Origin of the sequence: Deinococcus apachensis DSM 19763 (assembly GCF_000381345.1) — a bacterium.
GTDB lineage: Bacteria > Deinococcota > Deinococci > Deinococcales > Deinococcaceae > Deinococcus > Deinococcus apachensis.
Genome location: NZ_KB906398.1, coordinates 552,526 through 608,248, shown reverse-complemented (window position 1 = coordinate 608,248; position 55,723 = coordinate 552,526). Strand labels below are relative to the sequence as shown.

Below are 55,723 nucleotides of genomic sequence, written 5' to 3'. Positions count from 1 at the left end.
CTGGCCGGGGAAGCCCTCCCGGCAGCCTGAGCCCGCCCTCATCCGGGGCCGCCCCATCAAGGTGCGGCCCTTTTCCCCACAACACGAGACTTCTTTTTAATTCCCCGGAGGCCTGATGCTCCCCATTCGCCAGACCGTCCGCCTCTCCGACGGCACCGTCGTCCTACACGCCTGGGGCGCCGACGTGGCCGACGCGCTGCTTACCGATCTCCTCACCCTCACCCTGACGTTGGGGGCCCTGCGGGACGAGTGGCAGGCCTTTACGCGCGGCGACATCGAGGACCGGGTGTGGGCCGCCTTCTGGCGCCTGGTGCAGGCCAGCTTGAAAGGAGCGCCACTGCCCCGCCCGCTGACCTGGGCTGACCGACTCGCCCTCCTCGACGCGATGTGGCACCTCAACGACGAGGAGGCCTCCCAGGGAAAACTGACGGCCCTGGTGAGCCGGGCGCAGCGGCTGCTGCACCGCGCGAGCCAGGGCCACCTGACCACACCTTCGACGAGTACGTCCTCCGGGTCTTCGGCCCTGCCCTCTACGCTGAGGTGATGAGCTGGCCCCGGCGGCTGATCGTCCGGGCCGCCCAGATTCAGGGGGAGCGGGACGCGGAGGCGCGGCTGACTGCTCTCACCGACGCCTCTATCGGGGCGGGCCTGAAGTTCGGGCGGGAGTACATCGACCCGGACGCGAAAAAGACGCAGGGGGGCGCGTATTACTCGTTCGCCCCCCTGCAACGTCATCAGGCCGCACTGGAGCGGCAGGCCCGCCCGTGGCTGCACACTCCGGAGGCCATCCGGCAACGCCGTGAGGCCGAAGAGGACGCGCTCTGGGACCAGGCCGCGCAGGTCATGGGAGGTGCGCGGGCATGATCAACCTTGAGGCGCGGGCGCTGACGAACGCACTGATCAAGCTGGAGCAAGCCTGCGACGAGTTGCCCCAGATCGCCGAGCAGGCCCGGGCCGAGGCGCTAGGGCACCTTTGGATTGGAGCGGATAGGAACGTGTACTCCACTCCGCCTGGGGCTCGCCCCCGCACCGGGGAACTCAGGGAGGGGTTGGATGCCAGAAGCCGAGCGACGAAGAATACGGGGACCGTGGAGGTGCGCGGCACGGCGGCCCATACCCTCTGGGTCGAACTGGGTCGGGAGGGTATGACCATCCCTGCGCTTCAGGCCCTGGCGGCGGCCAATTCCAATCCCTATGCGCCGATCAGTCTGGGTCGCAGCGGGCTCAACTACACGAAAGCAGGGCCGATCCTGACACCGGCGCAAGCCTTTGCGCTATTCCGCCTCAAGGAGTTGTTTGTGGGGAAGGTGCGAGAGCGGCTGGGGTAGGCCGTGCGACCAAAGTCCACGTTGGCACGAAAAAGCCCCGCCGAAGCGGGGGTTCTGTTGAGGAAACCCAGATTTCGCCTTACTTCTTGCTGCGAGCGCCTCGCTTGGGCTTAGCCTTGGCCGCACCAGCTTTCCGAGCGTTGCCCAACGCCTGCCCCTTCTCAAAGCTGGCCTGCATCTTCCGGCGCGTCTCTTCCGCCAGCGCCTTGAAGTCTACGGCCCCGGCCTCGATGTTCTCCACCGTCACCTTAGGCTTGCCACTCCCACGGGTAGGGGCAGTCGCCAGTTCCGCGTCCACACGCTCAAACCACGCCTCGAAGGCGGGCGTCACTTCAAAGACCATCTCCTTCACTTCCTTGCGGCTGGTCTCGTCACTGCCACGCTTCTTGAACTCCTTAGGCAGCGTGAAGCGCCCAGGAACTTCCGCCGCGTCGACCTCACCGTCACGAACGGCATTGCGGAACTGCTTCACAAAGGTGTCGCTGCGCTGGGGGTTGGAGAGTTTTTGGACCTGCTCGCTGAGTCTTGCGTAGGGCATTTATTTACCGTACTACAGCAGTACACACTTTGGGTAGTCTGCCGTGAAGGGAGGAGCAGTGCAACTTTCGAATGAAGGAGTCGTATTCATGACAAATGCTGACTGCCAGGGACGATGTAGAAAATAGGGTGACGGCCTTACCACCCCAGATTGACATGAAGTTTCCAGCCACAACCAAGAAACGTCGGCTCGTGGAGTACTTTGTGTCGCCAAGACTCAAGTCGTGGGCTCAGTCAGCTCGAAGTCTAAGTCGTTGGTACAACGCGTGGGTCACATTCCTTGTGCTTCTCTCTATGCTTCCGGCGTCAAGCCTCTTCTTCATAGTCTGGCTTGTAGGACTGACGGACGGCAAAGGCCCCCCAAAGGGCACTCGACCTGAGGACATCCTCGGAGCCTCGTCCTTTGCTCTGTTGGTTCTGATCGTGATCGGGAGTTTCTGTCTGTCGCGGGCACAGGCAACGCCAGCAGCCTATGCGCTGAAAGCCAAACGATACCGGCTGGCAGGTGACGCCCTGTTGAGGTCCAGCTTGGCAGTGCTAGGGGCGGTACTGTACGGCTTGATCGCGCAAGCCCGCGCCCAAGGTGCCTTCAACAGCTCTGGCAACTGGCTGTTTGGCCTGTGGGCATGGTTGTCGGTCCATAGCGCCGCGTTCTCGTATGCCTTGGCCTTCGTGGCTGGCACGTTTGTCCTGCTAGCCGCGTACCAGTACATGCGCGTCTTGTTTCGAGAGATGGAGGAACCTGAGGACGTATAGGGGTAGGGAGGGCAGTGTGCCGCGAGGGCGTCAAGCCCGGCCCCGCACGAGGTCCAGGTGCTGTTCCTGCCCGGCTACATGTGCATCGTGGCGACGGCAGGGGTAGAGCAGGTGGGGAGCTGCAAACTCGCCGCCTGCCTATGCGTGGGCGGTGTACGTTTAGGGGCATGGAATCGGCTCTCTGGGACGCTGGAAACTTGGTGGTTAAAGCATGTCGTTCTTGACGTTTAAGCCAGACTTAACCGGTTACGCTTTCTCGGAGCAGGATCTTTTAGAAGCACAAGAGGGTCTCATTAAGCACGTTGATCGTGTGGCACCGCAATGGAGCGAGAATCGAACAAGCCCTTTTTGCAGAAGATGGTATTCTGACGTCATACCCCAAACTCTGTTTCTAATCGATTTGTGGAAAACAATCCGGTTCTTAGCTGGTAGGGTAATACCCGATCATTTGCCTAGACTGGATGATAAGATGCGTTCGCTTATAATGGCGACCAGCGAAAAACAGTTTATGGACAACTGGGCTGAGTTGCAGGTGGGGCACATGATAGCTTCAAGGGCTGTGCCAATAGAAATTGAGCCTTTGCTATCACAGCAGCAGTACACGTCATCCTCCAAGCCGCCCTCACCAGATTTTGGAGCTATGATTAATGATGCTCGAACGCTATTCGAGGCTACGGTTATTAGAGTTCAATCTTTGGATGACTATAGTAGTGTTTATGAGTACATTAACAATTTTTTTATGAGTCAATTAGCTCTTGGATTATCCAGATCTGTAGATATATCCATCCCTTTTCTTATAGAGAGGAAGGACGTGAGTCATCAGCAACTTCGTTTGTGCTTCCACAGCATCAGAAATAACGAATATGGTGATGTGTACCTAAACATGAACGGCAAAAGTGTCCACGTGCAATGGCGACCCCTGCCATTTTTTATTTGGGAGGAGGGTGACCCCTTGCCCAAGATTGAAGGAGTGTTTGCCGCTCTTGGATCTGAAGGGGTGGAATTTGGTGGGGGAATGGGGGTGAATGCACACATGAGAGTAGAGGATGGAGATCTTTTTGTGGATAAAATTAGACGGTCATTGACTAACACGTTAAGAGGTAAAAAGCGACAATTAAATAATGGTATGCCAAGCGTACTCTTCTTATGCTTAACACAATCTGCCAAGATTCCAGAGGAGGCCGTCGATATCATACAAGAATTGCTTGATGAGGAGGTGTATAGTAAGGCGGACTATGACTGGTTATCCGCAGTAGTTATACACAATACTAAGAGTGACTATAGCAACAATCCAAGTAGTAGTGGAACCTTCAGCGTAAACCCTAATGCTGAGCATCTCGCTTCACAAGATTTGATAGATGCCCTTAGGCTTGAAAAGACCTTTTTTAGGTGGAAATACGAGTTCGGTAGGTTGGGCTGATAATCTCATTTCTTCGTCGTGAATTTAGCCTTGACCTCAAACCCTTCTCTAGGTAAGAAAAGCCCCTGCCGAGGCGGGGACTTTCCATTGCGACTGTCTAGGACAGGGGCAGTCAGGAGGATGGTTTGGCAGTGCGAGAAAGCCCACGCCGGGACCGGCTCCTTCATGCGCTATTGGTATGGCGGCCTCTGGATTGGTTACCGTGAGGTGCACGGCTGTCCGGTTCTCTCCCTTGCTTCCCTCCGTACGGCCGAGCAGGAGGTCGTCATGGTGAACGTGCGTGTTCAGAACGTCAACGGCGCTCACATCGGTATTTTTCTGTTCACGCAGGTCCCACGAAAAGAGGAACTCGTGGGAATCCCCGGAGTAGGGCCTTTCCGAGTCTTGGATGTTCAACATTCGGCGGGTGACCCTCAGGACAACAATCCTCCCGCTTGGTCCCTCATCATCGTCCGTCCCGGAAACTGAGACCTAGCCAAGCTCTCACCGAAGCAATGGCGGGGGCTTGCTGATGAGCAGCATCCGAATGGCACAGCGCCATGCACCTAGTAGGCGTGCATGGCGCTGTGCTGTTTAGAGATTCCCACTCCCCCTTTCAGGAGTTGCACCATGCCCGAATCCACCCTGCCACCCCTGAAGGGGGTAGCCATCCTTGACGTTGCCCCATTTCGCAAGGGCGCCCAGGACATCCAAACCGACCTGCGCGCGATCCGTGACCTCGCCAAACAGGTCGGTACCCTCAAGATCACCGCCGACCTCTCTGCCGGGCGCGACGTGCAGCGGCAGGTCCGAGCCATCCGGGATGCCGTGCAGGAGTTGGTTCCCTCGGATATGCAGCGGCGTATCAGCGACATGTTCGGGGGGTTCCAGCTCGGCGCGAATGCGGCCAAACAGAGCGCTTCCGCCTTCGAGGCGCAGGCTGCCGCGATCCGTGCCCGGCTTAACGAACTCGCCAATGGCGTCAGATTGACCCGCGCGGAGTTCCAGAGCGGCGTAGGCACCCCTTCCCCCGAGGAACTCCAGCAGCTCACCCTCCAGATGAACCGGCTACAAGCCGAGCTGAAGGGAACTGGGAGGCAGGCCCGGGAAACGTTCGGCGAGTTCTCCAATGAAGCTGTGAAGGCGGCGAATGCCACCCGCCTCGCCGTGGCGACGGTGGAAGCGGCCCATGACCGGCTGCCCCGCCTGGGACTTGGGTCCCAAGTAAAGCTGGGCGTCTCCCAGGCATTCGCCGAATACGGTCCGCAGTTGGGCTTGATGACCAATCGGCTGGTCGGGCTGGCCAAGGGGTTCGAGACCTCCCGCGTTCAGAGCGTCCTGTTCGAGAAGACCCTCCAGAAGAACGGCGAGCAGGTGGCGCAGGTGCGCGACGAACTGGAAGGGCTCGCCGCGCGGTACAACGCCCTTCCGCAGGACATCGAGGCCACGTACAAGGCCCTGCGCCGCTCCGGGTATGAGACTGATCAGGCCAAAAAGGCCATTGAACTGTACGCCGCCATCGCCACTGTTCGCGGCCAAGACGTGGGGCAGGCGCTCGACGCCTTGGCCACCGATGTGGAGCGGTCCAGCACGATCCTCAGCAACGCGCTGGGCATCTCCACCGACCAGATCGCCAGCCAGGAAAAGTACGCCCAGAGCCTCGGCAAGACTCGCGATGAGCTGACGGGCGCGCAGAAGGCCCAGGCGTTCCTGAACGCCCTGATGCGCGAGGAGGGCGACTCCCTGACCCAGGCGCGTGATGCCCTGGAAGGGTACGGCGGGGCGGCCGGTCAGCTCGGGAAGGAAGTGCGGGAGGCTCAACGGTCACTGGGGGAGGCCCTCCTGCCTGCGGTCCTGAACACCACCCGGGCCCTCACGGGTTTCCTGGACTGGTACAACAACGCTCCGGGACCCATCAAGGTCGTCACTACGGTGCTGATCGCGTCGGCTGCGGCCATTGGCCTGCTTTCCGTGCCCATCGCCTCGGTCGCTACCCTGTACGGCACCCTCACGGCAAGCGCGGGCACGGCCGCAGCCGCCGAGACGGCGGTGGCTGCCGCGACCACCCGGACAAACGTCGCCATGACCATCAAGCGGGTCTTGATGACGGACGTGGGCGTCCTGTACGCCAAACTGAACGCTCAAGCCCTGCTCTACCAGGGCAGCATGGCAAGCAGCGCCGCGGCGACGAACACCCTCACCGGGTCCCTCGCCGCCCTGGGCACCACTCTCAAGACCGTTGCAGCCTCCATCAGCATCTACACGGTCGCCGCCACCGCTGCTCTTGCCCTGGGTGTGTACTGGGCCAACAGCGTCAAGGAAACCACCGCCATCTACGAGCAGGTGGACCAGGCGAACCAGCAGGCGTTCGAGAAGGTGATGGCGCGGGTGAAGACCCTGCGGGGCGAGGGCGAACTGGGCCGCGCGAAGGCCAAGGTGCTTCTGCTCAGCCAATCCCTCTCGGACGCTCAGCAGGGCCCCCTGGTCGGCGTTACCGCATTCGGTGAGCGCATCTATAGCAAGCCGGACGAGGCGCGCATCCAGCGGCTCCAGGCGGACCTCGCTGCCGCCCGCCAGAACGTCACCCTGCTCTACACCGAGGCGCAGCGGCGGGGGCAGCTCAATTTGAAGTTGACCGAGGACCAGACGAAGGCGGTCAAGGAACTTCGGCAAGCGCTGGAGGGCAAGGCTTTCGACATCAAGCTCGAAGGGATGAGCGACCTTCAGGCCGACCTCGCGCGGCTGGGCAAGGAGTACGAGGACCTGCGGGTGCAGTTCAAGAAGCCCTTCACCGTGAACGGCAAGCTGCTGGACCCAGCGCAGACCCCCGCCCTGCGCGACGGCCTCTCGCAGCTCGACGCGCAGCAGGCGGCGGCAGAGGCGTCCACCCGCAAGACATACGCCGACGACGCGGCCAAGACCGCCCGCGAGTTCGCACTCGCCACCCAGCGGGCCGAGATCGAGGCGATGGTCGAGGGGCAGGCAAAACGGCGCGCCCTGCGCGCGCAGGACCTCGCCGACCTGCGGCGCGAGACGGCAGAGAAGGTGGCCGCGCTCGCCGACTTCCCCGCCCGGCAACGTCAGGTCGAGGCCGATGGACGCCGCCAAGTGGTCGCGCTGCGCCGCCGCTGGGGGCAAGAGGACCTGCAACTCGCCCGCGACAACGCCCAGCGCGTGGCGGAGGCCGAGAAGTCCGCGCGGGATGCCAGCATCAGCGCGATGGCGGAAGGGGCCGCGAAGGAGGAAGCCCAGAGACGCGCCGCGCTCGCCGACCTGCGGGCCAGCATTGCCGAGCGGGTCCGAGCACTGGCGGGTGACCCCACCCGGCAGGGGCAGGTCAGCGCGGCGGGAGGGCGCGAGGTGGCCGCGCTGGAACGCCAGCAGCAGCGCGAACGTCAGCAGGCCCTGGAACGGGCCGGGCTCTCTGTGGCCGAGGCCGAGCGCGCCGCCCGTGACGCGACGATTCAGGCGATGGCGGATGGGTACGCGAAGGAGGAAGCCCTCCGGCGTGCGGCGCTCGAGGACCTGCGCCGCGACATCGAGCAGCGGGTGGAAGCCCTGGCGGGCTACCCCGACGCCCAGGCCCGGGTGATCCAGGCGGGCAACCGCCAGATTGCGGCCCTGTACGTCCAGCAGCAACAGGAACGGCGCCGGGCCCAGCAGGAGGCCGGAAACACCGCTCTGGACGCCGAGCGGCAGGCGCGGGATGCCACCATCGCGGCGATCACCGACGAGACGGCCCGCCGCCGCGCTGCCCGTCAGGCGGAACTCTCTGACCTGCAGGAATCCACTCGCAGGCGACTGGAGAGCCTGCGCGACTTCCCGGCGGAGCAGGCCCGCGTGCTGGAGGCAGCCCGACAACAGGCGCGGGCCAAGCAGCGTGGGTGGGATGCCGAGGACGAGCGCGATGCCAGAGCGCGCACCCAGCGCATCGTGCAGGCCTTCCGCGAGGCGCAGGACGCTCAATCCCAGGCCGAGGTCGCGGGAAGGGGCAACCAGTCCGCCCAGTACGAGCTGGGGCTCTCCCGACGCCTCGCCGCCGCGAAGGGCAACGCGGTGGAGGTGGCCCTGATCGAGGCCCAGGCGGTGCGTGAGCGGGCCCGGCTCGCTGAGGAGGGCGCGCGGGCGCAGGCCCAGACCGACCGGCAACGGCTGGAGAACGCCCGCGATCAGGCCCTGTCCGCCGACAACCTCAGCGCCGGGGAAAGGACGGCCATCTGGACGAAGTATTACGCCGACCTCGCCGCGCTGGACGGCAAGAACCAGGCCGACCACAAGAGCCGCCTTCAGCAACAGGAGGAGGCCGAGCGCCAGGCGGCCGAGAACCTGCGCCGCGCCCGGGTCGAGGTGGCCCAGCAGCCCGCCACTGACTCGGAGCGCCGCGTCGGGCGGCTGGAGAACGAGAAAGGCACCACCCTCACCGACGCGGGGCTCCTCGCCCTGGATCAGCAGATCAGCGCCGAACGAGCGAAACAGCTCGCCACCCTCCGGGGAATGCTCGAACCCTCCGCCCGCCTCAACCTCACGGCGGACGAGCGGCGAGGCATCGAGGACCAGATCGCCGCGCTCCAGCAGGCTCAGCTCAAGAGCCAGCAGGATCAGGTCGAGCAGGCCCGCGCCCTGCGGCAGAGCGCGTTGGACCGCCTGGATGCGGAGGCACAGTACGCCGAGCGTGTGGCGGGGACGGACGCGGGGCGGGTTCGTGCCCAGACCCAGCAGCTCGCCATCACTCAGGCCCGCCTCTCCGAACTCGACGACCTGATCGCCGCCGAGGGGAGGGAGAAGGAACGCAATGACCTGATTGGTCAGCGCTTTGGGCTCCTCGGCCAGATCGCGGACCTTCAGGACAAGATCAATCAGGCCCCCTTCGATGCCGAGCAGCGGCGGCTCGACCTCTACCGGGCCCAGGCGCAGGCAGAGCTGGCCCTGCGGGGGCTGGGTGAGGACCGGGTCGCCCAGGCCAACCTCACCGCCCAGGTCGCTGCCCGGGAACTGCTGCTGGCAAACAGCCGGGTAGCGGCGGCCCGGAACGAACTCGAACTTCAGGCCGCGCTCTCGGGTCAGGCGCAGGCCCGGCTTGCCCTGGTGCAGGCCCTCACCGGGCAGGCGCAGGCGGGGCGGGCGGCGACCCGGGAGGCGGAGGACCGGACCGTCCAGTCCTCCGCCTCCCTGCGCGAGGGGACACGGGCGGCCCGTGACGCGGCCCGGGCGCAGGAGGACCTGACCCTTGCCCGTGCCCAGTCACGGCGGGAGAGCCAGCGCGCGGCCGAGGACCTGGAGCTGACCCGCAGGCAGGCGACCGTGGAGGCAACGAAGCGGCAGCTTGACCTTGAGAATGCCCTCTGGGACGCTTCGGAGGCCAGAGCGCGTGCCCTGACCCAGATCCGTGGGCTGGCCGACGATACGGTCACCAGTGCCGAGCAGGACCTCGCCCTCACCCGCGAGCGGCTGGCCCTGACCGAGCGGCAACTGGGGACGGGGAACCTGGGGAGCGAGACGCGGGCCGACCTGCAAGGGACCCGTGTCACCCTGCTGGGCCAGGAGGCGGAACAGGAACGCAAGCTGCTGGAGGCCCGCCGGGCTCAGCGTGACCTCGCCGAGGAACTGGAACTCGCGGAAGGGCGGCTGAACCGCGAGCTGACCGGAGGCAAGCTCTCCGGTGTCGCCGAGGCCACCCGCAAGGTGACCGAAGCGCGTCAGGGGCTGACGACCGCCGAGCGCGCTTACGCCGAGGCCCGAGGGGACTACGAGCGCATTCCCTCCAGCGCGAACGCCCAGCGCTTGAAGGGCGCGACGGACGCCCTCACCGGGGCGATCCAGGGGCAGCGCTCGGCCATCCATGCCCTGGCGGACGAGTACCGCACCCAGATCAGCCAGATGGACGGCGTGCGGGAGGCGTCCGACCGGCTGCGGCAGGTGGCCTATGGCGAGAACCAGCCCTTCAACTCCCAGACCGAGCGGCAACGCCTGCTCGCCATCCAGGCACGGCGGGACGCGGCCCAGCAGGCTCTCCGGGATGCCCTGGCCTCGGGCGACGCCGCCATCATCCAGAAAGCCACCGAGGACCTCACCCGGCAGGAGGAACGCTACAAGAAACAGGCCGACCTGCTGGAGAAGAACGGCGTGAAGTTCACCCGCACCGGGGAGAAAGAAACCCAGCGCCTCGCCGATCAGGTGGACGCCCTGGGCATCCAGTACGACCGGGAGGCCGTGCTCCTCGGGGTGCGGGCCAGAACCACCGACCGGGAGGCGGAGGCAGCGCTGACCTTCAACACGGGGGTGGACCGCTTCGCCGACACCACCACTCAGTTTGTGTCGGCCCTGGAGGGGGCCTACCAGGGCCTTCAGGGGGCGTTGCGGGACGTGGCGGCAGAGCGCGACCGGGAGGCCTCCCAGCAGAGTGCCCGCCGGGAGGAGGAGGCCCGCCTCGCGGCTGAGGACCGCGCCCGCTCGGATCGCCGCCGGGAGGAGGACGCCCGCACGGCGGCTGAGGACCGCAGCGTGGCCGCCGGGGACCGTGCCCGGACCGCCCGAAGGCAGGAGGAGGACCTTGCGCCGCAGCCCGTCCGCAGCGTGCAGGATCTGGACCTCGCCGCGCAGAAGCTCGCGGGTGCGGCGCAACCCCTCAGTGAGGCGGCCCGCCGGTTTCAGGAGGTCCAGGCCACGTCCCGGGCTATCGGGGAGGGCCTGGCCCGCGTTGACCGCCTGCTGGGTCACCCCGGGGGGATCGTCCTGTCCCCGAGCGTGGCTGACGACCTGAACCGCCTGCTGCGCGGGAGCCCCGCGGCCCCCCTCCCCGCCACCCAGCCCGTCCACACCGTCTACAACACGACCGACGTGGGGGGCATCACCATCTACCAGCAGCCCGGGGAGAGCGCCGACGCGGTCGCCAACCGGGTGATCACCAAGCTCGAAGACCGTGCCCGGAGAAGCGGGAGGAGGTGCTAAATGGCCGACGAGCCCGTATTCCAGATGACCTTCGGGGAGATCGACCTCGACCCGGTGCCGCCCCGCGAGGCGGTGACGTTCGACGGGGGCGGGTACACCACCACGGAGCGCCGGGCGCTGGACGGCACCATCATCCGCCAGCGGCCCGGGCAACCCGCTTCCCGGCGGCTCACCATCACCGCCCCTCAGGGCTTCGTCATCCGTGCCGAGCAGGCCGACGCGCTGTTCGCGCTCGCCAAGGGCGGGGCGCGCTTCACGCTCGTCCTACGGGGCTACGTGCTGAACGGCAGCTACGGCGGCTGCACCTTCGAGGGCCTGCCGAAGTTCCCGCCCACCGGCGATCCGAAGTGGCGCGGCTACAGCATCGAGATCTACATCCCTCAGTAGGAGACCCCCATGCTCGACATCGACATCCAGACCCCGGCGGGCGCGCCCCTGGGGTCTTCCAACTTCGGCGACGTGCCCCCCGGCACCACCTCCAACCCCCTTCCCCTAAAACTCGTCAACACCGGCACCGTCGCCCACGCCCGCATCCTCTGCTGGATCGAGCAAGCGGACACGACGGACGGCGCCATGCGTGCCGTGATCGGCGGCGTGGCGATCACCGGCACCTCGCGGGAGACAGCGACCTCCCTCCCCGGCCTCGCTCCCGCTGGGAGCGTCCCCGGCGAGGTCACCTGGTACAACCCGGCGGGCAGCCCCGGCCTGCCGGTGGACACGGGCGTCCTGCGCGTCCGGGTGGAGTAGCGTGCCCATCCTGATCCTGGGCGGCGCGGCCCCGGCCCCCGAGGGGGTCGAGCGGAGCCTCACCACCACCGCCCGCACCCGGCGGGGGGTGGAGCGCAGCCTCCAGACCTGGGCAGGGACGCGGCGGGAGGCGGTGGAGCGCGAACTATCGGTCACCGCCCGCACCCTCGTCCCCACCGAGTACACACCACCCCCCGACCCGGAGCCGCAGGACGGGATGGAGGTGCTGACCGGCGGGCCGCTGCTGGAGACCCGCAGCACGGTCACCGGCTTGCCGGGCACCGTCCTCACCTGGGAGTACATCCACAACGGGCAGCACGAGGAACTGACGGTCACTGTCACCGGACGGCACGGGCTGGCCTCCCCGACCGCGACGGTGGAGGCAGTGGGCGAGTTCGAGCACGCGGACGGGGTGCGGGGCGTGCTGGACCGCCTGCCCCGGCGGACCTTTCAACAGATGGGCCAGGAGCCGGAGGTGGACGAGGGGGCGGACACGACCACGTTCCGCTTCAGGAACAGCCGCGATCAGCAGTTGCGGGGCGTCCGCCTCCCGGAACTCCTTCCCTGGAAACTCAACCCCACCCCCCCGGCAAAGGGCGGCAACTGTGCCGACCGCCCCCGGCAGCGGCAACGGGTGAGCGACCTCGTCCGTCAGGTGATGCTGGCGAATGTCGATCCCTATTTCAGCCTGGACGATGATCCGCTGAAGGACGGCGCCGAGTGGGTCGAGGAGGAGCGCGATTTCAGCACCGAGGGTCTCAGCCCGCAGCAGCTCTGGGACCAGACCTACGGGCTGCTGGGGATGGTCCTGCACGTGCGGCCGCTGGGGGAAGGCATCCGTCTGGTGGGCTGCTGGCCGCAACCCCGCGCGGTCGCCGCCTCCAGCGCCGCGCCCTTCCCCGCCTGGACGACCTCGCGCACCGACCGGCGGGAGATGCTGCACACGCCCACCCGGCTCACCGTGCGCGGGGCGCCCTTTGTGACCGAGCTGACGTACCCCACATTTATGGAGTGGGTGGGGGACGACCCGGCGCGGGACGAGATCAGCCGCGCGCTCGGCCCGGATTCCGAGTGGTTCGAGACGGACCGCTCGGACACGGGAACGGTGCGCCGGGGGTTCCGCAAGTCGCGGGGGCAGATGGTCGCGGAAGTGGAGATCACCACCGGGGACGTGATCGCCGAGGAGACGGTGGACGGCGAGAAGGTCAGCGTGCCGTTCTACGGGGTCCTGCTCGGCCATACCGAGACCACCACGACCTACGACCCGGAGTGCGCCGACCGCCCGCTGCTCCAGCGCACGTTGAACCGGACCTACGGGTACACCCCGTTCACCCGGACGGGCAGCGTCGTGATTGCGGGGCCGGGCCTCTATACCGCTCCGCAGGCAGGAGAACTCGTCGCCGACGAGGAGGTCGTCACCACCTACCGCTACTCCCCGCAGGGCTACCTGATCGGGAAGACGACGACCACCCGCAAGCTGGGCTCGCTGGAACAGCAGGACGCGGAAGAGGAGCCCGCCAAGCGGGGCAAGCTCACGGCGAAGGAATACCTCACCACCGTGGTGACAGAGGCCTGGATGCTGCTGGGCTCCGGGCGCTGGCGGCACTCGACCTCCACCTCGACCCAGAGCCTCGTGCCGGTCTATGACCTGGAGAGCGGGGACGCCATCCGCACCGCGACTGTCACCCGCAGCCTGCCCCCGGTGATCGAGTACACCGACCAGGCCCCGCCGTCCTACCGTTGCCCCACCGACTGCGAGCAGCACGTGCAGGACGAGACGGGCGTGGTGCTCGACACGGGGGACGCCGGGTTTGCCGAGGAGGAGGAGGTCAGCGTGCCCTTCCTCGACCCCGCCCGGCTGACGGGCATCGGCGAGGCCCTGGTCGAGCAGCGTTGGTGGCGGGTGGTGAGCACGGTTGAGCTGGCCTACCCCTTCGGCACGCCGCCGGGCTTTCCCTGGGGCGGGGAGAACGGCTTCGTGCGCGAGGTCAGGCTCTCGGGGGACGCGAGCGGCGTGACGAGCAGCGTGACCGTCGCGCGGGCGGACCTCACCCTCAATCCCCGCATGGCCCGCGTTTCCGGCCTGAAGCTCGACCCCCGCCGCGGCTCCTCGGTGATGCTGGCGGGCAGGCCGGGAGGAGCGCGGGTGCGCCTGGTGATGGGCTGGGACCCGGACACCAATCTGCCGGAGGCGGAGGACGCCTTCGTGACGTTCCGAACAGGGTTTCCCCCCACGCCGGGCGACGAGATCGAGTGGCAACTGGTGAACGGCACCCGGGAGGCGACGAATGCACGATGACCTGCTGGGCGTGCTGATCGGCTGCGGCTGCAAGAAGGCGTGCTGCTGCGGAAAGGAAGAGGGAGTGCCCACACCCCGTTCCTCCACCCTCTTCCAGGCCACACCACGCACCACGTCCCGCCCTCCGCAGGAGGACGAGTCGCCCTTCATCCCGCCCGTCCAGTCCTACGACTCCCCCCAGCGCCCCGGCCACTGGGGCGTGCCCTTCACCCCGTACAGCGAGCCCGCCCGGGACGCCCCCGCCGTGTTCCGGCACCTCCCGCCGGGCGAGGCCCCATCCCGCCCCGTCAGCCTCCCCGGCGAGTTCCAGCAGGCCGACGCCACGACCGTTCCCGTGCCCCCCGCCCTCCAACAGCAGGTGGACCTGATCGCGGGCGCGTCCCTCACCGTGCGGCGCCTGGAACTGGAGCGCACCGTGCTGCGGGACTTCCCCGTCCTCGCCGGGGGCATCCCCGACTTCGGGGACGAGTACCACCCCGGCTTCACGGCGGGGAGGCTGACCGAGGATTGGGGGTGGTTTGATGTGGCGGTCGTCTACAACCGCACGCAGGTCCTGTACCTGTCCGCGGTCGGCGAGGGGTACGGGAAGCGGGTCCGGCTGACGGATGGGAACACCGTGCAGAACGTTCCCATTGAAACATCCCGCTGGACGGAGCACCTCACCACCACCCTGGTCCAGGGGCACGCCACCACGGGCGTCACCCCGCTCGGGGAGAGCGTGACCACCCGCTCCGCCGTCCTGCGCCGCTACCGCGTCGCGGTGGAGATGGCGGGCGGCGGGGAGCACCTGGCCGAACTGATCGCCGTGTTCGACTCCGGCACCTCGACGGCCCTGCCCTCCTACACCATCCTCGCCAGCCTCCCCCCGGAGGAGCGGCGGCAGGGGCTGGAGGAGCAGGACCCCGGGCAGGAGAAGTGGGTGGTCCTGCGAACCTGGGTGAGCGGGGGCGGGGAGTGGCGACCGCTGGAACCGGAGGAGCAACGCGGCGAGTTCTGGAACACCGCCGAGTTCGAGCGCGGCGACCCGCCCACGATGGACCCGCTGGAGCCCGAGGCGAAATGGCGCGACCCGGGGGGCGTGGTGACCGCCCTCGCCCCGGTGCAGCGGGACCTCGGGGGAGCCTTGACGGACCTGAAGCTCACCGCCTACGGGCAAGCGTTCGTCGGGGGCACCTGGACGGCCCTGCGGGACGTGGACGGGGCACCGTTGGTGCTGCACGAGTCGGGCGGCACCGTGCGGGCCATTCGGGCGAGCGGGGTGGAGAGCTGCACGGCCGCGCAGTTCGAGGCGCGGGTGCTGAAGTGCGCGCCCGGCTCATTCCTGGGCTTCTCCCCGGTCGGGCTGGGCTCGCACTCCTGGCCGCCCCCCTGGGCCTGGGCGGTCACGCGGGCCGAAGGGAGGGCCGTCCTGCCCTGGGACGCCTGGCGGGACAGCACGCGGCGGGAGTGGCCGGGACGCCCCCGCAAGCGGCCCCCGGACTCCGCCCCTCTGGACCGGTTGCCCTCCAGCCTGCGCCCGCCGCTCGGCCTGACGCTCGCCACGACCGCCCCGCCTCCCGGGCGCGAGGAGCGGCTCAAACGCGGGCAGCCGCCCGCGCACCTCCCGTCCGTGGTGGAGGTCTGGCGGAATGAGCAGTGGGAGTTCAGTCCGTCCGCCCTGAAGGCCCTGGGGAAACGCTTCCTGTTCCCGCCCGCGGGCTGGGCCGAGGAACTGGACGACGGCAGCAGCGTGCGGGGCCGCCTGCGGGTGGGCTGGGCGGGAGCGGTGATGCCCGGCGGGGGCAGGGTCGCGTTCCTGCTCCGGGCGAAGGTGCCCAAGGGCAGGCTTCCTGCCCTCACCTGGCAGGACCAGCCCCTGACGGTCTATCCGCTCGGCCATGACGCGGGCCTGCGGGGCTGGCAGCCGTTCCTCGCCGTGACGGGGCTGCCCTACCCGGAGGGGCTGCTTCAGGGCGTCCTGACGAGCAACGCGCCCCTGTCCCGCCTGCTGCTCACCCGCCTGGGCGTGACTGAGGCGCCTGACCCTGATCCCGACCCTGACCCCGGGGACGGCGGCAGCGGCAGTTAAAGGAGAAGCATGTACACACCGAATCCCATCCTGGTCGTCGCCACAGGCCCGGACGGCCTCACGGTCGAGGTCACCGCCGAGCGGGGCGACCTCGCGGGGTACGTCCTGCTGGGGCAGCAAGGGCCGAGTTGCACGGTGGAGGTGAGCGTGGACGGCGGCTCGACCTGGCAGGTCGTGACTTACCCGCACACGCTCGCGTCCGGCCTGCTGCGCCTGACGCGCCCGGACCCGGGCGGAGCCGTGACGACCTTGCGCGCCCTGGCCCCGCTCGACGAGGGCGCGGCGCCGGAGCCGCCCGCCGATGACCACACGCTTCAGAACGGCGTGCCGGTGACGGGCATCACGGCGTTCACTGGGCCGAGCAGCAGTGTCACGCCGACCTACTCGGCGTTGATCCCGCCGGGCACGGCCAGCCTGACGGTGAGCATCTCGGGGGGCACGGGCAGCCGGGACATCATCGGGCGGTACGGGGCACCGGACGCGCCGCCGGAGATCAACGCGGCGGAGGATCCGCCCAGCACGGAGCACACCTTCACCCTTCAGGGCCCGCAACCGGGCACGTGGTTCATCTCCGTCTCGGCCGGGTTCGGGGAGACGGTGGAGGGCGCGACCCTCACCGCCACCTGGCAGTAACCCCAACCCCTATCCCCGCCCCAGCCCCGCACCGGCTGGGGCGCGTTCTCTGGAGGTGCCGATGAGCCTGAAATTGAAGCTGCTCGACTTCTGGCGGTACAACCGCATGATTCTGGGGGTCAGCGACCCGACGGACCCGGAAGCAGCGGTGCCGGTGAGCCCGGACGCGCCGCTGCCGGTGCGGGAGGCGCGGGGCAGCACCCTGAGCGAGTTCGACCTCGTGCTCACGAACGTCCCCCAGGGGCTGCCGCCCAAACCAGCGGGCGCGCGGACGGCCGAACTGTACGTGGACGGCGGGGACGCCCGCACGCGCACCAGCAGCGCCACGCTGAACGCGAACGCGGGCGTGCTCTGGCCGGACGGGAGCGGCTGGGAGGTCAGTGGGGACGACCTCGCGGCCCTGCGCGCCGTCATCGGTTCGGGGGCCCCGGTGTTGCGGGGGAAGTGGGTCGGCTGATGGCGGTTCGCAAGCTGTTCGAGCGCCGCATCGACGGGAACAAGGTCGCGGCGGACCAGCTCGCCGCGATGAAGCAGGGGCTGATCGATAACCAGAAGGCGCTGGCCGATAGCGCGCAGTTGCAGACCGACTTGCGGGAGGAGTTCGCCGGGGCGACCTTCAAGGTGTTCAGCTCGCCCATGTACGTGAACGGCGTGCCCGTGAGTGCCGCCTGGGTGGACGCAGCGGACAACGCCTTCGTGTACTTCGGAACGGACGGGAAGGCGTACTTTCCCACCGGCCTGAAAGGGCTGGCCGCCCTGGACATCGCCGGGCTCGCCACGCTAGCCCAGCTCCTCACCACGGGCACCGTCACGCACCAGGGGGACGTGAACGCCCAGGCCAACCTCAGCGTGGGCAAGGCCCTCACCGCGGCGCTGGCCACGCTCGCCGGGATGACCGTGGAGGGCTCGATCAAGACCTGGGCTCTGGCCGACAGTCAGGGCAACATCGCCGCCGAGGTGCTGCCGGACGGCTCCTTCATGGCCTACGGTCAGAACTCACAAGTCGGCCCCATCGGCACGCAGAGCACGGCGGGCTACGCCACGGACGTGGCCTGGGGGATCATGGGTGCGGCGGGTGGAATGCCCCTCTACGCGGACAGCACCGGCACCATCCGCATCTACCGCGCCCGGATCGGCACTCTGCTCGACGGGAACGGAAACCCGATCAGTTTCAGCAGCGCCCCCAGCGGCTTCCGGGTGGACGGCACGCTGGTCACCAGCCTGAAAAGCCTCACGGCCTGGGGGGACTCCATGACGTTTGGCTACAAGGCCAGCTCCGTCACCACCAAAAGCTACCCCGCCATTCTGGCCGCCACCCTGAACGATGGCCGGGCCGTGACCAACGCGGGCGTGGTGAGTCAGACCAGCGCTCACATCGCCGCCCGTGCGGGGGCCGTCCCGGTCACCATCACGGTGCCGAGTGGGAGCATCCCCGCCAGCGGGAGCGTGGCGGTGGGCATCCCCAGCCCGGAGGTGGGCTACAACACCACCGGCCTGATGGTCTGGTTGGGCGGCGTGTACGGGCGGCTGGACCGGACCGGGGCGAAGGACGCCCCTGCTTACACCTTCACGCGCAGCGTGGCGGGGAGCGCCGTGGCCTGCCCGGGAGCCGTCCCCCTGGTGCCGGACGCGGCGACCCACCGGGAGAACGTCACGCTGATCTGGGTGGGCCGGAATGACAACCCAGCGCTGGCGACCAACCTCCAGGCCACCCGGGACAACATCGCGGCCATGGTGCAGCGCTTACGGGACACCGTGGCCCTGCCGCGCTTCCTGGTGTTCGGCCTGCACCTCAGGCCGAGCGAGACGACGGCCACCACGAACTACACGAACATCCTCGACCATAACGCGAAGCTGAAAGCACTCTACATGGACCGCTTCGTGGACCCGAACCTGGTGAGCGCCGTGAATGCGGACGGCACCCCCTACGGGGGCGGTAACCCCCTCTACTTCGATGCGGACGACCTGCACTACAACGACGCGGGCTATCAGGCGCTCGGCCAGTACGTCGCCACGCAATTCATTCAACCGAAAGGCTGGTAAAGCATGCCCGGAATCGTTCAGAAGCTCACTGGCGTCACCTTCACCGACCCCCTCCTCCCCAAGTTGGAAAAGGACACGCTGGCGACCACGGGCACCCTGCTCCTTCAGGACTACGCCAACCCCGCGACCTGGGCGGGGGGAAACCCCGCGAACGGCGCCACGCTGGTCGACCTCGCCCGTGGTGGCGTGAATTCGTCTGTCGTGATCGACCCCGCGTGGCCGGTCACGTATGACGGGAAGGGCTTCCTGCTGCCGGATGAGGGCGCGGCCAGCAACTTCAACGGCAAGAGCTACATCAGCCACCCGTCCGTCCTGCCGGTCGCCCAATCCTTCCTGGCGCTGGCGTGGCTGCGGGTGCGCCTGACCAACCCCGCCTCGGATGATTACCAGGGGGTCCTGGGGCAGAGCGTGAATGCCAACAACGTGAACGCGGGGAACCAACTCGTGCTGTATCTGCGGAGCAGCGGTGGGGCGCGGGGCGCGGTGTCGTTCTGGGATCAGAACGGCGTGAAGTACACCATGAACATCGGGAGCAGCGCTGTCACGGACGGCCAGCTTGTTCAGATAGGCGTGTCCGTGGTGTATAGCAGCGGGAACGCCACCGTGACCGGGTATGTCAACGGCGCGGCGGCGGGGAGCACGGTCACTGCGGGGATGACGGGCCTGCCTGCGGGGACGGGCCAGCCCTTCACCCTGGGGGTCACCAGCACGACCTTCGGGCAGGCCAAGTCCCGCTTCTACCGGGCGCTGGTGGAGAACCTGGCCGTCAGCAACCGCAACCCCCTCACGGTGGTCCAGCAGGACTGGGCGGCCAACAACGGGCGCTTCTGACCTGACCCACGCACCATCAAGGAGGAGGTGGATGATTGTTGGAATGACCATGTGATCGCCCCCTCCCGACGAGGATGGATGCCGAACAGCCCGACACGTCCCCTTCCGTCAGGCCTCGCAGCACAATTCTGTTTGTGTGAAAATTCTTAGCCAGGACTAAAGGCTGGCGATATGTTAGGAGGTATGAACGCCTCACAGCGTATTTCGCAGCTTGATGCCACCCGGGGTATCGCTGCTGTCTTGGTGTTGTTAAGTCATGTTCGAGATACAGTGGGCTCTGCCACACTTCCAGCCTACCAACAGGTAGCACTCCTATTGGACAAACTCTCTCTCACCCCCCTGTACCTTTTGTGGGGTGGTCATCAGGCTGTTTTGATCTTCTTTGTTCTTAGTGGTTTTGTGCTCTATCTCATGTTGGAGCGACAAAACCTAACGTTTTTTGGATACATTGGCAAAAGAATTATACGTCTTTATATCCCATATATTGTATCAATAGGCCTAGCGGTTATGCTCAATGCCCTTCTATCCAACGGTTCATTAGATGGAATGGGACAGTGGTTTAACAACTCGTGGTCAAATCCTATCTCGTGGCTGTCTATATTGAATCATGTGCTTCTGTTGGGGCAATTCGACACAAACCAATACAACGGACCCATCTGGTCCTTAGTACACGAGATGCGTATTTCGATTGTGTTCCCATTGGTATTCCTAACTGTTAGGAGATTCGCATGGTATAAGAATCTACTAGGATATGGCGCTCTAAGCATTGTTGGAGCGATTTCATCTTTCACCCTGCCTGTCGTCTCATCGGGACTAGGCAGTCTAAGTCTCACGTTGCATTATTTGCTAATATTTGCGGTGGGAGCGCTACTTGCTAAGCACCGCTCAACTCTTACTCTAAGATTTCAAACCATATCTCTACGAGTTCAGTTGACTCTGCTGGCCGTCGGACTGATGTTTTACATCTATGGAAGCAAGGTTACACGCCTCATCACTGATGATAAATTTCTGATTCAGGATTATGGCATACTTCCTGGCGCAGTAATTCTAATAGCAATCGCCGCGTTCTCGCCCTATTCTGCTCGCTTGTTGAATAATTCTATTATGCAGTATCTCGGACGTATCAGCTACAGTCTATATCTAACCCACTTTATTGTTATTTTGTGCCTTGTTCACATTGCAATTGGTAAAGTGCCTCTTCCTGTCATTGTTCTGACTGCCATTCCTATGAGCTTTCTTGTTGCAACTATCTTCTACCGCCTCGTGGAACAACCTTCTATCGAGATTGGTCGCGGTATAGGAGCCTTGCGCTTCAAGCGTACAGATACAATAGCCACTGACTGATTACAGATACTCCTCCAGTACCGTAACGCACCTACAGGGTGCGTTTTCTATACTTCCCTGTGCCCTGACGCCATATTCAGGAATTCGAGCCATGCTTGCTCCAGCGCTCATCGATGACACCTCAGCCGTTTGGGTGGTCTCATTTGAGCGAGCTCAGGATCAACACTCCAGCAGACACCAGCAGGGGCGGCGTCAGAGCCGCCCCTGCTGGTGTCTGCCTTACTTGCCGTTGACCATTCGCGGGACTTTTTGCCCAACACGCTTGCGGCAGCAGGGACATCGCATGCCGGGAGTTAGGGATGGAGAACCGAGCGCCCAGCGCCATGTCGTTCATTTGCGAGCAATCCGCGATTCACCCGCCGAGGCCCGAACCCCCTGAAGGCAAACGGTTGTTTCCGCCACTTCGCCACAGGCCACAAAACCTAGCACACCTCACCCGCCCAGCCTCCCGGCCCTGGGCGGGTTTTTCATGCCGGGAGAACGGAGCCCCTTTGCGCGCATCCCTGCACACACACCGTGAAGCCTTCCAGCAGACCCCCTGGCAATCGTTCGCCCTCGTCGCGGCGTTCGGCGCCCTGATCGTCGGTCTGAGCTTCCTCCTGTACCCCGAGGTGTACGACCTCAGCAAGAGTTACACCGTCCTCAAAACGTGGTGGCCGAACGCGCACTCCCTCGGGCTCCTCACGACCTTATGCGCCCTCGCCGTTCTGCTCGGCATCGCGCACCGGATCGCCCTGCACGGCCTGATGGGCGTGTTCCTCTTCCACTTCCTGCTGGCTGCCGCCTCCCTCATGAGCGTCGGACTCAGCGCGAGCCTCCCCCTGTTCGTCTTCTTCGCCTGGCTCGCTTTCACCGCCTACATCCGCAGCGGGGGACTCCGGTTAAGGAGGCACCGATGCCCCCCGAAGTGCTGACCTGGGCCGGGCTGCTGCTGTCCGGCGGCACGCTGGGGGCCTTCACCAACTGGATCGCCAGCAAGTACAAGCGGGACGAGGCGCGTTACACCAGCGACTTCAACCGCGCCAAGCTCGATCAGGAAACGCAGACCAGCATCCTGAAAGAACTGCGCGAGGAGCTGCGCGAGACGAAGGCCGAGCTGAAGGTCACCAACGAGAAACTCCACGCCCAGGGGATTGAACTCGCGGTGCTCACGGGGAAGGTGCAGGTGCTGGAGGCGAGCGAATCGCACCTCAAGCTGGAGGTCACCCGCCTCACCACCGAGAACCAGGCCTTGCGGTCAAAGAACACCGAGCTGAACGACGAGAACGAGATTCAGGCCCAGCGGATCATGGAGTTGACCGGGCGCCTGAGCGTGTACGAGTCGGGTGGCATGAACACCCCTGGAGGCTGCCCGTGAACCTCATCCTCAACAGCGACCACATTCGCGCCGTGGCCCCAGGCCATCCCGACCCGGACGCGGTGGTGGCCGCCCTGCGCCCGGTCCTCCAGCGGTACGAGATCGACCAGACCCCCGAGCGCCTGGGGATGTTTCTGGCAACCCTGGCGCACGAGTCGAACTTCGTGTGCCAGTCCGAGCGGCTGGGCTACTCCGCTCAGCGCTTGGCCGAGGTGTGGCCGAACCGTTACGCAAGCCGCCCGGGGGTGCCCAATGCCCTCGCCCTGCGCCTCGCTGCCGCCGGGCCGCAGGCCATCGCCAATAACTGCTACGCGGCGCGGATGGGGAACGGCCCGGAGAGCAGCGGGGACGGCTGGCGGTACCGCGGGCGCGGGCTGATCCAGCTCACGGGCCGCGACGCCTACCGGGCCTACGGGCAACGGCTGAACCTGGACCTGGAGCGCAACCCGGATCTCGCCCTGCGCCTGGACGTGGCGGCGGGCATCGCGGGGGCGTTCTGGGACAATAAGCGGCTGCCCGGCGATCCCCGCAGCCTGAACCAGATGGCGGACGCGGGCGACATGGAGACCGTGACGCTGGCGATCAACGGGGGCGAGAACGGGCTCCCGGACCGCCTCGACCGCTACCGGCGGGTGATCGGGGCCCTGCGCGAGCAGGCGGCGGCGCTCGCCGCCCAGGAGCAGATCGTCCACCCGCCCGTCGCCGTGCAGCGCCTGTTTATCAACGGCGTCGAGGCCTTGCCGTTCGAGGCCCTGTTGCTGGAAGGCACCGTCACCACGGCGAGCGGGACGCACCCCATCGTCAAGCGCAGCCAGGTGGGGGAGAAGCTGTATGTCACGACGGGCTGAGTCCCCCGGCGCCCGGCTGCGGCGGGTGATCGTGCCCGGCACGAGCGGCGGGTTGTACACCCTGCTGTGCGGCACGCTTGGGTTCGGGGCGGTCGTGTACGCCTACATCGCCAGCTTCCATACCGGGAAGCCCATGCCGCTCATGACCGAGGCGCTCCTCACGGCCTCGGTCGCCCTGCTGGGCGTCCACACCACGCGCGGCATCCTCGCCGACCGCGAGAACGCAAAGAACGGGGTGGCACCGGTCCCGGTCGAGCCCACCACGCCGCCCACGATGCCCCTCCCTGACCTTCCCCCGTCCAAATAGGCCCGCCGCCTCAAAGCCCCGCCCTCTTCCGGCCCCTGCCTCGCGGTGGGGGTCGCGCCCTTTCAGGAGCCCTTATGGACCTGCACCGCATCGAAGTTGAGTTCAAGCTCCTCGCCCTTAAGGCCGTCCCGGAGATCGAGCGCCGCGCGCTGGAGTGGAAAGCGCAGCACGGCGACAAGATGTTCGCGGACAAGCGCACCCTCGCACTGGACTACATCGTCAGCAGTTACGCGGCGGCGACGGCGGGCGTGCCCGGCCTGAACCTCACCACCCTTGACGACGACTTCGTGCGCGCTCAGGCCGCGAAGGCACTGGACTGGGCGTGGAGCCAGACCGGTGACCTCGTCAACCAGACCGTCCACGCGCCGGTCACGAACGACTCGACCCTGCCCACCGGAGGCCTGCAATGAAGCGTCTGCTCCTCGCCTGCACCCTCGTTCTGACCGCCTGCACCCCGGCCCTGGGCACGCTGCCCACCCTCACCCCCTCGCCGAACAAGGCCGGGGCGACCCTCACCCTGACCGCCGAGGGCGACCACCAGATCGTGCGGGCCGGGACGGCGGATGCCACCGTGACCCTGCGCCTGTACGGCCTGAAGCTCGCCGTGAACGATCCGGCGTGCCGGGCGGTGGACGCGCACCTGGAGTGCGCCGTGGGCCTCGTCCCTGCCGGAAAGGCTTACGGACTACCCGCCCGGGGTGTCCTGGCCGCCGAGGCGGACTTCGTGCGGGCGAACGGCACGAGCGACACTTTGAAAACCGACTGACCCCACAAAGTACCGGATAGTCGTGAGTGTTGATTGTTGGGTAGTACACGTGGTTCCTAGCGATCAGCCAAGAACCTTTCGCAGGCCCGCTTTAATACGCTCATCTGTCTGAAGTAGAAATGCGTTTTCTAACTTTGACCGTAATGAATCGCTTATCGTATCGGCCTCATCAAGTGATTCGATAATGTTCCACGTAACCTCCTCCCGATTCCCCGATTTTGAGAGATACCTGATGGCAACGTCAACCAGCTTCTCGCTACTCAAGCACTTGTTAACGAGAAATGCCGCCCACTGCTGGAGGGTAAAGTCCTCATTCGGGTCGACAAGAATAGCTGTCACGACTTCGCAGAGGCGAGTCTGTTCCCAATCGGAAAATTCTACATCCCGAATGAATCGACAGGCTTCCGCTCTTACGATCCATGTTTCGGAGACATCTCCTATCACGGCTACCGCAAAATAGATGCTCTCTGGTGGTTGATTTTCGAGAAAACCTTGAAGGGCATTTATTTTTGAATCTTCATCGTGTGCTTGATATCCACGTTCCTCAACAGCCTTCCAATCTGCCATAACTACCTCCTATAGCACATTCTTCTCGGTTATTGAAAATAGAGTATGACAACGCTGCAAAAATCAAATTTGTGGTCAGGATGCGTCTTGTCCGAGATGTCATCTCTCCAATCGTGTACGCGACACCGCTAGCCAACTACTGAACTGAACCGCCCCTCGCCGATTCGTGCTGAGATCGACCCGCCTCCACCCTTCCCGGTGGGGGCTTTCGCTTGCCCCGGAGTTCCCGATGAAGAAACTGCTGCTCACCGTCCCCCTGCTGCTCCTCGCCGCCTGCGACAAACCCGACCCCTCCACCCGCCCGGCCACCCGCGTCATGACCCTCACCTCGCAGACGGGCCCCACCGCCCCCACCGTGAGCCTGCCGCTGACCGGGAGCACCATCGTCTGCACGGTGCCCAGCATGACCACGCCGGGCCGCTACGTCATCGTCCCGCCCGTGACGACCCTGCGCATCAACGGAGAGAGCGCTGAGTTCGGCGAGCGCGACCTGAAACCCGGGGACACGGTGGAGGTCTCGACCGCCTGCCCCACGCTGAGCGCCGTGCCCGAGCCCGTCCCGGCCCCCGCCCCCGCGCCCGCGCCGACCCCGGCGCCGATCACCTACAACGGCCCGCTGACGATCACGAAGGGCGGTACCTACTCCGGCAACTGGGAGAGCACGGGCACCATGCCCGTCATCACCATCAAGACCGCCGAGCCCGTGGTCATCGAGAACAGCCGTATCCGCGGCGGCGGGCGGCTGATCACCGGCTTCGGGTACGACCTCACCGTGCGCAACGTCCGCGGCGACGCCTTAACGCCCAACCTGGCAGGGAGCAGCGCCACCCGCGTCGTCGTGGGCGAGGAGATCAGGAACCTGCGGGTGGAAGACTCCTCCTTCACGGGCGGCGGCATCTACGTCCGCTCCTTCAAGGGGACAGGCGAGCAGGGCATCCGCATCCTGCGGAACACCTTCCGCAACATCGACGGGCGCCAGAGTGACGGGAAGGGCGGGTACAACGGCAAGACGAACATCATGCAGGCGGTCCAGCTCAACGCCGTCAACCGCATCGAGAACGCGGAGATCGCCTGGAACCAGATCATCAACGAGCCCGGGAAGAGCGCGGTCGAGGACAACATCAACCTGTACGTGTCCTCCGGGACACCCGAGAAGCCCATCCTGATTCACGACAACTACATTCAGGGGGCGTACCCCGCCAATCCGGCGAGCACGTCCTACTCGGGCGGCGGGATCATGCTGGGGGACGGGAAGGTGACCGACCCGGCGTTGAACGGGTACGCGCGGGCGTCCGACAATCAGGTGGTCTCGACGACGAACTACGGCCTCGCCATTGCGGGCGGGGTGGGGAACGAGCTGCTGCGCAACCGCGCCGTGAGCAGCGGGCGGCTGCCGGACGGGTCCCGTCTCCCAGCGCAGAACGTGGGGATGTACGTCTGGGACATCAGCGGGGCGGGCGCCCTGACGCCCCCCACCTTCGGGAAGCATCGGGTGGAGGGGAACGCGCTGGGCTGGACGAAGGTGGGCACGGACGGCAAGACGAGCACGAACCCGATGTGGCTGCCGAACCTCACGCTGAACGGCGGGGCGGGCAGCGGGAACACCTCGCTGGGCACCGTGACGCCGGAGATGGAGAAGGCGGAGTTCGCGGCCTGGCAGAAGAAACTGAAGGCAGCGGGCATGAGCATCGGCGCGCGCTAAAACGTCAGACAACTCGCGCCCTTGGCAGTACGCCGGGGCGGCAGGAGCGGGCGTTCAACGAGGCGTGGGCGCAGCTCGGGGAGACGGTCAACCGTCTCGCCTGCGTCCTGGAAGACTGATCCCTCCCTGAGCTGCAGGCGCGAGAATGTGCGCATGGCTTGGGTGGAAGTGAAGTTGAATCGGGTCAAGGCTGGGGACACACTGAGGGTGAACGGCGGGATGCCATTCGTGGTGCAGGCGATCATCGGCAGGCGCGGATTCGTGCTGGAGGTCGTCACCGAGGACGGCGTGCCGGTGGAGATCCGCGACACGGACGATGTGGCTCTGCTGGACCCCTGAAGAACTTGCCCCCTCCCCCTCAGCTTCGGCTGGGGCGGGAGGGGGCTTTTTTGTTGCAGTCAGGCGGTTAGAGGTATCCGATCAGGAATGACAGGACGTCGACGGCGTGTTGGGGCACGCCCTGCTTCATGGAATCCCGGAGGTACTGGCGGTAGCCGTTCACCAGTGCCTGTTTGCGTTCGGGCGTCCAGGAGTACGTGATGTAGGTCGACAAGATCGACAAGCGAGCGGCGACATGGACGATGGGAACCAGGTCATTGGTCAGGTTGGTGAAGGATTGAGCGTCGGGTTTCTGCACCGTGAACGTGAGGGGCGTGCTGGACTCGTTGCCCGCGACATCGGTGGCTTTGACGGTGTAGGTGAGGGTGTAGGGGAGTTGCGAGGGCTGTATACCAGCCTGGGCGAGCAGTTCACCCGCGGTGCCCTTCAGCTGGGGGCAGGAGACCTGGGCGACGCCGGAGACCTCGTCATAAGCGGTACAGGTAATGTTGACCAATTCGTCAATGGTGTAGCTGTCGTGCCGGTTGGGGAAGGTGACCGTGGGGGGAGCGCTGTCGTATTTGACGTGTGCCTCATCGCTCGCTACGTACCAGGGCCAGTCGAGATGGCAGTACACACTGCCTTCTCCACTTGAGTTGAAATCGAGTTGAACGGTGGACAGGTATACGTTCGGCTGGATTTGTGTGGAGGGACGAAGCTTCATGGATCGGTCGTAGCCAGGGGGGTTAATGCCACATTTCGGTTGGTTACCGATGTGATAAACGAACTCGTTTCCGATCTTAACTTGTGCAACTGGGGGTTGTGCCCCTTTAAACCAGTCTTGATTGCCCTGTATACCGGTAACCGTAATGTCAAGGGTAGGTAAGGCACTGACAGGGGACATGGCCACGCAGGCATAGACTTGATCCAGCGTCGATAAAACCCCTTCGTTCAAATTCTTAAAGGTTGAGTTCCCCTGGTAATAGGGATCTGAGTATAAACCACCCTGACCGAGGACAGTAATGAGCATGGTTGGACTATCGGGGGCCAATTTTTCCTGGCATTTTTTTGTGATTTCGTCGTCGCCAAACACCTCGCCATGAGGGAAGGCGACAAAATCTATGTCACTGATAAACCTGGATACGGGCACGTCTCCAATACCATAAATATGGTGGTATTTAAGTATATTCCATGTAGAATTTCCGGTGTTATTCCTAGTATACCAGGAATCTGTCGGCGTTACTCCAGTGTACCAGCACAAGTAAATAAAATTGCTGAGTAGACCCGCGCCCTTATTTAGGTCGACTGGGCTATAATTAACAGTTTGACCAGGGCGCTGCCTTGAATTGGCGCAATCGTTCCTGAGTCTGTTATTGTCAATGTTCTCAGATGGTGTTGGTCCATAATCAAGAACATCCAGCATGGTGACGTGTGGAGTGTTGGGGGCGCTGGTATAGTAGATACAAGCATATACATGGTTAGTTGAGTGACCACTATTAATGTCTGCGGTTCGCTTTCCTTTCTTTCTTTCTATATCAGGGCAGCCATAATTTGAGTTGTTGGTTGCGACAATACTAATATTAGAAACAAATGGTGGCAGAGCTTGAAGCTTAGTTAAATCAATGGATGAGGATGGCTCTGGCGATGGAGATTTAAGCGCGTATAAATTGCCGGGTTGAGATGGCAAGGTATGAGTGCCCAGCAAAGGCTGAACGTTCGCGGCAGGGTCGGTTGCAGCAGGAGAACTGGCCTGCTGCTGGCCGCAGCCAGCGAGGAGGGCGAGCGTGCTGAGGGCGGCAGCCAGGAGTACAGGAAGTCTCAACATGAGCCCTTTCCATGAGGTCGCGCCATGACAATGAAGGGTGAAGAGCCGGGTGGCTTCACTTCCGCGCCGTCGCCTAGGATGTGAGAAACTTAACATTCTGGTGAGTCCAGGTCAAGCTCGACGACCTAGATGAAGGCTGAGCCCCTCGGGTTCGTATCGCTCCTGCGCTGCCCGTATCCCTCGCGCTACCCTCCCCCCATGCGGCCCGCCGATCTCACTCCCGCCGAGCTTGTGGACCTGCTCGATGACGCCTACCAGGAGTCGCGGGGAGGGCCGCCGTCCGGTCTCGCGCCTGCAGAGGAGGCGGCCCTGGCGGACTACCTGGGCTGCCACCCCGAGCAGAAAGCGGCCGTGCTGCACCTGTGGCAGGAGCGGCTGGCCTGGCAGGGCGGCGACCCCGAGGACGCGGAGTACTGGTTGGACGCGGAGTTCGTGGGGCCGGGCCAGTAGCACTCACCCCCCCGTCTTGAATTAACGTTTCATTAGCGCAGCCCAACCTAGCGTGCCCCGACGCGACAACTTCGGGGGAAAGTTATGAAACGACGATTGCCGTTGGCCCTGCTCACGCTCGCCCTTGCTGCCTGTGGGCAGCAACCTGGCTCAACCGAAACCCTGCCGCCCGAACCCGTCGGCAACTACGACAATGTGGACGGGTCATGGAGCAAGTCGCCCGTCCTGAGCGCTCAGGCTTTGACCGCTGACGTGAATACGCTCTATTACGAGACCGCTCTAACTGCCACAAATGCCTGGGGACCCATTGAGGTGGACCGCAGCAACGGCGAGCGGGGCATCGGGGACGGCAAGACCCTGACGCTGAACGGCACCAGGTACGCTAAGGGCTATGGCGTTCACGCACCCAGCGAACTGAAGTACAGCCTGGCCGGGTCGGACAATGCCAAATGCGTGCGGTTCAAGGCGCAGGTCGGCGTGGATGACGAGGTGGGCAGCCGGGGTAGCGTGGTGTTCCAGGTCTGGGGTGACGGGGAGAAGCTCTACGACAGTGGTGTGATGACCGGGGCGAGCGCGACGAAGAACGTGAACGTTGATCTGCGCGGCAAAAAGGCGATTCGCATGGTGGTGACGGACGCGGGGAACGGCAAGACCGCCGATCACGCGGATTGGATCAACCCGACGATCACCTGCCTGCCGAACATCACCCTGAAGGCTCCTGAAAATACGAAAATTTACCAGGACACCCATGGAACTCTCCCGATCACTGTCATTAATAACAGCAAGCAGTTCACTGGCAACTTAACTTATCGTCTTGTGATGAAAGAGGAATCCAATTACCCTACTGCTTTTACAATAGAGGGTAAAGGCACTAATATTAGTGGGGCAGGAATTTATAACCGTAACATAAGCGTTTATGTCCCCACTTGGGCTTATGAGGAGCAATATCAAGAGCCAGGATTTGACTCAGAAGACCTAGTGGCATATTGGAACGGCGAGGAAGTGGCACGCGTTCCCGCAAATATCGTTATCTTGTCTCAGAGAATTAGCATCTCGTACCCCGAACAGCCTTATGAAATACACGCTGGCGAGACACGTATTGTGCAAGGCATTGTGACTATTACCCCGGGAGGTGAAACTTCGGGAGTTGAAATTAATGTCTACAGCGAGCCCACTAGCAGTAGAATGGACGATTGGTGGGAAGTTGACGGTGGGGGGACTGTTCCCAAAGAAGGGGGAACTATTCCCATAACCATAAAAGCGTTGCATGCTCCTAGGCCCGATGAGTCATTGGAGCCAGATCTGCGTCTACGTGAGGGGCAATCCCCCTTTGGTCGAACCCCAGGTAAGTATTTCTCTTACATCAAACTACGATACGTGCCCTAAGTGGAGGAAAGGAGGGCGAGTTGTTCCCCGAACGCTCGGTTGGGTGGGAACAAGCGCTGTTGATGTGCGCCCCGGTCATCACACCTGATTTGTCATCCTGCGCTGATGACCGATCAGGACCGTCACGCTGCTGCTAATGCCGAGCAGGTCCGGCTGCTCCAGGAAGCACTCGCCCAGACCACAGCAATCCAGGAGGAACGCCGTCCGCCCCCCTGGGTTGCCGTCTTCGCCTGCTTGATGGCTGGGCTCGGGCTGGGGCTGAATCTGCTCGCATACGGCGGGGAGACCGAGGCCTTCGCGCCTGCGCTCTTCATCGCCGCTGTAGTGCTCGCCGGGTTCACCTGGGCGGTGTGGGGACGGTAAGGTGGCCCTCCCCGGGCGGAGTACCCTTTGTCCTCATGACTGACTTCCGGCCCGGCCGTCCCCTGCCCGCCAACGACAGTGAGACCCAGGAGCGCCAGCTCTACCACTCCCAGCGCAAAGATGGGGCATGGGCGACGATGGCCCGGGAGGGGAACGCCTGGCAGTGGCGCCAGCTGCACGGTGGGGGGAGAGGACGGGTACGGCCGCAGCGGCTGGCATGAGCTGCAGGGCTGGCTAACGAAGTAGGGGAGAGGTCGGCATACTAACGCCGATTGGTATGAAACACCCGACAACCGCGGCGGGTAGAGAAGGACGTTGTGCTGTATGTGTGCGCCTCCACTCACGACGGGAAGCACGCTCCTGGCCTGCCGGGACGCGCTCCAGGCGGCGGGGGTGACGCGGGTGTATTTCGCGGTGGTCGCCCGCTGACGCCCCTCATCCACGTGCGGTACGGTGCCCCCATGAAGTCTTTCCTGCCCGTTGCGCTCGCCGCTGCCCTGCTGGGCGGCGCGGGGGCCCAGACACTGGTGCCCATTCAGGACTCCAGGCTGCCCTTCACGGTCAGCCTTCCCAAGGGCTGGCTGGGCGTGGACCTGAAGGACGGCCTCTCAGGGGTGACTGCGGTCTCCGCCAAGACGCCCCCCGCCAGCATGATCCGCTTGCTGTTCACGCCCAAGAACGGCAAGAACCCGGAACTCAAGCAGGAATTCCGCAACTTCGAGGCGGGGGTGGCGCAGACCGGGGGCAAGCTCAAGCTCTACCGGGGCCGCAACGTCAGCTACGGCGGGGTGCGCGGTGTCGAGCGCGAGTACGGGCTGTCGCACCCCAAGGGCCATCTGCGCCTGCGGGTCTGGTTCGGCAACGGGTCGAAAAACCTCTACTCCTTCCAGATCACCGACACCCCCGAACGCTACAAGACGAGCAACGCCCTTTTCAGCCGGGTGCTGGCGAGCGTCCGCTTCCGCTAACGGGGGGGCTGGCTTCCCACCTCCCCATAAGTGCCTAAGCTGCATGGGGAGGTTCCCCTATGCGTACCCGATGGACGACCGCACTGACCCTGCTGGCCCTCGCCTCGACTGCCCTGGCCGGAAACCGCCTGGAGGTGCGGCAGGTGGCCTTTTCTGCCGACGGCTCCCGGGCACTGGTGGTGACGGGCGGCGTGCTGGATGGCAGCGGCTTCAGCCACGCCGCCGTGCAGGCCCTCGACACCCGGACGGGCCACACGCTGCTCAAAGCCGCCGCCCAGTCCGAGACGCAGCCCGTCTCTACTGTCGTAAACGCCCTGCTGACGCGTGAGCGCCCCCGCCTCGCCCCGCTGGGCCTGACCCCCGGGCGGGCGGCGCGGCCCGTCTTCGCCCAGCCGGTCCCCACCCACGCCCCCGTCTGGACGGAGGGCACGCCTGCCGGAAGCGCCCTCGTCGCGCCCGTGCGGCTGTGGACGCGCCCGGTCCCGGTACGGCTGAGTGTGCAGCGCCTGCCCTCGAGTTGCCGCTTTTCCGGATTGCTCCCGCGTGGGGAGGGTCCCGCCGGATTCACCCTGACCGTGAGCGGGCAGACTGTCCACAGCGACCGCGTCCTGCCCGCCGGACGGGAGTGCGCCGCCCGCTACGCCCTGGAGCGGGTGTACGTGCAGGGGAACCGTGCCGTGTTCATCGTCCGCGCCTACACCCCGGGTTTCGAGGGGCCGAACGCGGAGGTCGTGCCGGTGGCGGCGCGGCTGCGCTAGGCCCTCCCCTCAGAGCTGCCCCCCCACCCCCTGCATCATCCGGCGCACCGCGTCCAGCTCGTCCTTGTTGATCGCGTGGCCCAGGCCAGGGTACACCCGGTCGTCCACCCGCGCGCCCCGCGAGCGCAGGTGTTCGGCGCTCTCCTGAAAGCGCGACAGGGGAATGTGCGCGTCGTCGGGGGCCACGCCCATGAAGACAGGAAGGCCACCCAGGTCACCCGTCTGATCCAGGGTGATCAGCCCGCCGCTCAGCGCCGCCACGCCGCCCAGCCTCCTCCCGCTGCGGCTGGCGTACTCCAGCGCCAGGCACGCCCCCTGCGAGAAGCCGCCCAGCACCACGTTCCCCGCCGGAATGCCCCGCGCCTCCAATTCGCCCAGCACGGCCTCCACCGTGGCGAGGGCCCGGTCCAGGTACGGCTGGTTGCGCTCGACGGGCGCGAGGAAGGAGAGGGGATACCACGAGTTCCCCTCCGCCTGCGGGGCCAGGTACGCGAAGGCACTGAGGTTGAATTCGTCCGCGAGCGAGAGGATGTCCCCCGCCGTGCCGCCCCGCCCGTGGAGCAGGACCATCGCCACCCGCGCCTCGCCCAGGGGACGGCCAGCGGTGTGCACCTCGATTCCTGAGACTTCGGGCGTCTCTTGGGGGGCAGGGTTCGCGCTCAGCTCCCGGCCGCCGATGGTCACGCCGTACTCGCGGTTCACGATCCTCGGCACATGCGCCTCGATGGCCGCGCGCTGGGGCTCGTACCACGCGGGGAGCTTGAGGTGCCCGCCCAGCTCCCCCACCGGCTCGTCGTCCGGGAAGCCGGGGGCGTCGGTGGCAATCTCGAACAGCACGCCGTTCGGCTCGCGGAAGTAGATGGAGTGGAAATACTGCCGGTCCTGCACGGGCGTGGGCTGATACCCCGCCTCGGCCAGGCCCGTCAGGTACGCCTCCTGCTCGGCATCGTCGCGCGTCCGCAGGGCGACGTGGTGGATGCTCCCCGCCCCGAAGGTCCCCCGCCCCTTGCCGGGCCGCTCGACCACGTCCACAAAGAGGCCCACCCCCTCGCCGCTGCCCCGGAAGCGGGTGCGGGTGCCCTCAGCGTCCGGCTCGCTCCCCACCTCGGTGAAGCCCAGCCGCCCCACCAAGAGGTCCCGCACCGGCCCGGTGTCCCGCACCCAGGCGGTGACCGAGTGGAAGCCGCGCAACTCGTGCTCGGCGGGGACCGGGCTGGCGGGCCAGGGCTGCACGGGCTGGCCGTCGTCGAAGAGCAACTCCACCCAGGTCCCGTCCGGGTCCTCCACCATCAGCACCCGCTCACCGAAGCGTTCGCCCTCCCGCGGGGTGAGGCCCTGCGCGGTCAGCCGCGCCCGCCAATAATCCTCGCTCGCCCGGGGGGCGCTGTAGGCCGTCGCCACGACCTCCCCGTTGCCGCGCACACCCCGTTTGGCGCCCGGCCAGGGAAAGTGGGTCATGATCGTGCCCGGCTGCCCGGTCAGGTCTCCGTAGTAGAAGTGGTACGTGCCTGGATCGTCGAAATTCACCGTCACCTTGACGAGTCGTTGCCCCAACACCTGGGAATAGAAGTCGATGTTGCGCTGGGGGTCACTTGCCATCACGGTGACGTGATGTAAACCCTGCACAGGCGTGGTGCCGGGAATGGCGGTAGAGGAGGTCATGTAGGGATGATAGCTTAATGTTAAACAATCTGCTGTGACCTGGACCACCTCGGATTCGGGGTGGGCTCTGGTGACGGCTGATCTGTCCCGCTGACCCGGGGGTGCCCTCACGGCTCAAAAAGTTGGTCCCCCTGAGCCACGTGAAGGGTCTCGCCCGGAGATGCCCCGCATTTGCTCAGCATGACCAGGTTTCTGCTCCCCGCCCTAAGCCAGCAAACAGCCCGGCTTCCGCGCAGGGGTGATGCATCCTGCCGGGCTGTTCCCCCACATCCTCAGGAGTCGCGTCGGGTGCCACCCAACGCGGCCACCTCCTCACCCACCCCGCTCAATCCGCGCCCCAGCTTGCGGGTCAGGGCGGCGAGTTGGCCCAGCTCCTGTGGCGTCAGTCCGGCGAATACGTCCCGGATGCCGCGCACGTGGTTCGGCAGCACGCGTGCGACGAGGGCCTCGCCCTCCGGGGTGAGAAAGACGTTCATCACGCGGCGGTCCTGCGGGTTGCGCTCGCGGCGCACCAGGCCGTCGCGCTCCAGGTTGTCGATCACCATCGTGAGGTTGCCGCTGGACCGCAGAATCTTGTTGGCAAGCTGGCGCTGGCTGAGCGGCCCCAGGTGGTAGAGCGCCTCGATCACGCCGAACTGGCTGATGGTCAGCCCGTGGTCTGTTAGATGCCGGTTGGCCGCCACCTCGACGGCGTGCGCCGCACGCCACAGCTTGATGTAGGCGTCGAGCGCCGCGCGTTCCTCCGGCGAGCCTGGGTAGCGGGTGGGCATATCCCCGTCATCCTCGGCGCAGCGGGGACGGGAGGTCAAGCGGGTACGGGGCCGAGACCGAGGGGCGTGGCCCGGAAGGGGGGCGGGGGAGCCGCCTCAGCGTCCCGCCTGCCCCCGGCCCTGCCGGTATTCCTCCGTCGCCAGCCGGACGCATGCCGCGACGACCTGCATGGCGAGCCGGACCTCCTCCAGCGGCGGGCGCGTTGGCGCCAGGCGGATGTTGCGCCCCGCCCGGTCCTGCCCCGCCGGATACGTCGCCCCGGCAGGCGTGAGGCTGACTCCCGCCCCCTCGGCGAGTTCGACCACCCGCGCCGCCACCGGCTCGGCCGTGTCCAGGCTGATGAAGTACCCGCCCTTCGGGGAGGTCCAGGTCGCGTACTCGCCGTTTCCACCCAGTTCTGAGTGCAGCACCTCGTCCACCACGCGGAACTTGGGGGCGATCAGGGCCGCGTGCGCGCTCATCAAGCCCTCCAGGCCTCTCGGATAATTCTCCAGAAAGCGGACGTGCCGCGCCTGCTCCAGCTTGTTCGGGCCGATGCTCTGGGCGTTCAGGTACTTCGACAGCCAGCGGATGTTGTCCTCGCTGCTCGCCATGAAGCCCAGCCCCGCCCCCGCGAAGGTGATCTTGGAGGTTGAGGCGAACACGAACGAGCGGTCCGGGTATCCGGCGTCCCGCGAGAGCACCACGAAGTTCACGGGCTCGTCGCGGTTCTCCTCGTATAGGTGGTGGGCCCGATAGGCGTCGTCCGCAAAGATGGTGAAGTCGGGGGCCGCCGCCTGAAGCCCCGCCAGCCGCCGCGCCTTCTCCGCGCTGATCGACTCGCCGCCCGGGTTGGAGTAGGTGGGCACGAACAGCACGCCCTTCACCGAGGGGTCAGTGCCCGCCAGCCGCTCGATGGCGTCTATATCCGGCCCGTCGGGCTGCATGTCCACGGTCAGCAGCTCGAAGCCCAGCGTCTGCAGCAGCAGGAAGTGGCGGTCGTACCCCGGCACCGTCACGATGATCTTGGGAGACTGCGTGATCCAGGGGGCGCTGCTGCCCCGGACGCCGTGCAGCAGGGCGAAGGTCAGCACCAGCCCCTGAAGCTCCAGGCTGGAGTTGTTCCACACCAGCATGTTCTCGGCCTTCACGTCGAGGTAGTGGGCGAACATCGCCCGCGCGGACGGCAGGCCCGTCACGCCGCCCGGGTAGTTTCGCAGGTCCTGGCCGTCCATCCTCACGTCACCCTCGCCCAGCACGCCGATCATCCCGTTCGAGAGGTCGAAGTCCGCGTCGGAGGGCTGCCCCCGCTGCATGTTGAGCTTCAGGCCGCGCGCTTTGAAGGCTTCGTAGGCCTGGCGGGCTGACTGGAGGGCCGAAGCCGGGGCTTCACTCGTCATACCCCCACGTTACCCGCGCCGCGCGGCGGAGGGGAGGGGGTTGGTTAGTGGGGAAAGGTTGAGCTGGGTGTTGGGCAGAGGTTGTCATGCTGAACGAAGTGAAGCGTCTCCACGCCGCATCGAGACCCTTCGCCTGCGGCTCAGGGTGACAGGTTGGAGAGGCGGCCAAAATGCCAGGGCAACGGCCAACGGCACAGCAACCCCTCCGGCCCTGCGGGCCACCTCCCCTGGGGGAGAGGCAACAGCCCGAGTTTCCCGGAGGGCCAAGGCCGGACCTGGCTCCCCTTTCAGGGGGGCTGTCCGCGAAGCGGACTGAGGGGTTGACCGCGGCATGCCCTGCCAAAACCGGACTTCGCGCTTGCCCTGGCCGAACCTCCTCCGTCTCCGGAAAACCGGCGGATGCTCTATGCTGCCCGCGCCCGCTCCGTCCGGCGCGGCCCTTTTTCGTCGGCCCCTCTTTTTCGAGCCCCACCCAACAGGAGAACACCCAATGCAGTACGTCGTTTCCCGCCCCCGCGTGGGCCTTTTTATCGACACCCAGAACCTCTACCACTCGGCGCGCGACCTGCTGGAGCGCACCGTCAACTTCGAGACGATCCTGAAGGTCGCCACCGAGGGACGCGAACTCGTCCACGCGATCTCCTACACGGTCGAGCGCGAGAACGAGGCGACGGCGCGGCCCTTCATCTACAAGCTCTCGGCGCTGGGGTACAAGGTGCGGCGCATGAACCTGGTCCTGAGCCATGTCGCCGAGGGCGGCAAGCACATCTACGAGGGCAACTGGGATATGGGCATCGTGGCCGACATGGTGCGCCTGATGGATCACCTCGACATCGTGGTGCTGGGGAGCGGCGACGGCGACTTCACCGACATCGTCGAGGTCTTGCAGGAGCGCGGCAAGCGGGTGGAGGTCATCGCCTTCCGCGAGCACACCGCGCAGAAACTGGTGGACGCCGCCGACCGCTTCACGCACCTGCCGGACATCCAGGACGCGCTGATGCCCGCCCGCCAGAAGCCAGAGCGGGAGAAGTCCTGACCGGTGGGAGACGTGGCTGCGATGACCCGGCCTGATGCGGACGCCGTTCTCGCCCGCCTCGCCTTCGAGCTGCCCCCCGAGCGCATCGCGCAGACGGGCGCCGAACCGCGCGACTCGTCCCGGCTGATGGTGGTCCGGGAGCGGATCGAGCACCACGTTTTCTGGGAGTTGCCGGAGCTGCTGCAGGCCGGGGACCTGCTCGTCTTCAACGAGAGCCGCGTCATTCCCGCCCGGGTGATGGCGCGCAAACCGGTCGTGAACGGCCACGGCGGCGGCCAGATCGAGGTCCTCCTGCTGCGGGAGGAGGAGGCGAACGTCTGGTCCGCCTACCTCAAACCCGCCAAGCGCGCCGGGAAGGAACTTTGGCTGGGCCAGCCTGGGGGAACACAGCACCGGGCGGAAGTGGTCGGCACCCTCCCCGACGGCGCCCGTCTGCTGCGCTTTGATCACGACCTCAAGCCCCATCTGGACGAGATCGGGCGGTTGCCGCTCCCGCCCTACATCGACGCGGGGGACAGCGACGAGACGTGGCGCGAGCGCTACCAGACGGTGTATGCCCGCGAGCCCGGGAGTGTGGCCGCACCCACGGCGGGGCTGCACTTCACCCCGGAACTCCTCGCCCGGCTGGATGAGGCGGGGGTGGAGCGCCACACCCTCACCCTGCATGTCGGTGCAGGCACGTTCCGGCCTATCACGGGCCCCGTGGCCGAGCACGTGATGCACGCCGAGCGGTACGCGATCAGTGGGCGTACCGCAGCGGCGATCAACCGGGCGAAGGCGGAGGGGCGGCGCGTCATCGCCGTGGGGACGACCACCGTTCGGGCGCTGGAGAGCAGCGCCAACGAGGACGGCACCGTGAATCCCGGCGAGGGAGACACCCGCATCTTCATCACGCCGGGGATACCTCTGCGCGTGCCCGATCTGCTCATCACCAACCTGCATCTGCCGGGTTCCACCCTGCTGCTCCTCGTCGCCGCCTTCGCCGGGGAGCAGCGCATCCGGGCCGCGTACGACGCCGCGCTCGCGGGGAGCTACCGCTTCTACTCTCTGGGGGACGCGATGCTGCTGCAGAAAGGCGGCTGACGCCCGGGATCAGCCTCCCCCCGCCTGCCGCGAATCACTGACCTCCCGCGTCAGCATCACCAGCGCGGCCTCGCGCACGAAGCCCAGCCGCTCGTTGACCGCGAGCATGGGGAGGTTGATGGCGTGGTTGCTGGTCCGGGAGTGGGTGAATCCCCGGGCGAGCCCCGCCCGGGCAGCGGCCAGCTTCAGGGCGAGGGCTAGGCCGCACCCGCGCCACGCTGGGAGGACGCCTGTCAGGCCGTTGTGCAGCGTCCCCGGGCGTGTGGCGATGGGGAGGTACAGCTCGCTCAGCCCCACCCACTCGCCATCGGGGGCCACGGCGAGAAATAAACCTTGCGGGTTGATCCGGTCGGGCACTCGGCGCTGCCAGACCTCGAACGGCCACACGCTGACCGGCGTGGTCGTGGGCACGTCGCGGAGCAGGGCGGCGACCAGGGCGTAGAGCTGGCGCTGCGCGGCCTCGCCGAGGTCGCTCACCAGTTCACTCAGTGGTGCGATTCGCACGCCCGCCGCCCTCACCCGCTCCTCCAGCCCGGCGAACCGGGCGGGGTCGAGCGTCCGCAGGTCGAGCGTGCTGACCCACATGCGGTCGTGTTCGGTATACCCGCGCGCCTCGTAGAAGGACTTTTCCCACCAGTCCTCGCGCACACGGGTAACCAGGGTGTGGGCGCCGTGCGCGAGGGCATACTCCTCGGCGTGGGCGAGAAGTGCCTGCGCGAGGGGGCCCCCGGCGAGTTCGGGCAGCGTCCTTACGGTCACGTCCAGCCAGCCGTCGTGGCTGTCCATCCGGGGCACGCCGGTCTCGGCCAGACCGACGAGGCCGCCCTCCCGCACGGCGAGGGTGCGGACGTGCGGCTCGCCGGGCAGGCGGCGGGCGTCCTGCGCCTCCAACTCCTCGGGGGCGACCGGGGACTCGGGGTGCGCCAGGGTCAGGAACGCCGCGACGGTCGGAAGGTCGGCGGGCGTCGCCCGGTGGAGGACCACGCCGGGCGGAAGAACCTGCTGTCGCTCGTCCATGTGGCAGGACAGCACAGCCTCCCCGGGCGGCACAATCCGCCGTTTAGCCCAGCCACCATTCCGGTCCCGTCTCATCCAGGGCTCTCTATACTCGCCCCCATGACGCAAGCGCCCCCTGCGCCCGTTCGGAGTGACAATCCTCTTCTGAACGTCGGCTTTCGCATTCCCTTCGACCAGATTCGGCCTGAACACGCGGAACCCGCTGTCGACGCGTTGCTCGCGCAGACGCAGGAACGCCTGGAGACCCTGGCCCGGGCGGGCGAGCGGGACTACGCGGATTTCATGGCCGACCTCGACACGTTGACCGAGCAGCTTGACACGGTGCGCGTGATTGTGGGGCACCTCGACGGCGTGGTGACCAGCCCCGAGTGGCAGGCGGCCAAGCGCGCGATCCTGCCCAAGGTCACCGAGTTCTACACCCAGCTCAGCCTCCACCCCGGCCTGTGGGCGGCGCTGAAGGGCTTTGCCGAGACGGAGGCGGGGCGGACGCTCGACCCGGTGCGCGCCAGGCACCTCAAACTCACCATCGACGAGTTCCGCCGCGAGGGCGCCGATCTTCCGGAAGACCAGAAGGCCCGGCTGCTGGAGGTCAACACCCGCCTCGCGCAGGTCACGAACGACTTCGCCAAGAACGTTCTCGACGCGACCGCCGCTTACGAACTCATCGTGCCCGAGTCGCGGCTCGCGGGTGTGCCCGAGCGGGTGCGCGAGGCCACCCGGCTCGACGCCCAGGCGCACGGGCATCCGGAAGGCCACCGCCTGACGCTGCACCAGCCCGTCGTCGAACCCGTCCTGACCTACGCCGACGACCGCGAACTGCGCCGCGAACTCTGGCTCGCGCAGAATTCGGTGGGCTCGCAGCCGGGGCGCGACAACCGGCCCCTGGTGCTGGAGATCCTGAAACTGCGGCGCGAGCAGGCCCGCATCCTGGGCTTCCGCGACTTCGCCGACTACGTGCTGGAGGACCGCATGGCGGGCGGCGGCGAGCGGGCGCTGACCTTCGAGCGCGACCTCGAAGCCCGCGTGCGCCCCTTCTTCGAACGCGAGAACGCCGAGCTGCAAGCCTTCTACCGCGATCAATCCGGACAGGACGCGCCCGCCCTGGAGGCCTGGGACGTCGGCTACTGGGCCGAGAAGCAGCGCCAGGCCAAGTACGACTTCGACGAGGAGGCCCTGCGCCCCTACTTCGAGCTCGACCGGGTGCTCGCGGGCCTCTTCGAGCTCGTGAACCGGGTGTTCGGGATCACGGTGCGCCAGGGCGAGGCCCCCGGCTGGCACCCCGAGGTCCGTTACTACGACATCCTCGATGAGGGGGGCACGCACGTCGCCTCCTTCTACACCGACTGGTTCCCGCGCGACACCAAGCGGGCGGGCGCGTGGATGAACGCCTTCGTGACGGGCGGCCCGCGTGAGCGTGGGGTCGAGCCCCACCTCGGCCTGATGTGCGGCAACATGACGCCCCCCTCCGGGAACAACCCCGCGCTGCTCTCCCTGCGCGAGGTCGAAACCGTCTTCCACGAGTTCGGCCACCTGCTGCACCACGCGCTCTCCCGCGTGCCCGTCCGCAGCCTCAGCGGCACCCGCGTCGCCTGGGACTTCGTAGAGCTGCCCTCGCAGATCATGGAGAACTGGGTGATGGAGCGGGAGGCCCTGGACCTCTTCGCCCGGCACTACCAGACGGGCGAGCGGCTGCCGGACGAGCTGTTTGACCGCATGGTCGCCGCTCGCAACTACCGCGCGGCGAACGCCACCATGCGCCAGCTCTCCTTCGGCACGGTGGACCTGGAACTGCACGTCGAGTTCGACCCCGACGCGCCGGACGCCGACCCCATCCGCGTGGCGCGCGAGGTGATGGGCCGCTTCTACCCCTACCCGCTGCCCGGGGACTACGCCCGCATCGCGCAGTTCGGCCACCTGTTCTCCAGCCCGGTCGGGTACGGCGCCGGGTACTACTCCTACAAGTGGGCCGAGGTCCTGGACGCCGACGCCTTCTCCCGCTTCGCGCAGGAGGGCATCTTCAACCGCGAGACGGGCCGCGCCTACGTGGACACCATCCTCAGCCGCGGCAACAGCGCCGAGGCCGCCCAGCTCTACCGTGACTTCATGGGCCGCGACCCCGACGCCGAGGCGCTGCTGCGGCGCAGCGGGCTTGTAGAGGCGTAAGGCGAAACGAGGCCCGGCCCTCCTGGAGCTGGGGGCCGGGTTCGTCATGCCCGGGAGTCCGGTGTCCCCCTTGATCCTAACGTCGCGTGAGGCGTCAGGATGAGGGTCCCTGCGCGGGGAAGGTATGTTCAGAATCGGAGAATTGGCACGCATGGCCGGGGTCAGCGTCCGCACGCTGCACCATTACGATGACCTCGGCCTCCTCAAGCCCGCCCTCACGACGGAAAGCGGCCACCGCCTGTACGCGCCCGCGCAACTCGCGCGCCTGAGGCGCATCCTCGCCCTCAAGACCCTGGGGCTCACGCTCGACGAGATCGGGCGGGTCCCGGACGGGTTGCCCTCCACCACCCTCCTCGCCCGCCGCCGCGCCGAGTTGCTGGCCCAGCGCGACGCGCTCGACGGGCAGATCCGGCGCCTCGACGAGGTGCTGTGCCAGGAGCGACGTATGGAACATTATCAGGTCGAACTCAAGGATCTTCCGGCCTACCCCGTCCTTGCCGCTCGGGGCCTGGCCCCCGACTACCGCCACGTCGCCGCCCCGATGGGAGAGCTGTTCGGGGAGCTGGGGCGCGCCTTCGAGTCGACAGGACTGCGGTGCGTCCAGCCCTGCGCCGTGGTCTGGCACGGCGGGGGCTATCAGAGCGAGGAGCAGATCGAGCTGGAGGTGGCTGAGGGCTTCGAGGGCGAGGTGCCGGAGTCCGGCCTCCCGGGTGGGAGGGTTCACCGCACCGAACTGCCCGCCACCCAGGTCGCCTCCACCGTTCACACGGGCAGCTATGAACGGTTGGGTGAGCCCTACGCCGCCCTCCTCGCCTGGATGGCGCGGGAGGGCTTCGTCTCCGCCGGACCCGTGCGCGAGGTGTACCTCCAGCAGAGCACGGATGAGGCGGGGCAGGTGACCGAGTTGCAGATTCCGGTCCGGCGGGTCTGAGGGCCTCTCGCCCTGCTATCCTCGCGGGCGGTATGGAACGCACCTTTGCCATGATCAAGCCCGACGGCGTGCGCCGCGGCCTGACCCCCGAGATTCTCGCCCGCATCCAGCGCAAGGGCTACCGCGTGGTCGGCCTGAAGCAGATGCTGATTCCCCGCGATGTGGCCGAGACCCACTACGGCGAGCACCGCGAGCGCCCCTTCTTCGGGGAACTCGTCGACTTCATCACGGGCGGCCCGGTCGTCGCCATCGCGCTGGAGGGCGAGAACGCCATCGCGGGCTGGCGCGCGATGATGGGAGCCACCAACCCCGCCAACGCCGCTCCCGGCAGCATCCGCGCCGACTTCGCCACCACGACCGGCGAGAACGTGACCCACGGCAGCGACTCGCCCGAGAGCGCGGCCCGCGAGCTGGCGCTGTTCTTCGGCGAGGGCGAACTGCTCGCGTAAGCGGCCAACTCCAGCAACCGGAACAGATGGCAGGTGCCCCGGCTCAGGCCGGGGCAGCCTTTTTCGCGGGCTGTTGAAAGTGGGCGGCAGGCCGCCTCCCTCACTGTCCGAAGGCGGAATACAGCGCCGGTTCCTGCTCGGCCACGTACCCGCGGCTCAGCAGGCGCAGCCCGTCCGGCGTGGGAAGGATCAGCACGTCCGCGAGGCGGCCCGAGGTCGGATGGACGGCCTCCCCCTTCGGCGTCCTGACGATTCGGGCCTCCTCCCCCGCGAGGTCCGCCGCGTTGAAGCCGGGGGCCTGTATCTCCATCTCCCAGATCGTGGAACGGGCGTTGCCGTCGAACCGCACGGTGACAGCGCGGGCCCCCAACGGGGGCCGCGTGGTCCAGACGACCCGCCGCAGGACGCCGCCGATCCGGTCGCGGATATCGGCTTGGGCGTCGTAGCTGCCGTTGGCGGTGAACAGCACCCGGGCCGTCAGGTCGACCTGCTCCTTCGGGCCACACGCGGTCGCTCCCACGCAGAGCAGGGCGGCGAGGGTGAGAACGGCGGGCAGGCGGGGCATGGGCCGCAGGATACGCCGCCCCCACACGGGAGAACGTCCCGGCGGGGGGCTGGCCGGTGTGCGAGCATGGCGGCGATGGACGCCCACCGCCTCGCCCTGCTGCTGGCCGCCGCGCTGCTGACGGCGCTGCTCGCGCTGGGCCTGAGCCTGCAACGGGGGCGGCGGGGCATTCCCCGGGTGACGCACCACGCGCTGTTCTTCGCGGTGTGCGTCATGGTCGGGCTGGCGGCGTTCCTCAGCCTGCGGGCCGGGACGAGGGGCTGGGCGCTGCTGCCCACGCTGGGGCTGCTGCTGCTCATGCCGCGCACCCAGCCGGGGCGCGCGGCGCACTGGCGGTTGGCGCTCGTCTGTGCGGCGGCTTTTGGCCTGGGGGCCTGGGGCGCGTGGTGAGCCGGGACAGCTGCCGAGCTTGGGCGCGCTAGCCTGGGGGCAATGACCTCCTCGTCCGTCTCCCGGCCTGGGGCCGCCCCGCCCGGCCCCGATCTGCCCCCCGTGCGGCTGATCGAGGGCATGCTCGCCCGGCGCACCACCAACGGCCCCTTTCGCCCCGACCCGGTCAGCCGCGAGCACCAGCACCTGCTGATGCGGGTGGCGCAGGCGGCCCCCAGCCACTTCAACAGCCAGCCGTGGCGGTTCGTGCTGATTGAGGACCCGGGGACGATTTCCAAGGTTGCGGACATCTCGGGCGAGAGCATGACCGAGCTCATCGAGGCGGGCGTGTTCTTCGAGCGCTACCGCCGCTACTTCCGCTTCTCGGAGGCCGAGATGGAGGAGCGGCGCGACGGCATCCACATCGACCACCTGCCGGGGCCGCTGCGGCCCTTCACCCGTCAGGTCTTCTCCGACATGGGCCTGAAGCTGATGCGGCAGCTCGGCGTGCCCAAAAAACTGGGCGAGGACAACCGCAAGTTGGTGGCGGGCAGCCCCCTGCTGCTGGCGGCGCTGCTCGACAAGACGGAGTACCGCCCGGGCGAACTCAGCGGCTTTTACTCGGTGTTCGGCCTGGGCGCGGCGGTCGAGAACATCTGGAACGCGGTGGGGGCGCTGGGCATGGGCATCCAGTTCGTCAGCACGCCGATGGAGCTTCCGCGGCAGTGGCAGGCGATCCGGGAACTGCTGCGGGTGCCGGGGGACCTGGAACTCATGGCCGTGTTTCGCCTGGGCTATCTACCGCGGGACGAGAGGCGGCCCTCCATCGACTGGAGCAGCCGCCACCGCAAGCGGCTCCCGCAGTTCGTCTTCCGCGAGACGTGCGAGGTGCCGGAGGAAGGGGGCTAAGAGCCCGGGAAGACCCCGGCCAGGGGAGGCGGAATGGCGGTGGGGCGGGCCAGATGTTCCCCGCATCCGGCTATGGCACAGTAGGACATGACCGCCTCCGTGCTCACCCACGCCGCGCTTCATCACGCCATCCTTCGCCATCTGGTCGACCAGGGATTTGCCCCCGCGGGGGCCTGGCTCGCCGAGCGGTTCGGCGTGGACGGCGAGGTGATGGCCCAGGCCCTCCGGGACCTTCAGGCCTACCACGGGGTCGTGCTGCATCCGCATGTCCCCGAGGTGTGGGTCATCCACCCGTTTTCCACGGCCCCCACGCCCTTCGCGGTCGGGCAGGGTGACCGAATCTGGTGGGGCAACTGCGCGTGGTGTTCCCTGGGAGTGGCGGCCCTGCTGGGCGGAAACGGCGTGACGATCCGGACGACCCTGGGTGCGGAAGGGCAGCCGGTGACCGTTCATGTGGACGATCACCGCGTGCGGGAGAACCTCTGGGTTCACTTTCCCGTCCCGATGGCCCGCGCGTGGGACAACGTCATCTTCACCTGCACGACCATGCTGCTTTTCGGGAACGAGGCGGAGATCGACGCCTGGGCCGGGCGCCACGCGCTGCCGCGCGGCGATGCCCAGCCCGTCCAGCGGGTGTACGACTTTGCGCGGGTGTGGTACGGGCGACACCTGGACGAGGACTGGCACAAGTGGACCACGGAGGAGGCGCGGGAGATCTTCGAACGCTTCGGCTTTCGGGGGCCTACCTGGGACCTGCCCCGGTCCAGCGAGCGCTTTTGACGGGAGGCGGAGACGCGGACCTGATGGCGCCCCACGCTCTCTTGGTCTCCCCACCTTTCCCTCACACCTCGCCCCTCAGAATGCCGGGTGGAGGAGAGGACATGACCAACACCACCACGCTGAACGCCGCCCAGAGCGGCACCTTCCGCCTTGGCGGGGAGCTGACTGTGAACCGCCTGGGCTTCGGGGCCATGCGGGTCACCGGCGACGGCATCTGGGGGGACCCCGCCGACCGCCAGGGCGCGCTGGCGACCCTGCGCCGCCTGCCGGAACTGGGCGTCAACTTTATCGACACCGCCGACTCCTACGGCCCGGCCGTGAGCGAGGAACTCATCCGCGAGGCGCTGCACCCCTACGACGCGGTCGTGATCGCCACCAAGGGCGGCCTGACGCGTACGGGGCCGAACGTGTGGCCCCCATGCGGCCGCCCGGAGTACCTGATTCAGCAGGCGTACATCTCCCGCCGCCGCCTGGGGGTCGAGCGTATCGACCTGTGGCAACTGCACCGCATCGACCCTGCGGTGCCGCGCGACGAGCAATTTGGTGCCGTCCGCGAGCTGATCGACCGGGGCGTGATCCGCCTTGCGGGCCTGAGCGAGGTGAACGTCGAGGATATCGAGGCCGCCCGCCGCGTCTTTCCGGTCGCCACCGTGCAGAACCTCTACAACCTGGTGAACCGCAAGTCGGAGGACGTGCTCGACCACTGCGGGCGCGAGGGGATCGGGTTCATTCCCTGGTATCCCCTCGCGGCGGGGAGCCTCGCCCGCGAGGGCAGCGTCCTGGGCGAGGTCGCGCGGCGCTTGAACGCCACCCCCTCGCAGGTCGCGCTCGCCTGGGTGCTGCGGCGCAGCCCGGTCATGCTGCCCATCCCCGGCACGGGCAAGGTGCGGCACCTGGAGGAAAACGTGGCCGCCGCGGGCCTGCAGCTCTCCGACGAGGATTTCCGCGCGCTCGACGCGGTGGGGAGGGAAGAATGGAACCGCAAGCAGGAGGGGAGGGACTGACCATCCCGGAGCCGGTGAACGTCGCGGGGAAGTTCGCCCTCTTTGACGACGCCTGGAATCCCCGCATCGTCGCCGAGCTGAACGGCCAGCAGGTGAAGGTCGCCCGGCTGCGGGGCGAATTCATCTGGCACCAACACGAGCACGAGGACGAGCTGTTCTGGGTGATTCGGGGGAGGCTCCGACTGCGCTTCCGGGACCGCGACGTGCTGCTGGGCGAGGGTGAATTCCAGGTCGTGCCGCGCGGGGTGGAGCACCTGCCCGTCGCGGAAACGGAGGAGGTCTGGGTCGTGCTGTTCGAGCCCGCCTCGACCCTGAACACGGGCGAGGCGCGGAACGAACGCACGCGGGAGACGCTGGAGCGGCTGTAATTCACTGACAAAAGGGGTGGGGGCGGCGCGGCCTTCACCCTTTCTTGGCCCTTCCGAACGTGAAGAACCGGTCAGGTCCACGGTGGGGGAACCCACGGTGGGCGCAGGGGCACACGAGAAAATGCCGCATGTTCCCTGCCCCCGTCGTGCGGTCCCTCGTCACCGGGAACCCGCCCCACCGCACCCCGCAGGCCGAGGTGCGCGAGGCGGCCCGGCAAGCCTTTCCGCGCATGGCCGCCCGCGCGGGGATGCTCGGCGTCTTCGACAACGCCCAGATCGAGACGCGCTCGCTCTCGCGCCCGCTGGAGTGGTACACCCAGGAGCGGGGCTTCGGCGAGAAGAACGCCGTCTTCGTGGAGGAGGCCCGTGCGCTGACCCTCCGCCTGGCCCGCGAGGCGCTGGAGCGGGCCGAACTCGCCCCCCACGAGATCGACGCCGTCGTCGTCGTGAACACCAGCGGGATCAGCGCCCCCAGCCTCGACGCCTACCTGATCGAGACGCTGGGCCTCAATCGTCACGCGGCCCGGCTGCCGGTCTGGGGCCTGGGCTGCGCGGGCGGTGCGGCGGGGCTGGCGCGGGCCGCCGACCTCGTTCGGGCGGGTTTTCGCCGCGTGCTGTACGTCGCCGTCGAGTTTTGCAGCCTGACGCTGATCAAGGGCGACGAGTCCAAGAGCAACTTCGTGGGCACCGCCCTCTTCTCGGACGGCGGAGCGGCGCTGGTCGTCACCGCGCCTGACGTGCCCGGCCCCCCGCCCCTGCTCGCCCTGCACGGGGGCTACTCCACCCTGATCGAGGACTCCGAGGACATCATGGGCTGGGACGTGATCGACAACGGCCTCAAGGTGCGCTTTTCCCGCGACATCCCCACCCTGGTGCGCTCCATGATGCAGGAGAACGTCGCCCAGGCCCTCGCCTCGCGCGGCTGGTCGTCGGACGACGTGCGCGCCTTCGTGGTGCATCCCGGCGGCGTGAAGGTGCTCGCCGCCTACGAGGAGGCGCTGGGCTTGCCGGAGGGCGCCCTGGATGCCAGCCGCCGGGTCCTGTCCGACCACGGCAACATGAGCAGCGTGACCGTGCTGTTCGTGCTGGAGGAGGTGCTGCGGGACCAGCCCCTCGGGCGCGGCCTTCTGAGCGCGATGGGTCCGGGCTTCAGCGCCGAACACGTGCTCATCGAGTTCGTGAACGACTGAAGTCCAGGAACAGGGGAGGGGGCGGAAGAAACTGATTCCTCCCGCCCCCTCTTTTCGCCGCGCTCACATCTTCTCGTTGGCGTCCACCGTCTCCTCGGGGTTCGTCGTGGCCCCGCTGGGGGGCTGACCGTGTTCCATCCCTCCATACGTGCTGGGATTGCGGTCATGCTGGCCCACTGCGCTGGGCTTCGGGGCATCGGGGAGGCCCGTCGTCGGCGTGTTCTCGCCCGCCTCGCGGTTCTCGTCGTCCACCTGATCCCAGTAGCGGTCCTCCTGGTCCCGGCTGGGCGTCTTCTCGCCGCCCGTGTCCCAGTTGGGGTTCGTCTGCACCTGCTCCTGCGGCACGTTGTCCTGGGGGCCGGTTCCTCGGGTGGGGTCGCCTGCGCTCATGTCGGCTCCTCTCTGCGCCGGGCGGCGCGTCGGGGTGGGGGCGAACGGCTGGTTCAGGACTAGCGTACCTGAAAAGGGCGGGGGAGAGGTCGGACCACGTCCCGGGGCCCTCCCAGCGACAGACCTCCAACCGTGAAGGAGGTTTACCGGGGTGGAGAGGCGTGGTCCGGTGACGCCATCATCGCCTCGACCACATCCAGCGCCTCCACCACAAACGGGAGTTCGTGAGGTCGCCTCGCCAGGAAGGCGAGATTCTCCACCGCCGCCAGAACCTTGAGCGCCCTCAGGGGCGCCTCGTGGCCCGGGGGCAACGGGCGCACCCGCGTGTAGGCGGCCAGAAAGACCTCACGCTCGGGCACCTCAAGGTCGAGGGTGGCCCCCGCCACGTCGAGCAGGAACGGCCCCCAGCCGCAGCGGTCGAAGTCGAGCAGACGGAGGCCTCCTTCCGACTGCAAGAAATTGCCGGGGTGGGCATCAGCGTGGATGAGCCCGAACCCGCCGGGAACGGCCTCCATCCTCCCCAGAGAGGCCGCCAGCCGCTCCAGGTCAGCACTCAGGGCAGCGCTCCGCTCGGCGGTGAGGTGCTCCGGTCCCAACGACCGCCGCAGGTCTGCCCAGCAGGCCAGGAAGTACGGCGCGTCGTATCTGGGCCGCTCGAAGTCCCCTGGGGGTAGGAAGTCGGACGAGTGCGTATGCAGGTGCGCCAAGAGTTCCCCGGCCTGCCCCGCTTGCTCGGGGCTGAAGGCGCCCGGAAGGGCCTCGCCGTCCAGCCATGACAGCAGGGTGCAGAGAAGGACCATGCCCTCACCCGTTCGTTCCTCCATGACCCACACGTCCGGCTCTCTCCGCACGGGCTGCGGCTGCGGCACGGGGAGACGCGCGACGCGGGCGAGTTGGTCCAGCCAGCGTAGTTCCGAGGCCAGGGCCTGCCTGCCGTGGCGGGCCGCCGTGTGCAGCCGCAGCGCGAGATGTTCGCCGGAAGGGGTGTGCACCCGGTAGACGGTGGTGTCGCTCTGCCCAACCCATGTGATGCTGGCGTCTGCATGGCCGTAGCGGCCCAGGACCCGCCGGGCGATTCCGTCCTGCTCAGTCGAGTGGGCGGTGGACGAGCTGCCTGGTGAGGACATGCCGGAAGTCTAGGAGGTCCCCTGAGGAGCCGAAAGCGCCAGATCATCTACGGTGTGGTGAGGGGTGAAGGAATGACCCAAAGCCGGGGGTCGCCCGCCGGGCCGTGATGCGACGTACTCTTGTAGTCCCCAAAGTGGTAACAGCGTGCCTGTGACAGTAACGGGGTGCGCCTGGTGCCCCGCGGCTTATCATGTGGGCATCGACCCCGCCCGCAGGGGCAAGGAGGAACCCGAAAATGGCGATGAATCTGTTTGGTGCGCGCGACGTGCTCACCACCAAGGCTGGACAGACTCTGTACTACTACAACCTGGGTAGGCTCCAGGAGCAGGGGCACGACATCTCCAAGCTGCCCTTCAGCGTCAAGGTGCTGCTGGAGAGCGTGCTGCGCGAGGCGAACGACTACGACGTGCGCCGCGAGGACGTGACGGCGGTCGCGGGCTGGAAGCCCGTCAACGAGGAGGTCGAGATCCCCTTCAAGCCCGCCCGCGTGATCCTGCAGGACTTCACGGGCGTCCCCGCCGTCGTGGACCTCGCGGCGATGCGGAGCGCGATGGTGGCGCTGGGCGGCGACCCCGAGAAGATCAACCCGCTGATCCCGGTGGACCTCGTGATCGACCACTCGGTGCAGGTGGACGAGTTCGGCACCGAGTTCGCCCTCGCCAACAACATGGCGCTGGAGTTCGAGCGCAACCGCGAGCGCTACGAGTTCCTCAGATGGGGCCAGCAGGCCTTCGACAACTTCGGCGTGGTGCCCCCGGCCAGCGGCATCATCCACCAGGTCAACCTGGAATACCTCGCCAAGGGGGTGCAGAGCCGCCCCGAGGACGACGGCGTGGTCGTGTACCCCGACTCGCTGGTGGGCACCGACAGCCACACCACCATGATCAACGGCCTGGGCATCGTGGGCTGGGGCGTCGGCGGCATCGAGGCCGAGGCCGTCATGCTGGGTCAGCCCATCTACATGCTGATGCCCGAGGTGATCGGCTTCAAGATCACGGGTGCCATGCCCGAGGGGGCGACCGCGACCGACCTCGCCCTCCGCATTACCCAGATGCTGCGCGAGAAGGGCGTGGTGGGCAAGTTCGTCGAGTTCTACGGGGCGGGCCTGAGCAACATGACCCTGCCCGACCGCGCGACCATCGCCAACATGGCCCCCGAGTACGGCGCCACGATGGGCTTCTTCCCAGTGGACGACGAGGCGCTGCGCTACCTGCGCCGCACCGGCCGCCTGGAGGATGAGATCGAACTCGTCGAGGCGTACTACAAGGCGCAGGGCATGTTCCGCACCGACGAGACGCCCGACCCCGTCTTCACCGACACCATCGAACTCGACCTCTCGACCATCGTGCCCAGCCTCGCCGGGCCCAAGCGGCCCCAGGACCGGGTGAACCTCGCGGACATGCACACCGTGTTCAACGAGGCGCTGACCGCCCCCGTCAAGCAGCGCGGCTTCGAGCTGAAGCCCGAGCAACTGGACGCGCAGGGCACCATCGGCGGCACCGACATCCGAATCGGCCACGGCGCCGTGACGCTGGCGTCAATCACCTCCTGCACGAACACGAGCAACCCCAGCGTGCTGATCGCGGCGGGCCTCGTCGCCAAGAAGGCCGTCGAGCGCGGCCTGAAGCCCAGGGCGTGGGTCAAGACCTCCCTTGCCCCCGGCTCCAAGGTCGTGACGGAGTATCTGGAGAACGCGGGGCTTCAGGAGTACCTCGACCAGATCGGCTTCAACACGGTGGGCTACGGCTGCATGACCTGCATCGGCAATTCCGGCCCGCTGCCCGAACCCGTGGTGCAGGCAATTCAGGAGGGGGACCTCGTGGTGGCCTCGGTCCTCTCGGGCAACCGCAACTTCGAGGGCCGCGTGAACCCGCACATCCGCGCGAACTACCTCGCCTCGCCGCCGCTCGTCGTGGCCTACGCGCTCGCCGGGACGGTCGTGAACGACATCGTCAACGATCCCATCGCGACCGGCAGCGACGGGCAGCCCGTGTACCTGCGTGACCTCTGGCCGAGCAACGCCGAAATTCAGCAGATCATGGACCAGGCGATCAACGCCGAGATGTTCAAGCGGGTGTACGACGGCATCGAGAAGAGCAACGCCGACTGGAACGCCATTCCCGTCTCCGAGGGCGCGCTCTACAACTGGAACCCCGACTCGACCTACATCCAGAACCCGCCCTTCTTCGAGAACCTGGCGGGCGGGCCGAGCGAGACGGTCAGCTCCATCGAGGGTGCCCGGGTGCTCGTGAAGGTCGGCGACTCCGTGACGACCGACCACATCAGCCCGGCCGGGTCCTTCAAGTCGGACACCCCCGCGGGCAAGTACCTGCTGGAGCGCGGCATTGCTCCGAAAGACTTCAACTCCTACGGCTCGCGCCGCGGCAACGACCGCATCATGACGCGCGGCACTTTCGCCAACATCCGCCTGAAGAACCAGCTCGCCCCCGGCACTGAAGGCGGCTTCACCACTGACTTCACGACCGGGCAGGTCAGCACCATCTTCGACGCCGCCCAGAACTACAAGGCGCAGAACATCCCGCTCCTGGTCTTCGCGGGTAAGGACTATGGCATGGGCTCCAGCCGGGACTGGGCCGCCAAGGGCACCTTCCTGCTGGGCGTGAAGGCTGTGATCGCCGAGTCGTTCGAGCGCATCCACCGCTCCAACCTCGTCGGCATGGGCGTGCTGCCCCTCCAGTTCAAGAACGGCGAGAGTGCCGACTCGCACGGCATCCAGGGCGATGAGACCTTCGACCTGATCCTGCCGCCCGACCTGAAGCCCCGCCAGGACGTGACCCTGCGCGTGACGAAGGACGGTCAGAGCCGCGACATCACTGTCCAGTGCCGCATCGACACGCCGGTCGAGATCGACTACTACAAGAACGGCGGCATCCTCCAGACCGTGCTGCGCGGAATTCTGGCGCGCAGCGGGCAGGAAGCGGGCGCGAAGGCATAAGCCTGGAAACGTCAGGAAGAGGGGCAGGCCCAGCGGTGGGTCTGCCCCCTCCTTTTGCCTCTCGGCTGCACGGTGGCGAACGCACTCCAATCCTCGGGTGGGTGGGGTGTGCTGCTACAGTCCCACCCCCTCGTACACCTCGTCCAACCCCAACTCCACGTCCAGGCACGGCAGCCGCATCCTGTCCTCCACCGTCTCCACCTGTCACCCGTTGGGCGTTCGGCGGTACAGCTCGGCGGCTCGCTCCTCGCTGTCCACCAGCAGGTAGCCTTGCAGGCTGAGCAGGCTCAGGTAATCGTGCGCCTTGTAAGTCAGGTCCACCTGCCGGATGGACTCACTCAGGATTTCCACGATGAGGCAGGGGCGAGTTTCGGCCTGCCTCAGGTCCTCGTGCGGCTCGCGGACCACGACGAGATCGGGGGAGTAGTAGCGAAGCTGCCCCAGACGATTCACGCGAACCTTCATATCGCTGGTGCAGGACCAGCGGGGGCCGGGGTGCGTGGCGTTCAGGAGCACCCGCCCGCGATGTTGGAGGAGATGCGGTTGTGCGGCAGGCTCGCCCCGGTGTGGGCGTAGACGAAACCGTCCACGTACTCCCGCCGCAGCGGGCTCAACTCCTTCGTTCGCAGGTCCTCCTCCTCGCTGATTTTCCGGAGGGCCGGGTCGCTCATGCCCTCATGGTGCGCACCCACTCTGCCCCTCCTTCCCCGCTGAGTGAGCCGGAGTTCCCGTGAATCTTCAGACCCCCTTCAGTTCCCTCCTTTAAGCTGGGGCATGACCTGCCGCTTGGCCTTGCCACTGCTGACGCTCGCCCTCACTCTGGCTGCCTGTGGACCGGACGGGGGAACAGTGATTGGCGACACGACCCCGCCCAGCGTGGCGCTCACGGCAAGCCCGACCAACGTCACTGCCGCTGGAAACATCAGCCTGACCGCAACGGCCAGCGACAACGTCGGCGTGACGCAGGTGGACTTCTACCGGGGCTCGACTCTGGTCGGCAGCGACGCGGAGGCGCCCTACACCGCCACCGACCGTGTGACGTCAGCCGACAACGGCACGCGGAGCTACACGGCCGTCGCCACCGATGCCGCGGGCAACAGCGCGACCTCACCGGAAGTGACCGTGAACGTCGGCATCTCGCCGATCTGTTCGCAGTCGGTGGGCGGGCAAAGCCTGCCGGGGACGGTGCAGGCGGCAAGCGTGATCCAGACGAGTGTGCGCCCCCCCAACTGGTCCGCCCCCCACGTGCCGGGGCAGGTGCTGGTGACGGACGCGGGAGGAGGTATCTCCGCCCAGGCCCTGAACGCTCTCTCCACCGTGAGGACGCAATCGGTCACCCAGGACCTGAGGCTGGCCTTTACCCCGGCGGGCGAGACCGACCGGGCATTCGCGGGGCGGCTCACGGCCGCGGGGTTGCGGGTGCAGCCCAACTTCATCTACCAGCCGCTCGCCCTGCCGAACGACCCGGGCTATCCGGGCAATGGGGGAGTCAAGGTCGGTAGCGATAACACGACGCGTGTTCAGGATTACCTGCCGCGCATCCACGCGGACGGGGCCTGGAACTTCCTGGCAGCTTGCGGCAAGACGCCGGTCGGAGCGCTGACGGCGGTGCTCGACAGCGGGGTGGACAGTGGGCACCCGGACCTGCAGGGGAGGCTCCTCCCTGGGGCCACCTTCGCCGCGAGCGGGACGACGACCACCGACGAGACGGGGCACGGCACGGGCGTCGCGGGGCTGCTGGGCGCGGCGACGAACAACCAGATCGGCCTAGCGGGCGTGACGTGGAGCGGCAGGAACGTCCTGCCGGTGAAGGTGTTCAACACCGGGGACATCTCGACGGCGGCGCTGGCGCAGGGGCTGGATTACGCCGTCAAGCAGGGGGCGAAGGTCATCAACATGAGCCTTGGCGCTCCGCGCTCGGCTGATCCTGCCAAAGACCCCAGTGACCCGGCTTTGGACGAGGCATTGAACCGTGCGGCCCAGAGCGCCGTTCTGGTGGCTGCAGCGGGCAACACGCCGAACGAGGGGGTGTATTACCCCGCCAGCAATCCGAACGTGATCGCGGTCGGGGCGGTCGGGACGAAGGACAATGAACTGGCGTCTTACAGTGCCCGGCCAAATGCGAACTTCCCGCGTCCGCTGAATATCGTGGCACCCGGCGGGGGAACTACGGGAGCAACAGCGCTGCTGGCCCTCAATGCTGGCGGGGGCTATCAGCTCACCGCGGGCACCAGCGAGGCCACTCCCCTGGTCAGCGGCGTCGCCGCCCTGATGCGCGCAGCAAACCCCGGCCTCAGTGCGGCCGAGACACGTAAGCGTCTGCTGGAGAGCGTGCGCCGCCTCCAGAGCCCGAACTTCCCAGAGGAAGGTCTCCCCCTCCTTGACGCCGAAGCCGCCGTGCGCGCCGCCACACGTTGAAGCGAAGGGAAAGGCGGGGGGACAGGTCGCTTCTGTCCCCCCGCCTTCTGCTGTGAGAGCGCCTTACTTTTGCCTATCGGTGCGTTCGGGCGCGAGTTCCATGCGGGGCGTTCGCAGGCTGTGCAGCAGCAGGGCAAAGACCACCGAGCCGTGAAGCACGAGCAGGCTAAACAGCGCCATGCCCGGCTGCGTGGCGTGGCCGTATGCGCCGACAAGCTGGAACAGGATCAGCGTGAGCAGCACCTTGGAGCGGCGCTCAGGAAAACGCAGGTAGGCGTAGCTGCCGCCAAGCATGCTGAAGAGGAGGGGGAGGGCAAGCGCATTGAGCATTTCTTGGCTCATATCTCATTTTTACGGAAATTCGAGCGGGGCAAATGTGCTGTTCCCGGCTCAGGCACAGGTTTTTCTGACACGATCCTTACACAAGGTGGCGCTCCAGTTTGTGTGGATTGACGACATGATCCCGCAGTGAGGACACGTCCAGCCAGCCGTCCCGAAAGGTGATGGGCTGGTCGAGCAGATCGTCCCCCAACTTGAGCACGAAGCTGAGTTCGCAGGGTTCAGTGACCTCGACCTGGGTGGACAGCAGCGCGGCGTGCAGGGTGCC

Annotated in this window: 56 protein-coding genes (2 of these 56 running past the window's edge); 42 read left to right on the top strand and 14 right to left on the bottom strand. The window is 66.6% G+C overall.

The genetic code is table 11. From position 1 onward, the window contains the following. The 4 genes from F784_RS0103035 to F784_RS0103020 form a co-directional block, all read left to right on the top strand. A protein-coding gene (locus F784_RS0103035; RefSeq protein WP_019585222.1) for a hypothetical protein crosses the window boundary here: on the top strand, window positions 1-30 show its 3' end. 636 nt of this gene lie to the left of the window's left edge; 30 of the gene's 666 nt are visible here — the last part of the coding sequence; its start codon lies beyond the left edge, outside the window; its stop codon occupies window positions 28-30. Window positions 31-115: 85 nt separating this feature from the next. Beyond that, window positions 116-544 (top strand): hypothetical protein, encoded by a 429-nt coding sequence (locus F784_RS0103030; protein WP_019585221.1) that lies wholly within the window; start codon window positions 116-118, stop codon window positions 542-544. Continuing rightward, window positions 544-864: a hypothetical protein gene (locus F784_RS0103025; RefSeq protein ID WP_019585220.1), complete on the top strand. Its 321-nt coding sequence runs from the start codon at window positions 544-546 to the stop codon at window positions 862-864. Before F784_RS0103030 ends, F784_RS0103025 begins: the two co-directional genes overlap by 1 nt. Next, window positions 861-1,328 (top strand): hypothetical protein, encoded by a 468-nt coding sequence (locus F784_RS0103020; protein ID WP_019585219.1) that lies wholly within the window; start codon window positions 861-863, stop codon window positions 1,326-1,328. Before F784_RS0103025 ends, F784_RS0103020 begins: the two co-directional genes overlap by 4 nt. Before the next feature lie 79 nt (window positions 1,329-1,407). Here F784_RS0103020 and F784_RS0103015 read toward each other — a convergent pair whose 3' ends face one another. Next, window positions 1,408-1,866: a hypothetical protein gene (locus tag F784_RS0103015; RefSeq protein WP_019585218.1), complete on the bottom strand. Its 459-nt coding sequence runs from the start codon at window positions 1,864-1,866 to the stop codon at window positions 1,408-1,410. A gap of 966 nt (window positions 1,867-2,832) precedes the next feature. On the opposite strand from F784_RS0103015, the gene F784_RS25890 reads away from it, so the two are divergent. From F784_RS25890 to F784_RS0102935, 17 genes are all read left to right on the top strand, one after another. Beyond that, the gene (locus F784_RS25890; RefSeq protein WP_157464952.1) at window positions 2,833-4,041 is read left to right on the top strand and encodes a hypothetical protein; all 1,209 of its coding nucleotides are present in this window, start codon (window positions 2,833-2,835) and stop codon (window positions 4,039-4,041) included. Between the two features lie 609 nt (window positions 4,042-4,650). After that, complete coding sequence (locus F784_RS0103005; protein WP_026332231.1) at window positions 4,651-10,968, top strand: hypothetical protein; 6,318 nt, start codon at window positions 4,651-4,653, stop codon at window positions 10,966-10,968. Then, complete coding sequence (locus F784_RS0103000; protein ID WP_019585216.1) at window positions 10,969-11,355, top strand: hypothetical protein; 387 nt, start codon at window positions 10,969-10,971, stop codon at window positions 11,353-11,355. A gap of 9 nt (window positions 11,356-11,364) precedes the next feature. Further along, on the top strand, window positions 11,365-11,715 hold the full coding sequence (locus F784_RS0102995; RefSeq protein ID WP_019585215.1) for a hypothetical protein: 351 nt from the start codon (window positions 11,365-11,367) through the stop codon (window positions 11,713-11,715). 1 nt (window position 11,716) lies between these two features. Next, the gene (locus F784_RS0102990; RefSeq protein ID WP_019585214.1) at window positions 11,717-14,014 is read left to right on the top strand and encodes a hypothetical protein; all 2,298 of its coding nucleotides are present in this window, start codon (window positions 11,717-11,719) and stop codon (window positions 14,012-14,014) included. Continuing rightward, entirely contained in the window at window positions 14,004-16,082 is a 2,079-nt protein-coding gene (locus F784_RS0102985) for a serine/threonine-protein kinase (RefSeq protein WP_019585213.1), read from the top strand. The genes F784_RS0102990 and F784_RS0102985 overlap by 11 nt, the downstream gene beginning before the upstream one ends. Before the next feature lie 9 nt (window positions 16,083-16,091). After that, window positions 16,092-16,715: a PPC domain-containing protein gene (locus F784_RS0102980; protein ID WP_019585212.1), complete on the top strand. Its 624-nt coding sequence runs from the start codon at window positions 16,092-16,094 to the stop codon at window positions 16,713-16,715. Window positions 16,716-16,776: 61 nt separating this feature from the next. Continuing rightward, window positions 16,777-17,172: a hypothetical protein gene (locus tag F784_RS0102975; protein WP_019585211.1), complete on the top strand. Its 396-nt coding sequence runs from the start codon at window positions 16,777-16,779 to the stop codon at window positions 17,170-17,172. After that, window positions 17,172-18,758: an SGNH/GDSL hydrolase family protein gene (locus tag F784_RS0102970; RefSeq protein ID WP_019585210.1), complete on the top strand. Its 1,587-nt coding sequence runs from the start codon at window positions 17,172-17,174 to the stop codon at window positions 18,756-18,758. The genes F784_RS0102975 and F784_RS0102970 overlap by 1 nt, the downstream gene beginning before the upstream one ends. 3 nt (window positions 18,759-18,761) lie before the next feature. Next, window positions 18,762-19,589 (top strand): LamG-like jellyroll fold domain-containing protein, encoded by an 828-nt coding sequence (locus F784_RS0102965; RefSeq protein WP_019585209.1) that lies wholly within the window; start codon window positions 18,762-18,764, stop codon window positions 19,587-19,589. Window positions 19,590-19,772: 183 nt separating this feature from the next. Next, window positions 19,773-20,933: an acyltransferase family protein gene (locus F784_RS25100; RefSeq protein WP_169405630.1), complete on the top strand. Its 1,161-nt coding sequence runs from the start codon at window positions 19,773-19,775 to the stop codon at window positions 20,931-20,933. A gap of 491 nt (window positions 20,934-21,424) precedes the next feature. Then, window positions 21,425-21,847, top strand: a complete 423-nt coding sequence (locus F784_RS0102960; protein WP_019585208.1) for a hypothetical protein — start codon at window positions 21,425-21,427, stop codon at window positions 21,845-21,847. Beyond that, window positions 21,829-22,290, top strand: a complete 462-nt coding sequence (locus F784_RS0102955; protein WP_019585207.1) for a hypothetical protein — start codon at window positions 21,829-21,831, stop codon at window positions 22,288-22,290. The genes F784_RS0102960 and F784_RS0102955 overlap by 19 nt, the downstream gene beginning before the upstream one ends. Next, entirely contained in the window at window positions 22,287-23,138 is an 852-nt protein-coding gene (locus tag F784_RS22210) for a glycoside hydrolase family 19 protein (protein ID WP_019585206.1), read from the top strand. The genes F784_RS0102955 and F784_RS22210 overlap by 4 nt, the downstream gene beginning before the upstream one ends. Beyond that, the gene (locus tag F784_RS0102945) at window positions 23,122-23,445 is read left to right on the top strand and encodes a hypothetical protein (protein WP_019585205.1); all 324 of its coding nucleotides are present in this window, start codon (window positions 23,122-23,124) and stop codon (window positions 23,443-23,445) included. Before F784_RS22210 ends, F784_RS0102945 begins: the two co-directional genes overlap by 17 nt. A 74-nt stretch (window positions 23,446-23,519) precedes the next feature. Continuing rightward, window positions 23,520-23,855 (top strand): hypothetical protein, encoded by a 336-nt coding sequence (locus F784_RS0102940; protein ID WP_019585204.1) that lies wholly within the window; start codon window positions 23,520-23,522, stop codon window positions 23,853-23,855. After that, the gene (locus F784_RS0102935) at window positions 23,852-24,211 is read left to right on the top strand and encodes a hypothetical protein (protein ID WP_019585203.1); all 360 of its coding nucleotides are present in this window, start codon (window positions 23,852-23,854) and stop codon (window positions 24,209-24,211) included. Before F784_RS0102940 ends, F784_RS0102935 begins: the two co-directional genes overlap by 4 nt. Window positions 24,212-24,274: 63 nt before the next feature. Here F784_RS0102935 and F784_RS25885 read toward each other — a convergent pair whose 3' ends face one another. Next, window positions 24,275-24,778, bottom strand: coding sequence for a hypothetical protein (locus F784_RS25885; RefSeq protein ID WP_157464951.1), 504 nt, complete (start codon window positions 24,776-24,778; stop codon window positions 24,275-24,277). A 229-nt stretch (window positions 24,779-25,007) separates the two neighbouring features. On the opposite strand from F784_RS25885, the gene F784_RS22205 reads away from it, so the two are divergent. Then, window positions 25,008-26,480: a right-handed parallel beta-helix repeat-containing protein gene (locus F784_RS22205; protein ID WP_051086916.1), complete on the top strand. Its 1,473-nt coding sequence runs from the start codon at window positions 25,008-25,010 to the stop codon at window positions 26,478-26,480. Window positions 26,481-26,633: 153 nt separating this feature from the next. Then, window positions 26,634-26,819, top strand: a complete 186-nt coding sequence (locus F784_RS0102925; protein ID WP_019585202.1) for a hypothetical protein — start codon at window positions 26,634-26,636, stop codon at window positions 26,817-26,819. 67 nt (window positions 26,820-26,886) lie between these two features. On the opposite strand, the gene F784_RS26975 is transcribed toward F784_RS0102925, so the two are convergent. After that, window positions 26,887-28,623, bottom strand: coding sequence for an Ig-like domain-containing protein (locus F784_RS26975; protein ID WP_245557747.1), 1,737 nt, complete (start codon window positions 28,621-28,623; stop codon window positions 26,887-26,889). Between the two features lie 198 nt (window positions 28,624-28,821). Here F784_RS26975 and F784_RS0102915 point away from each other — a divergent pair, with 198 nt between their 5' ends. The 6 genes from F784_RS0102915 to F784_RS0102895 all read left to right on the top strand — a co-directional run bounded on the left by F784_RS0102915 (window position 28,822) and on the right by F784_RS0102895 (window position 32,548). Then, a complete protein-coding gene (locus F784_RS0102915) occupies window positions 28,822-29,073 on the top strand; it encodes a hypothetical protein (protein WP_026332230.1) in 252 nt (83 codons plus the stop codon). 84 nt (window positions 29,074-29,157) lie between these two features. Beyond that, window positions 29,158-30,459, top strand: coding sequence for an NPCBM/NEW2 domain-containing protein (locus tag F784_RS25095; RefSeq protein WP_083939126.1), 1,302 nt, complete (start codon window positions 29,158-29,160; stop codon window positions 30,457-30,459). A gap of 105 nt (window positions 30,460-30,564) precedes the next feature. Beyond that, window positions 30,565-30,822: a hypothetical protein gene (locus F784_RS0102910; RefSeq protein ID WP_019585199.1), complete on the top strand. Its 258-nt coding sequence runs from the start codon at window positions 30,565-30,567 to the stop codon at window positions 30,820-30,822. A 35-nt stretch (window positions 30,823-30,857) separates the two neighbouring features. After that, the gene (locus F784_RS25880) at window positions 30,858-31,043 is read left to right on the top strand and encodes a hypothetical protein (protein ID WP_157464950.1); all 186 of its coding nucleotides are present in this window, start codon (window positions 30,858-30,860) and stop codon (window positions 31,041-31,043) included. 240 nt (window positions 31,044-31,283) lie between these two features. After that, window positions 31,284-31,790 (top strand): hypothetical protein, encoded by a 507-nt coding sequence (locus F784_RS0102900; protein ID WP_019585197.1) that lies wholly within the window; start codon window positions 31,284-31,286, stop codon window positions 31,788-31,790. 59 nt (window positions 31,791-31,849) lie between these two features. After that, the gene (locus tag F784_RS0102895; RefSeq protein WP_019585196.1) at window positions 31,850-32,548 is read left to right on the top strand and encodes a DUF2259 domain-containing protein; all 699 of its coding nucleotides are present in this window, start codon (window positions 31,850-31,852) and stop codon (window positions 32,546-32,548) included. A gap of 9 nt (window positions 32,549-32,557) precedes the next feature. Here the strand turns inward: F784_RS0102895 and F784_RS0102890 are convergent, their stop codons facing one another. The 3 genes from F784_RS0102890 to F784_RS0102880 all read right to left on the bottom strand — a co-directional run bounded on the left by F784_RS0102890 (window position 32,558) and on the right by F784_RS0102880 (window position 36,360). Further along, window positions 32,558-34,210: a VOC family protein gene (locus F784_RS0102890; RefSeq protein WP_019585195.1), complete on the bottom strand. Its 1,653-nt coding sequence runs from the start codon at window positions 34,208-34,210 to the stop codon at window positions 32,558-32,560. A gap of 272 nt (window positions 34,211-34,482) precedes the next feature. Next, complete coding sequence (locus F784_RS0102885; protein ID WP_019585194.1) at window positions 34,483-34,980, bottom strand: MarR family winged helix-turn-helix transcriptional regulator; 498 nt, start codon at window positions 34,978-34,980, stop codon at window positions 34,483-34,485. Window positions 34,981-35,076: 96 nt separating this feature from the next. Further along, a complete protein-coding gene (locus F784_RS0102880; RefSeq protein ID WP_019585193.1) occupies window positions 35,077-36,360 on the bottom strand; it encodes an aspartate aminotransferase type Ic in 1,284 nt (427 codons plus the stop codon). Window positions 36,361-36,850: 490 nt separating this feature from the next. On the opposite strand from F784_RS0102880, the gene F784_RS0102875 reads away from it, so the two are divergent. Next, window positions 36,851-37,396 carry a LabA-like NYN domain-containing protein gene (locus F784_RS0102875; protein ID WP_019585192.1) on the top strand — a complete coding sequence of 182 codons (546 nt, stop codon included), beginning with the start codon at window positions 36,851-36,853 and terminating at the stop codon, window positions 37,394-37,396. Between the two features lie 21 nt (window positions 37,397-37,417). Then, window positions 37,418-38,479: a tRNA preQ1(34) S-adenosylmethionine ribosyltransferase-isomerase QueA gene (gene queA, locus F784_RS0102870; RefSeq protein WP_019585191.1), complete on the top strand. Its 1,062-nt coding sequence runs from the start codon at window positions 37,418-37,420 to the stop codon at window positions 38,477-38,479. A gap of 9 nt (window positions 38,480-38,488) precedes the next feature. Here queA and F784_RS0102865 read toward each other — a convergent pair whose 3' ends face one another. After that, the gene (locus F784_RS0102865) at window positions 38,489-39,496 is read right to left on the bottom strand and encodes a GNAT family N-acetyltransferase (protein WP_019585190.1); all 1,008 of its coding nucleotides are present in this window, start codon (window positions 39,494-39,496) and stop codon (window positions 38,489-38,491) included. 99 nt (window positions 39,497-39,595) lie between these two features. Here F784_RS0102865 and F784_RS0102860 point away from each other — a divergent pair, with 99 nt between their 5' ends. From F784_RS0102860 to ndk, 3 genes are all read left to right on the top strand, one after another. Next, window positions 39,596-41,659 carry a M3 family metallopeptidase gene (locus F784_RS0102860; protein WP_019585189.1) on the top strand — a complete coding sequence of 688 codons (2,064 nt, stop codon included), beginning with the start codon at window positions 39,596-39,598 and terminating at the stop codon, window positions 41,657-41,659. Between the two features lie 124 nt (window positions 41,660-41,783). After that, window positions 41,784-42,590, top strand: coding sequence for a MerR family transcriptional regulator (locus F784_RS0102855; RefSeq protein ID WP_083939125.1), 807 nt, complete (start codon window positions 41,784-41,786; stop codon window positions 42,588-42,590). A 32-nt stretch (window positions 42,591-42,622) separates the two neighbouring features. Then, the gene (gene ndk / locus F784_RS0102850; protein WP_019585187.1) at window positions 42,623-43,039 is read left to right on the top strand and encodes a nucleoside-diphosphate kinase; all 417 of its coding nucleotides are present in this window, start codon (window positions 42,623-42,625) and stop codon (window positions 43,037-43,039) included. A gap of 100 nt (window positions 43,040-43,139) precedes the next feature. Here ndk and F784_RS0102845 read toward each other — a convergent pair whose 3' ends face one another. Continuing rightward, a complete protein-coding gene (locus F784_RS0102845) occupies window positions 43,140-43,604 on the bottom strand; it encodes a hypothetical protein (RefSeq protein ID WP_019585186.1) in 465 nt (154 codons plus the stop codon). 66 nt (window positions 43,605-43,670) lie between these two features. Between F784_RS0102845 and F784_RS0102840 the strand changes: the two genes are divergently transcribed. From F784_RS0102840 to F784_RS0102815, 6 genes are all read left to right on the top strand, one after another. Continuing rightward, window positions 43,671-43,994 carry a hypothetical protein gene (locus F784_RS0102840; RefSeq protein ID WP_019585185.1) on the top strand — a complete coding sequence of 108 codons (324 nt, stop codon included), beginning with the start codon at window positions 43,671-43,673 and terminating at the stop codon, window positions 43,992-43,994. A gap of 42 nt (window positions 43,995-44,036) precedes the next feature. Continuing rightward, complete coding sequence (locus F784_RS0102835) at window positions 44,037-44,882, top strand: nitroreductase family protein (RefSeq protein WP_019585184.1); 846 nt, start codon at window positions 44,037-44,039, stop codon at window positions 44,880-44,882. A gap of 87 nt (window positions 44,883-44,969) precedes the next feature. Then, window positions 44,970-45,662, top strand: coding sequence for an alkylmercury lyase family protein (locus tag F784_RS0102830; RefSeq protein ID WP_019585183.1), 693 nt, complete (start codon window positions 44,970-44,972; stop codon window positions 45,660-45,662). Window positions 45,663-45,763: 101 nt separating this feature from the next. Beyond that, on the top strand, window positions 45,764-46,666 hold the full coding sequence (locus tag F784_RS0102825; RefSeq protein ID WP_019585182.1) for an aldo/keto reductase: 903 nt from the start codon (window positions 45,764-45,766) through the stop codon (window positions 46,664-46,666). Beyond that, on the top strand, window positions 46,636-47,034 hold the full coding sequence (locus F784_RS0102820) for a cupin domain-containing protein (RefSeq protein ID WP_019585181.1): 399 nt from the start codon (window positions 46,636-46,638) through the stop codon (window positions 47,032-47,034). Before F784_RS0102825 ends, F784_RS0102820 begins: the two co-directional genes overlap by 31 nt. Window positions 47,035-47,162: 128 nt before the next feature. Continuing rightward, the gene (locus F784_RS0102815) at window positions 47,163-48,224 is read left to right on the top strand and encodes a type III polyketide synthase (protein WP_019585180.1); all 1,062 of its coding nucleotides are present in this window, start codon (window positions 47,163-47,165) and stop codon (window positions 48,222-48,224) included. A gap of 63 nt (window positions 48,225-48,287) precedes the next feature. Here F784_RS0102815 and F784_RS0102810 read toward each other — a convergent pair whose 3' ends face one another. Then, the gene (locus F784_RS0102810) at window positions 48,288-48,614 is read right to left on the bottom strand and encodes a hypothetical protein (protein WP_019585179.1); all 327 of its coding nucleotides are present in this window, start codon (window positions 48,612-48,614) and stop codon (window positions 48,288-48,290) included. Between the two features lie 143 nt (window positions 48,615-48,757). Next, complete coding sequence (locus tag F784_RS0102805; RefSeq protein WP_019585178.1) at window positions 48,758-49,741, bottom strand: phosphotransferase enzyme family protein; 984 nt, start codon at window positions 49,739-49,741, stop codon at window positions 48,758-48,760. 236 nt (window positions 49,742-49,977) lie between these two features. Between F784_RS0102805 and acnA the strand changes: the two genes are divergently transcribed. Next, window positions 49,978-52,698, top strand: coding sequence for an aconitate hydratase AcnA (acnA, locus tag F784_RS0102800; protein WP_019585177.1), 2,721 nt, complete (start codon window positions 49,978-49,980; stop codon window positions 52,696-52,698). Between the two features lie 204 nt (window positions 52,699-52,902). Here the strand turns inward: acnA and F784_RS24365 are convergent, their stop codons facing one another. Further along, the gene (locus F784_RS24365) at window positions 52,903-53,163 is read right to left on the bottom strand and encodes a Uma2 family endonuclease (RefSeq protein ID WP_342662475.1); all 261 of its coding nucleotides are present in this window, start codon (window positions 53,161-53,163) and stop codon (window positions 52,903-52,905) included. 41 nt (window positions 53,164-53,204) lie between these two features. Then, complete coding sequence (locus F784_RS25870) at window positions 53,205-53,369, bottom strand: hypothetical protein (protein WP_019585175.1); 165 nt, start codon at window positions 53,367-53,369, stop codon at window positions 53,205-53,207. A gap of 103 nt (window positions 53,370-53,472) precedes the next feature. Here F784_RS25870 and F784_RS0102790 point away from each other — a divergent pair, with 103 nt between their 5' ends. Further along, window positions 53,473-55,116, top strand: a complete 1,644-nt coding sequence (locus F784_RS0102790; RefSeq protein ID WP_026332225.1) for a S8 family serine peptidase — start codon at window positions 53,473-53,475, stop codon at window positions 55,114-55,116. A 63-nt stretch (window positions 55,117-55,179) separates the two neighbouring features. Here F784_RS0102790 and F784_RS0102785 read toward each other — a convergent pair whose 3' ends face one another. Both F784_RS0102785 and F784_RS0102780 read right to left on the bottom strand, forming a co-directional pair. Beyond that, window positions 55,180-55,458: a hypothetical protein gene (locus F784_RS0102785; protein WP_026332224.1), complete on the bottom strand. Its 279-nt coding sequence runs from the start codon at window positions 55,456-55,458 to the stop codon at window positions 55,180-55,182. 76 nt (window positions 55,459-55,534) lie between these two features. After that, window positions 55,535-55,723: the final stretch of an enolase C-terminal domain-like protein gene (locus F784_RS0102780; protein WP_019585172.1), read on the bottom strand. 900 nt of this gene lie beyond the right edge of the window; only the last 189 of its 1,089 coding nucleotides appear in the window; its start codon lies beyond the right edge, outside the window; the stop codon is at window positions 55,535-55,537.

Bases quoted from the DNA above. Each gene is read 5' to 3' on its own strand.
- F784_RS0103015 (WP_019585218.1), bottom strand. From the start codon at position 1,866: ATGCCCTACGCAAGACTCAGCGAGCAGGTCCAAAAACTCTCCAACCCC.
- F784_RS24365 (WP_342662475.1), bottom strand. From the start codon at position 53,163: ATGAAGGTTCGCGTGAATCGTCTGGGGCAGCTTCGCTACTACTCCCCC.
- F784_RS0102980 (WP_019585212.1), top strand. From the start codon at position 16,092: ATGTACACACCGAATCCCATCCTGGTCGTCGCCACAGGCCCGGACGGC.
- F784_RS0102785 (WP_026332224.1), bottom strand. From the start codon at position 55,458: ATGAGCCAAGAAATGCTCAATGCGCTTGCCCTCCCCCTCCTCTTCAGC.
- F784_RS0102910 (WP_019585199.1), top strand. From the start codon at position 30,565: ATGACCGATCAGGACCGTCACGCTGCTGCTAATGCCGAGCAGGTCCGG.
- F784_RS0102915 (WP_026332230.1), top strand. From the start codon at position 28,822: ATGCGGCCCGCCGATCTCACTCCCGCCGAGCTTGTGGACCTGCTCGAT.
- F784_RS0103025 (WP_019585220.1), top strand. From the start codon at position 544: ATGAGCTGGCCCCGGCGGCTGATCGTCCGGGCCGCCCAGATTCAGGGG.
- F784_RS0102825 (WP_019585182.1), top strand. From the start codon at position 45,764: ATGACCAACACCACCACGCTGAACGCCGCCCAGAGCGGCACCTTCCGC.
- F784_RS0102965 (WP_019585209.1), top strand. From the start codon at position 18,762: ATGCCCGGAATCGTTCAGAAGCTCACTGGCGTCACCTTCACCGACCCC.
- F784_RS0103020 (WP_019585219.1), top strand. From the start codon at position 861: ATGATCAACCTTGAGGCGCGGGCGCTGACGAACGCACTGATCAAGCTG.
- F784_RS0102810 (WP_019585179.1), bottom strand. From the start codon at position 48,614: ATGAGCGCAGGCGACCCCACCCGAGGAACCGGCCCCCAGGACAACGTG.
- F784_RS0102895 (WP_019585196.1), top strand. From the start codon at position 31,850: ATGCGTACCCGATGGACGACCGCACTGACCCTGCTGGCCCTCGCCTCG.
- F784_RS0102835 (WP_019585184.1), top strand. From the start codon at position 44,037: ATGACCTCCTCGTCCGTCTCCCGGCCTGGGGCCGCCCCGCCCGGCCCC.
- F784_RS0103005 (WP_026332231.1), top strand. From the start codon at position 4,651: ATGCCCGAATCCACCCTGCCACCCCTGAAGGGGGTAGCCATCCTTGAC.
- F784_RS26975 (WP_245557747.1), bottom strand. From the start codon at position 28,623: ATGTTGAGACTTCCTGTACTCCTGGCTGCCGCCCTCAGCACGCTCGCC.
- F784_RS0102840 (WP_019585185.1), top strand. From the start codon at position 43,671: ATGGCGGCGATGGACGCCCACCGCCTCGCCCTGCTGCTGGCCGCCGCG.
- F784_RS0102985 (WP_019585213.1), top strand. From the start codon at position 14,004: ATGCACGATGACCTGCTGGGCGTGCTGATCGGCTGCGGCTGCAAGAAG.
- F784_RS0102860 (WP_019585189.1), top strand. From the start codon at position 39,596: ATGACGCAAGCGCCCCCTGCGCCCGTTCGGAGTGACAATCCTCTTCTG.
- acnA (WP_019585177.1), top strand. From the start codon at position 49,978: ATGGCGATGAATCTGTTTGGTGCGCGCGACGTGCTCACCACCAAGGCT.
- F784_RS0102885 (WP_019585194.1), bottom strand. From the start codon at position 34,980: ATGCCCACCCGCTACCCAGGCTCGCCGGAGGAACGCGCGGCGCTCGAC.
- F784_RS0102830 (WP_019585183.1), top strand. From the start codon at position 44,970: ATGACCGCCTCCGTGCTCACCCACGCCGCGCTTCATCACGCCATCCTT.
- F784_RS0102935 (WP_019585203.1), top strand. From the start codon at position 23,852: ATGAAGCGTCTGCTCCTCGCCTGCACCCTCGTTCTGACCGCCTGCACC.
- F784_RS0103030 (WP_019585221.1), top strand. From the start codon at position 116: ATGCTCCCCATTCGCCAGACCGTCCGCCTCTCCGACGGCACCGTCGTC.
- F784_RS0102940 (WP_019585204.1), top strand. From the start codon at position 23,520: ATGGACCTGCACCGCATCGAAGTTGAGTTCAAGCTCCTCGCCCTTAAG.
- F784_RS0102855 (WP_083939125.1), top strand. From the start codon at position 41,784: ATGTTCAGAATCGGAGAATTGGCACGCATGGCCGGGGTCAGCGTCCGC.
- F784_RS0102970 (WP_019585210.1), top strand. From the start codon at position 17,172: ATGGCGGTTCGCAAGCTGTTCGAGCGCCGCATCGACGGGAACAAGGTC.
- F784_RS25890 (WP_157464952.1), top strand. From the start codon at position 2,833: ATGTCGTTCTTGACGTTTAAGCCAGACTTAACCGGTTACGCTTTCTCG.
- F784_RS0102945 (WP_019585205.1), top strand. From the start codon at position 23,122: ATGTCACGACGGGCTGAGTCCCCCGGCGCCCGGCTGCGGCGGGTGATC.
- F784_RS22205 (WP_051086916.1), top strand. From the start codon at position 25,008: ATGAAGAAACTGCTGCTCACCGTCCCCCTGCTGCTCCTCGCCGCCTGC.
- F784_RS0102805 (WP_019585178.1), bottom strand. From the start codon at position 49,741: ATGTCCTCACCAGGCAGCTCGTCCACCGCCCACTCGACTGAGCAGGAC.
- F784_RS0102865 (WP_019585190.1), bottom strand. From the start codon at position 39,496: ATGGACGAGCGACAGCAGGTTCTTCCGCCCGGCGTGGTCCTCCACCGG.
- F784_RS0102845 (WP_019585186.1), bottom strand. From the start codon at position 43,604: ATGCCCCGCCTGCCCGCCGTTCTCACCCTCGCCGCCCTGCTCTGCGTG.
- ndk (WP_019585187.1), top strand. From the start codon at position 42,623: ATGGAACGCACCTTTGCCATGATCAAGCCCGACGGCGTGCGCCGCGGC.
- F784_RS0102925 (WP_019585202.1), top strand. From the start codon at position 26,634: ATGGCTTGGGTGGAAGTGAAGTTGAATCGGGTCAAGGCTGGGGACACA.
- F784_RS25885 (WP_157464951.1), bottom strand. From the start codon at position 24,778: ATGGCAGATTGGAAGGCTGTTGAGGAACGTGGATATCAAGCACACGAT.
- F784_RS25880 (WP_157464950.1), top strand. From the start codon at position 30,858: ATGACTGACTTCCGGCCCGGCCGTCCCCTGCCCGCCAACGACAGTGAG.
- F784_RS0102820 (WP_019585181.1), top strand. From the start codon at position 46,636: ATGGAACCGCAAGCAGGAGGGGAGGGACTGACCATCCCGGAGCCGGTG.
- F784_RS25095 (WP_083939126.1), top strand. From the start codon at position 29,158: ATGAAACGACGATTGCCGTTGGCCCTGCTCACGCTCGCCCTTGCTGCC.
- F784_RS0102815 (WP_019585180.1), top strand. From the start codon at position 47,163: ATGTTCCCTGCCCCCGTCGTGCGGTCCCTCGTCACCGGGAACCCGCCC.
- F784_RS0102875 (WP_019585192.1), top strand. From the start codon at position 36,851: ATGCAGTACGTCGTTTCCCGCCCCCGCGTGGGCCTTTTTATCGACACC.
- F784_RS0102955 (WP_019585207.1), top strand. From the start codon at position 21,829: ATGCCCCCCGAAGTGCTGACCTGGGCCGGGCTGCTGCTGTCCGGCGGC.
- F784_RS0102975 (WP_019585211.1), top strand. From the start codon at position 16,777: ATGAGCCTGAAATTGAAGCTGCTCGACTTCTGGCGGTACAACCGCATG.
- F784_RS0103000 (WP_019585216.1), top strand. From the start codon at position 10,969: ATGGCCGACGAGCCCGTATTCCAGATGACCTTCGGGGAGATCGACCTC.
- F784_RS25100 (WP_169405630.1), top strand. From the start codon at position 19,773: ATGAACGCCTCACAGCGTATTTCGCAGCTTGATGCCACCCGGGGTATC.
- F784_RS0102995 (WP_019585215.1), top strand. From the start codon at position 11,365: ATGCTCGACATCGACATCCAGACCCCGGCGGGCGCGCCCCTGGGGTCT.
- queA (WP_019585191.1), top strand. From the start codon at position 37,418: ATGACCCGGCCTGATGCGGACGCCGTTCTCGCCCGCCTCGCCTTCGAG.
- F784_RS0102890 (WP_019585195.1), bottom strand. From the start codon at position 34,210: ATGACCTCCTCTACCGCCATTCCCGGCACCACGCCTGTGCAGGGTTTA.
- F784_RS0102900 (WP_019585197.1), top strand. From the start codon at position 31,284: ATGAAGTCTTTCCTGCCCGTTGCGCTCGCCGCTGCCCTGCTGGGCGGC.
- F784_RS0102880 (WP_019585193.1), bottom strand. From the start codon at position 36,360: ATGACGAGTGAAGCCCCGGCTTCGGCCCTCCAGTCAGCCCGCCAGGCC.
- F784_RS25870 (WP_019585175.1), bottom strand. From the start codon at position 53,369: ATGAGCGACCCGGCCCTCCGGAAAATCAGCGAGGAGGAGGACCTGCGA.
- F784_RS0102790 (WP_026332225.1), top strand. From the start codon at position 53,473: ATGACCTGCCGCTTGGCCTTGCCACTGCTGACGCTCGCCCTCACTCTG.